A 54,196-nucleotide genomic window follows, 5' to 3' on the forward strand; every position below is an offset into this window, starting at 1 on the left:
CCGAGCGTTTTGCGCCGTGCTGATCCGCCAGGCGACCGGCGTAGCCCCGGGTTAATACCGTCGCTAAAAACTGAATGCCCACCGCAATGCCGACCATGGTGTTGCCATAGCCCAGCTCCTGGTGAACGAACAAGGGGATCACCGGCAGCGGCAGGCCAACGGTCATATAGGTCAGAAACACCGCAAAGGCGATGCGGAAAAGGGAAAGGTTCCCGGAAGGAGCGCTCTTCTCAGGGGTAACAGCCTTCATGCATAACTCCGTGTTCAGGCATAAAAAAAGGGAGCCGCGCGGCTCCCTTCTACTATACCTTCAAACGCTTACGCTTTCAGCTTACGCATCACCAGCGTGGCGTTGGTGCCGCCGAAACCGAAGCTGTTGGACATAACGGTCGTCAGCTCACGTTCGGTGGTTTCAGTCACGATGTTCAGGCCAGCCGCCTGCTCGTCCATCTCTTCGATGTTGATGCTTGGCGCGATAAAGCCGTTTTCCAGCATCAGCAGAGAGTAGATCGCTTCCTGCACGCCCGCCGCGCCCAGAGAGTGACCGGTCATGGCTTTGGTTGCAGAGATAGCCGGGCTGTTGTCGCCGAACACTTCACGGATCGCACCCAGCTCTTTCACGTCGCCTACCGGCGTTGAGGTGCCGTGGGAGTTCAGGTAGTCGATTGGAGTATCAACACCGTGCATCGCCATCTTCATGCAGCGCACCGCGCCTTCACCGGATGGAGCAACCATGTCAGCGCCGTCAGACGTTGCGCCGTAGCCCACGATCTCAGCATAGATGTGCGCGCCACGCGCCAGCGCGTGTTCCAGCTCTTCAACCACAACCATACCGCCGCCGCCAGCGATAACAAAACCGTCGCGGTGTGCATCATAAGTACGGGACGCTTTGTCTGGCGTTTCGTTGTATTTAGTGGACAGTGCGCCCATCGCGTCGAACTCACAGGCCATTTCCCAGCCCAGCTCTTCGCCACCGCCAGCAAATACGATGTCCTGTTTGCCCAGTTGGATCTGCTCAACCGCATTACCGATACAGTGTGCGGAGGTCGCACATGCGGAGCTGATGGAGTAGTTCACACCGTGGATTTTGAACGGCGTTGCCAGGCACGCGGAAACCGCTGAACCCATGGCTTTGGTCACAACATATGGACCGACCGCTTTCAGGCCGCGCGGGCTGCGCATGGCGTCAGCACCGAACACCTGAGCTTTAGAAGAACCGCCGGAACCTGCAATCAGGCCCACGCGTGGGTTGTTCTGGTAAACGTCTTCGCTCAGACCAGAATCCTTGATCGCTTCCTGCATGGAAAGATAGGCGTAGATAGAGGCATCGTTCATGAAACGAACCACTTTACGGTCAATTAAACCGGTGGTGTCCAGTTTAACGTTACCCCATACGTGGCTACGCATTCCAGAATCTTTAAACTCTTCAGAGAAAGTGATCCCGGAGCGTCCTTCACGCAGAGATGCCAGGACTTCCTGCTGGTTATTACCGATGCTGGAAACGATGCCCAGGCCAGTAATCACTGCACGTTTCATTCAATACCTCTGTAAGTCGCACTATAAAAAGTTTCGAGTCGCACAATAGCGTACACTTGTACGCCGAACAAGTCCGATCAGCCATTTTCTGTGGAAATTTGCACCGATGGGCTCACATCGCTAAGATCGTGCCACTGCCTGTCGGACGAGTAACTTACGTGAAACAAAACGCCATACAACCTGCCAACCTCGAATTCAACGCTGAGGGTACACCTGTTTCCCGAGATTTTGATGACGTCTACTTTTCTAATGATAACGGACTGGAAGAGACGCGCTATGTTTTCCTCGACGGAAATCATCTCGGCACCCGCTTCCCTGAGCATCCGCGCAGTCTGTTCGTCGTGGCGGAGAGCGGTTTCGGCACCGGGCTGAATTTTCTGACCCTCTGGCAGGCATTCGATTGTTTTCGCGCTGCATACCCCGAGGCTACCTTACAAAGATTACATTTCATCAGTTTCGAAAAATTTCCGCTTACCGCGCACGATCTGCGGCTTGCCCATCAGCGCTGGCCGGAGCTTGCCCACTGGGCGGAACAGCTTCAGACCCAGTGGCCACCGGCTATCGGCGGCTGTCATCGTCTGATTCTGGATGACGGACGCGTCACCCTCGACCTGTGGCTGGGCGATATTAACGACCTGACCGATAAGCTTGATGACTCAATGAATCAGAAAGTGGACGCCTGGTTCCTGGACGGTTTTGCGCCCGCTAAAAACCCGGACATGTGGAGCCCGCACCTGTTCAGCGCCATGGCACGTCTGGCGCGCCCGGGCGCGACGCTTGCTACCTTCACCTCCGCGGGCTTTGTCCGTCGTGGGTTGCAGGAGGCGGGGTTTACCATGCGGAAAACCAAAGGCTTTGGCCGCAAACGCGACATGCTGGTCGGGGTGATGGAACAGGATCTGGCGATCCCGGCGCAGGCCCCCTGGTTTGCCCGCCGCGCCAGCACCTCGCGTGAGGTCGCTATTGTGGGCGGGGGTATTGCCAGCGCCCTGCTCTCGCTGGCGCTGCTGCACCGTGGCTGGCAGGTGACGCTCTACTGCGCTGACGAGGCGCCGGCGACGGGCGCATCAGGCAACCGTCAGGGCGCGCTTTATCCCTTATTAAGTTCACACGATCCGGCACTGTTCCAGTTCTTCCCGGCGGCGTTTACGTTTGCTCGCCGCCTTTACGATAGCCTGCCGGTTGCGTTCGACCACGACTGGTGCGGCGTGACGCAGCTCGGCTGGGACGAGAAGAGCCAGCAGAAAATCACACAAATGCTGTCGCTGGGGCTGCCGGAGGACATCGCCCATGCAGTGACGGCACAGCAGGTTACAGAGACCACTGGCGTCGACACCGGCTGCGGGGGTATTCAGTATCCACTCGGCGGCTGGCTGTGTCCGGCTGAACTGACTTCTGCGGCGATAGCCCTCGGGCAGTCGCGTGGGTTGACAGTGCATTATGCCCATAAGGTTCAATCGCTAAGCCGCACTGCGCACTGGAAACTGCGTTTCGCTGACGGTAAAGAGGCGCAGCATGCCAGCGTTGTGCTGGCCAACGGACATCACATCACTCAGTTTACCCAGACAGCGTCATTGGCGGTTTATCCAGTCGGCGGCCAGGTGAGCCATATCCCGACCGCGCCCCAACTGAGCAAACTGCGTCAGGTGCTGTGTTACGACGGCTACCTGACGCCGCAAAATCCCTCCAATGGCCATCACTGCATCGGCGCCAGCTACCATCGCGGTGAAACAGATATGCAGTACAGCGAAGCGGATCAGCAGCAAAACCGACAGCGCCTGGTCGACTGTTTTCCGGATGCGTCGTGGGCGAAAGAGGTTGATGTCAGTGAGGGTCAGGCGCGCTGCGGCGTACGCTGCGCGACCCGCGATCACCTGCCGATGGCGGGAAACGTGCCGGACTATGACGCCACGCTTGAAGTCTATCAGGATCTTGCAGACAGCAAAGAAACGGCGGTAAGTGCGCCCGTTCACCCCGAGCTGTTTATGCTGGGTGGCTTAGGCTCGCGGGGATTGTGCTCCGCGCCGCTGCTGGCTGAAGCGTTAGCCGCGCAAATGAGCGACGAGCCGGTTCCGCTGGACAGGGTTACGCTCGCGGGGCTGAATCCAAACCGACTGTGGGTGCGGAAATTGCTGAAGGGGAAAATGGTCAAGTAGGGTGCGGTCTGGTGCCCTCACCCCGGCCCTCTCCCTGTGGGAGAGGGCGGTGATACACTTACTTCGCTTTCGCCTGCTGGAACAAATTATCCCACATGCCCAGCACTAAAGACTGGTCGCGCGGAGAGAGTTCCCCGGCCTGAATAGCGTTTTCCAGGCTGCGAGTGACTTCCGCGTGAACGGCGTCGGCAGAGTGATCGTCCCCGGCTTCCAGCGCGGCTACCGCCAGCGTCAGGTGACCACGCAGATAACCGCTGGCGAACAGCTCATCATCACTGGCGTGTTCCACCATGTCATCAATTAACGCCAGAATGCGTGATTCAAATTCTGCGATCATCTTCTTTCCTCTGTTAAAGATCTTCCGGCCACGGGAAGCGTTCCGCCGTGATCTCCGGCGTGTGGTAATAATTCTGTAAAGCCTCGATCAGGCGTGCCGGACGTGCCGGGATGCCTTTCTCAAGATATTCCATCACCTGCGCATGAACGCGGCGCTGGAAGACGATACGGTCTGGCTCGAAGTCGCCTTCGAGGTTGTCACAGCTCACGTTGAACGGGAAACCCGCCGCCACGCAGAACAGCCATTCCAGCGCCTGGGGTTTCACCTCCACATCTTCAAACTGCCCCTGGGTGGCGGCGTCGCGCCCGTCCGGGCAGTACCAGTAACCAAAGTCCACCAGCTCGCGACGCGCTTTCCCGGCGATACACCAGTGCGAAATTTCGTGCAAACCGCTGGCGTAAAAGCCGTGGGCAAAGATGATGCGGTTATACGGAACCTCGTCATCAGCTGGAAGATAGATCGGTTCGTCGTCGCCTTTAATCAGACGGGTATTAAAATCATCAGCAAAACAGCTATCGAAGATCTCAATCAGCTGTTCGTAGTTATGCGTACTGTTCATTAGTTCATCCCCAACCAGGTGAGGATCTCCTGTCCATGGCTGTCATAAAGAAGTTTGGCGCTCATCACCGCCGAGACGACAACAATCATCGGGCGGATCAGCTTTTGCCCTTTGCTTAATACCAGACGCGAGCCTGCGCGCGCGCCCAAAAACTGCCCTGCCATCATCACAAACCCGGTTGCCCAGATAACCTTGCCGCCAATGATAAACAGCAGCAGACCGCCAACGTTGGAGGTCGCGTTGAGGACTTTGGCGTGGGCGGTGGATTTGGCGAGGTTGAACCCGGCCAGCGTCACGAATGCCAGCGCGTAAAACGAGCCTGCCCCCGGGCCAAAGAAGCCATCGTAAAAACCGACGCAGCCACCGGCGATCAGCGCAAACGGCAGGCCGTGAAGGCGACGCTGTCGATCTTCTTCCCCGAGCTTTGGCATGAGTAAGAAATAGAGGCCGATACAGATAACCAGCAGCGGCAGGATCTGGCGCAGAATGTCGGACTGTACGTGCTGGACCAGCAGCGCGCCCGCCGTTGAGCCAATAAACGTCATCAGGATATTGAGCTTCTGATCGGCGAGATTCACCACTTTACGCCGAATGAAATAGAGCGACGAGGAGAGCGAACCGCCGCATGCCTGGAGTTTGTTGGTGGCAAGCGCCTGGGCAGGGCTCATGCCTGCCGCCAGCAACGCCGGAACGGTGAGCAACCCGCCGCCGCCCGCCAGGGCATCGATAAATCCGGCTAACATTGCAACAAAAAAGAGCACCGCCAGCAGCAGCGGTGACACCATGAACAGGTCGACGAAATTATCCATTAAAGTACATGCTCATCCAGTAGCGCCTGGCAGGAAGGCGGCAACGGAGGCGGTGTCTTCTTCTCAGGCTTAGAGGTTCCAGGCTTGGCTGGTTCAAACCAGCTTTGCAGTTCGTAACCACAACCATCGCCAGGCGGTGGCAGCGGCTGATCTTCACATTCCAGGCTGTTCGCCGGGCAGCGCAGGCGAACATGCATATGGGCACGATGCTGGAACCACGGGCGCACTTTACGCAACCAGTCGCGATCCGTTCCCGCATCCAGGCAAAGCTGCTGCTTGATGGCCGGATTAACAAAGATCCGCGTGACGTCGTTATCCTTTGCCGCCAGCTTAATCATGCTGGAAATTTCCGGCGACCATCGCGAGGCGACGACACGTTTACCGTCGGCCGAGACCAGATCCAGCGCCTGCGGTTTCAGCAGTTGCGCTGAGCTCCAGCGCGTTTTCGGCAATTGCAGGAAGATATCCACATCCAGTCCGGTCTGGTGGCTGGCGTGACCGCCGTTAAAGCGGCCACCGGCAGGCATCCCCATATCGCCAATCAGCATCGTGCCCAGCCCCAGATTATGCACCTGGTTGCCAAGACGCTGAATAAAAAGCACCAGGTCAGGATGGCCGAAATAACGGCGCTGGTCGGTGCGCATCACCTGATAGGTATCCGATTGCAGCGGAAGTTCCTGCGCGCCGACGATACACCCGTTGGAGAAAGCGCCAATGGACTGCGCGCTCCCCGCTACCGGATGGGTGATTTTCTGCCACGGCGTAGCGGCCAGGCTTGCTCCACTGACCAGCAGCGCCAGCAGAGCGATTGCGGTTTTTTTCATAGTTACCAGCGTGGAATGGTGGTCGTCACATCCGCATTCTGCGCGCGCTGGCGCAGGAAGTGATCCATCAGCACGATCGCCAGCATCGCTTCTGCGATCGGTACCGCGCGGATCCCCACGCACGGATCGTGACGCCCTTTGGTGATCATCTCAACTTCATCGCCAGCGCGGTTAATCGTGTGGCCCGGCACGGTAATGCTGGACGTTGGCTTCAGCGCGATATTGGCAATAATTTGCTGCCCGCTGCTGATGCCGCCCAGAATGCCGCCCGCATGGTTGCTCTGGAAACCCGCCTTCGTGATTTCGTCGCGGTTCTGGCTGCCGCGAAGCTTAACCACGTCAAAACCGTCGCCGATTTCAACGCCTTTCACCGCGTTGATGCTCATCAGCGCGTGGGCGATGTCGGCGTCAAGGCGGTCAAATACCGGCTCGCCCCAGCCAGCCGGCACGCCATCGGCCACCACGGTGACTTTCGCACCAATGGAATCGCCCTCTTTTTTCAGGCCACGCATCAGCTCATCCAGCGCGTCCAGCTTGTCGGCATCGGCGCAGAAGAACGGGTTAAGTTCTACCTGCTCCCAGTCTTTGATAGCCAGCGGAATGTCGCCCATCTGGGTCAGACAACCGCGGATAACGATGCCGAATTTCTGCTGGAGATATTTTTTGGCAATCGCCCCTGCCGCCACGCGCATCGCGGTTTCACGTGCGGAAGAACGTCCGCCGCCGCGATAGTCGCGAAAGCCATATTTTTGTTCGTAGGTGTAATCAGCGTGGCCCGGACGGAAGACGTCTTTAATCGCGCCGTAGTCCTGAGAACGCTGATCGGTGTTTTCAATCAGCAGACCAATGCTGGTCCCGGTGGTACGGCCTTCAAATACGCCGGAGAGAATTTTGACCTGGTCCGGCTCGCGACGCTGCGTGGTGTAGCGAGAGGTACCCGGACGCCGACGGTCAAGGTCATGCTGTAAATCGGCTTCGGTCAGTTCGATGCCTGGCGGGACGCCATCAACGATACAACCCAGTGCCAGACCGTGCGACTCGCCAAAGGTGGTCACACGGAATACCTGTCCAATACTGTTTCCTGCCATCACGGCTCCGCTGTTTTTGTTTGTGTTTGAGCGTTGTGAAACGGGCCGAAGCCCGCTGGATTAATCTTTGTAAATGCTGAAGTATTCGCGTGCATCAAGCAGCTGCGCCTTGGTCAGCATGAAGACGCCGTCACCGCCGTTGTCGAACTCAAGCCAGGTGAACGGCACATCCGGGTACTGCTCTATCAGATGTACCATGCTGTTGCCCACTTCACAAATCAGAATGCCGTCGTCGGTCAGATAATCCGGCGCGCACGCCAGGATGCGGCGGGTCAGCTTCAGCCCGTCAGAGCCGGACGCCAGACCCAGCTCCGGCTCGTGACGGTACTCGTTCGGCAGGTCGGACATGTCTTCTGCATCCACGTACGGCGGATTAGTGACGATCAGGTCGTATTGCAGCGTCGGCAGGTCGCGGAACAGGTCAGAGCGGATAGGCGTGACGTGATGAATCAGCCCGTGCTCTTCAATGTTGTGTTCGGTGACGGCCAGCGCGTCGGTGGAGATATCGACGGCGTCCACTTCCGCTTCCGGGAAGGCGTACGCGCAGGCAATGGCGATGCAGCCGCTGCCGGTGCACATATCAAGAATGTGCTGCGGCTGATGGTTAATCAGGCCGTCAAAGTGGTTGTTGATCAGCTCGCCAATCGGCGAGCGCGGCACCAGCACGCGTTCATCAACATAGAACTCATGGCCGCAGAACCAGGCTTTGTTGGTCAGGTAAGCCACCGGAATGCGCTCGTTCACGCGACGGATCACGCGCTCAACGATGCGGTGTTTTTCGCTGGAGGTCAGGCGCGCGGTGCGCATGTCTTCCGGAATATCCAGTGGCAGATAGAGAGACGGCAGCACCAGCTGAACGGCCTCATCCCACGGGTTATCCGTACCGTGGCCGTACCAGATATTGGCGGCGCTGAAGCGGCTAACCGACCAGCGCAACATGTCCTGTATGGTATGCAGCTCGTTTACTGCTTCATCGACAAAAATTTTATCCACTCTTTCCTCCAGGGCATGCTCGCATAATTTTCGGCGGCTAGTTTGCCATGAAGACGGCGATAAATCAGCAATGACGCGTGTCGCTTGAGGTTAAAAAATGCGTTTAGTCGGGTACACTATCGGAAATACGAGATGAGAATGACGAATGAAAAAGAAAACATCGCTCAGCGAGGAGGATCAGGCTCTCTTCCGCCAGCTGATGACCGGGACGCGTCAAATCACGCACGACACCATTGTCCATCGCCCGCAGCGTAAAAAAGTCAGCGAGGTTCCGGTCAAACGTCTGCTCCAGGAGCAGGCCGATAACAGCCACTATTTTTCAGATGAGTTTCAGCCGCTGCTCAATACTCAGGGTGCGGTGAAATACGTGCGCGAAGACGTCAGCCATTTTGAACTGAAAAAATTACGCCGGGGAGATTACTCGCCGGAGCTGTTCCTCGATCTGCATGGGTTGACCCAGATGCAGGCGAAACAGGAGCTGGGGGCGTTGATCGCGGCATGTCGTCGCGAGCATGTTTTTTGCACCTGCGTAATGCACGGCCACGGCAAACATATTCTTAAGCAACAGACACCGCTGTGGCTGGCTCAGCACCCGCACGTGATGGCGTTTCATCAGGCACCCAAAGAGTACGGCGGAGATGCCGCATTGCTGGTATTGATTGAAGTGGAGGAGTGGCAGCCGCCAGAGTTGCCCTGACAGGATGGCGGGAGGCACGCTGCACCCCGCCATATCGCACGTCACGTCAGATGGCTTTTGCCATCTTCAGGTTGCACGGACTCATTTGCCAGTTAAAGACCCCTTTGCCGGTTTCGTCGAGGGTGACGTTGGCAATGGCGGACGTAGTGAACATCGGTGGCGTTTCGCCCGGGCACAGCTCAGATACCAGATAGCCGACCAGCGGCAGGTGGGAAATGACCAGTGCGGAAGCGACACCTTCATTGCACAGCGCCTGAAGGTAAGCACTGACAAGGCCAACATCGCCACACGGCGTGAGTTCAGGGAGCACATCCACACTGGATGGCAGGTTCATACACTCCCCTACCACATCCAGCGTCTGTTCTGCCCGCAGGAACGGACTCACCAGAACGCGTTCAATGTCCACTTTTTGACCTTTAAGCCATGTTGCCATCTGACGGGATTCGTCGCAGCCACAGACGGTTAAAGGACGTACTGAGTCACTGGCGGCATCGAGTGCCGCGTCGCCGTGACGCATGATAAAAACTTGCATATTGCACCGCTTTTGTTAACCAGAATCACCGGCGTTAACTACCCGCGATTAATGCTCTGAGGTAGAAAACCCGATGGCCGGGCATTGTGCCTGATCCATTCGGTGAATGAAACGCTGTTTTTTACCTCAATGGCGTAAGTATAGTCAATCTCTGTTTACAATTTCGCCAGAACAGGTTCCATCACCTCAGGATTTACCCTTCTTTGACTTCAGTTTACGCAATCAGTTTCCCTTACGGGCCAGAATGTCTGACCCCGTTCCGCCATCTGCAATAATTCGTCACAAGGTGTAAACCGTGGACCATATTGCGAGGCCAGACGTTGCAGAATCGCAACCACTTCACCCGCCCCGAGGGTATCCATATACCGGAACGGACCGGCAAGGAATGGCGGAAAACCGATACCAAACACGGCGCCGATGTCGCCGTCGCGTGCGCTCTTGATCACCTGCTCACCAAAGCAGCGCGCCGCTTCATTGAGCATCATCATTACGCAGCGCTCAGCACACTGAACCGCCGACAATTTTGCCTGACCCGTGACAGGAATAAGCGCATAAACCGAAGGGTCGACCTGTTTCTTGCTTTTACGCCCTTTCGCGGCGTAAAGATAGAAACCGCGTTCATTTTTTCTGCCTTTGCGATCGTCCTTCAAAATTGCAGAAACAAAGTTTGCAGGCGGCGCAAAACGATCGCCATAAGCCGCTTCCAGCACAGGGATAATTTTAGTCCCCGTATCAATTCCTACCTCATCCAAAAGTTGGATTGGGCCGACGGGGAAACCAAACTTCACCAGAGCGTCATCGACGTGCTCAATTTTCTCCCCTTCCGTCAGCAACCGCATCGCTTCGTTAATGTACGGCGCCAGAATGCGGTTGACGTAGAAGCCGGCTTTGTCCGCGACCACAATCGGGGTTTTGCCCTGTTTTTTCGCCAGTTTCACCACGGTGGCAATAGTTTGCGGGCTGGTTGTGGCATGCGGGATAACCTCCACCAGCGGCATTTTTTCGACAGGGCTGAAATAGTGCAGCCCTATTACCTTCTCCGGGCGCACGGCTTTCGCCGCGATGTCGCCGATCGGCAAAGACGAGGTGTTTGACGCGAAAATGGTGTGCGGCGCGCAGTGCTGTTCAACGTCCGCCACCATCTGCTGCTTAAGGGCCAGATCTTCGAACACGGCTTCAATCACCAGATCGCGGTGTGCAAACCCACTGTAGTCGGTGGCGCCAGTGATCATCGCGAGGGTTTTATCGCGCTCACTGGCCTTGATATGGCGGCGTTTCACTTTGCGATCAAGGTTCTGCCAGCTGTACTGCAACGCATGGTTGATACCCTTAGGGTTGATATCTTTGATACGTACGGGCAATTTGCCTTTGCTGGCGGTGACAAATGCGATGCCGCCGCCCATCAGCCCACCACCCAGAACGCCAACGGCGCGCAGCAGAGCCGGTTCAGCTTCACTGCCCGGATCTTTTTTAACCTCCGTGCTGGCAAAGAAAATGCCGCGCAGCGCCTGCGACTGCGGCGTCATCGCCAGCTCGCCAAAGGCTTTCGCTTCCGCAGCATAACCGCTGCTGCTGCCCTGCGATAAACCGGTTTCAATCACCTTCAGAATGCGCGTCGCTGCCGGATAATTCCCTTTGGTTTTTTGCTCGGTTTTTTTACCCACCATATTGAACAGCAGCGTGCGCCCCAGCGGCCCGGCGAGGATACGCTCGCGCACCGGCAGAGGGCGTTTCGCCTGACGACCTTTCAGCGCCCGCTCAACGGCGGCCTCAAGCAAGATGGCGTGCGGAACGACCTCATCAACCAGACCCGCCTTTAATGCCTGACGGGCGCGCAGCTGTTTACCGGTTAAAATCATCTCCAGCGCCGTACTGACGCCCACCAGACGCGGCAGGCGCTGCGTGCCACCTGAACCGGGCAGCAATCCAAGCTGTACCTCCGGCAGTCCGAGTACCGTTTTCGCATCGTCGGTACAAATGCGGCTGTGACAGGCCAGCGCCAGCTCAAGCCCACCGCCCAGGCAGGCCCCGTGGATCGCAGCGACAACGGGTATCGACAGCGCATGGATCTCCGCCATTACCTGCTGCCCTTGACGCGCCAGGTCTTCTGCTTCCTGAGCGCTTTTCGCCCGGGCAATCATGTTGATATCGGCCCCGGCAATAAAGTTATCCGGCTTTGCCGAGATAAATACCAGGCCACGTATCGCTTTGTTTTCGCGGATCTGTCTGAGCATCGCACGCACCTGAACGCCGAACTCGGCCTTCAGGGTGTTCATCTTTTCGTCGGGTACATCAATGGTGATAACAGCCACGTTATCAAGGCGAACAGCCAGGTTAAATGCAGATGTCGTTTCCATTATTCAGCCTCCAGAACCATTGCTGCACCCAGGCCGCCCGCCGCACAGGCGGTAACGAGACCAAAACCGCCGCCGCGGCGACGCAGCTCGTGCAAAGTCTGGGTTATCATTCTCGCGCCGGTCGCCGCAAATGGATGGCCGTAGGCGATGGATCCGCCAAGCACGTTAAACTTACTCTGATCCACTTCGCCGGTCGCGTGGGCGCGGCCCAGTACATCGCGCGCGAAGCGCTCGCTTGCCAGCAGCTGAATGTTTGCCAGGGTTTGTGCGGCAAAGGCTTCGTGCATATCGATCAGGGTTAAGTCAGCCAGCGTCAACCCCGCACGCTCCAGCGCCAGGGGCGTGGACCAGGCCGGACCGAGCAGCATGTCCTGCCAGACATCAATGGCGGTAAAGGCGTAGCTACGCAAATAGCCCAGCGGTGTGATGCCAAGCTCTTTCGCCCGGGATTCCGTCATCAGGATCACGGCGGCGGCACCGTCCGTCAGTGGCGTACTGTTGGCCGCCGTAACGGTGCCATGTTTACGATCAAACGCCGGGCGCAGTTTTGCGTAATCCTCCAGCGTCGAGGTGCCACGGATATTGTTATCTTCCACCAGCGGTTCGCGGAAAGGCGGGATATAAGCAGTCATCACCTCGTCGGCAAGTTTGCCTTCCGACCAGGCCTTCGCAGCGAGCTGATGCGAGCGATGCGCCAGTGCATCCTGCTGTTCGCGGGTAATACCGTAGGTTTTTGCCATCTGCTCGGCAGTGTCGCCCATACGCAGGCCGGTGGAGTATTCAGCAACGGCAGGTGGCACGGGCATGAGGTCGCGCAGGCGTAAACGCGAGAAGAGTTTAAGCTTTGCACCGGTAGTGCGAGCTTTGTTGGCATCCACGAGGATGCGGGCCAGCTGTTTGCTGACGCCGATGGGCAGCACGGAGGAGGAATCCGCGCCGCCGGCGATCCCCGCGCGAATGGTCCCCGCCATCAGGCTTTCCGCCACGTTCGCCACCGCCTGGAAACTGGTGGCGCAGGCGCGGCTGACGCTGTAGGCGTCGGTATGAACATTCATGCCGGTGCCCAGCACGATTTCACGTGCGATATTGGGCGCTTCCGGCATTTGCACCACCTGGCCGAAAACCAGTTGCTCAATAACCTCTGGCGGGATCTCGCTGCGAGCCAGCATCTCCCCCACTACCATTTTTCCCAGATCGACTGCCGGTATACCGTGAAACGCGGTTGCCTGACGCGCAAACGGCGTACGTAACCCGCTGATAATGGCAATGCGGTCACCGTGTCGGGTGATAAGCGGTAATGCCTGACTCATAACACTCCCCTGTAAAAAAATTTTGCGCGCACATTAAGTGGTCTGACCTGATAATAGTCTTAACTATTTTTTTACATTGAGCCAATCGGGGAAGCGAAAAATTGCGAGCTAAGGCACAGAGAAGAAAAAGAAAATGCCCCTGCATGGCAGAGGCATTTGTGAGATTTGTTGCCGGGTTGCGGCGTTGCCTTACCCGGCCTACACGATCATAGGCCCGTGCAAAAAGTATTAACGCAGGCCTAACTGGAAGATCAGCGTTTCTGCTTCGCAGGCGAACACAAAGTCGATAACCAGCTGCACGCCGCCTTCCACTTCCGTGAAGGTGGATTTGATTTCACACGGATCGGATTCGACTTCACGCGCGCGCTGGCTCAGCGCGGCCAGCGTCTCTTCCGCTTCAGCACGGTTAGGGAATACGCGGCTGTAAGAGGCGGTGCAATCGGTGTTGTCCATAATGGTGCCAACATCCATACAGCAGCAAACCGGGGTTTCATCAGCACTGCATTTACTCATAGCTCAATTTCCTCTGTATTCGCGCAGGGCGCGAGATAAACACGATGCGTCTATTTTACGCCCCCGGACGAGCCCCCTCCAGCCGTTAATGGCGCAAAATCGGATAAGTGAGCAATATCACACTAAAAAATGATCTAAAACAAAATTCCCCTTTTCAGAGGAATCGCACTGGTCACAATTTTGCCAACCAGATCTCGTTTCAAGAAACATATCTGAAAATATTAATAAACAAACTTGCAACATCCCAGCTGGTCAGACCTATACTCTCGCCACTGGTCTGATTTGTAAGTCATACCTCAGACCCTACACTTCGCGCTCCTGTTACGGTATGTAACAATTATTGAATAAAAATAACTCAATGAGGTTATGGTCATGAGCCAGAAAACCCTGTTCAAACAAACTGCTTTAGCAGTTGCAGTGGCAATCGTCTCAACGTCCGCCTGGTCAGCGGGCTTCCAGTTAAACGAATTTTCTTCCTCTGGCCTTGGCCGTGCGTATTCCGGGGAAGGTGCGATTGCCGATGACGCAGGCAACGCGAGCCGTAACCCGGCGCTGATCATGATGTTTGATCGCCCTACCTTCTCTGCCGGTGCGGTTTACATCGATCCTGATGTCAATATTTCTGGCAAATCTCAGTTCACCGGCGCAGATCTGAAGGCGGATAACATTGCGCCGACCGCGTGGGTGCCTAACCTGCACTTTGTTGCGCCAATCAATGAACAGTTTGGTTGGGGTGCCTCTGTCACCTCTAACTATGGCCTGGCAACGGAGTTCAATAACAACTATCCGGCCGGGGAATACGGCGGTAAAACCGACCTGACGACCCTGAACCTTAACCTGAGCGGCGCATATCGTCTGAACGATAACTGGAGCTTTGGTCTGGGCTTTGATGCTGTCTACGCTGATGCAAAAATCGAGCGTTATTCCGGGGAGCAAACTGCTGCGCTGCCGAAAAACAGCAATAAAATTGCCAGCCTGAAAGGCGATGAATGGGGCTACGGCTGGAACGCCGGTATCCTGTATGAACTGGATAAAAACAACCGCTGGGGTCTGACCTACCGCTCAGAAGTGAAGATTGACTTCGATGGCGATTACAAAAGCGGCATCCTGAGCCCAGTCAACGGTATGGTACCGGGCGCAGGCACCACCATTCCATGGGGTACCTCGAATCAAACCGTACCGGGTTCACTGTCACTGCATCTGCCAGAAATGTGGGAAGTGTCAGGTTATAACCGCGTTGCGCCGCAGTGGGCTATTCACTATAGCCTCGCGTATACCAGCTGGAGCCAGTTCCAGGAGCTGAAAGCCACCGGCAGCAACGGCCAGACGCTGTTCTATAAAGACGAAAGCTTCCACGATGCTTACCGTATCGCACTTGGTACGACCTATTATATGGATGACAACTGGACGTTCCGTACTGGCGTGGCATTTGATGACAGCCCGGTACCGGCAGATAAGCGTTCTATCTCCATTCCGGATCAGGACCGTTTCTGGGTGAGTGCGGGGGCAACCTACGCGTTCAACGAGAATGCCTCTATCGACGCGGGCGTGTCGTACATGCATGGACAGAAAGTGACCTTCCAGGAAGGCCCTTACGAGTTTACCTCTGAAGGTAAAGCCTGGCTGTTTGGTACCAACTTCAACTACGCGTTCTAATCCCAACACGATTAAAAAAGGTGAGCATTGCTCACCTTTTTTATTTATTCCGAATCGATATCTTTTAATTCGTTCTCGATGGCTTTCGCGTTCGGATTATCTTCCGGCTTCAGCTTACCGCCGTTGGCAATAAAGTCATGGTTCTGGAAGTAGGCCTCGCGGACCATGATGTACGGATCGGAAGACTGACGCAGCAGACCGTCAGAGTCCAGCAGTTGCGCACGTGTTTCAATTCCTTCCACGGTCCATTTACCAATCGACAGCGGCCAGGTGAGCCATGACAGCACCGGATACAACGTATCCACCATGTCGCCGCCATCATCACGCACGGTAAAGCTGCCGTAGAATGGCAGGTGCACATACGGCCCATAACCTACGCCATAATGCCCCAGCGTGCTGCCGAAACGGTGCGGCTGTTCACGCTGTAATTTCGGGTTCGCCATGCCCGCGACATCAATTAAGCCGCCCATACCCAGCAGGGAGTTCAGGAAGAAGCGGGTGAAATGCACCATCCCCTGATACGGGTCGCCCTGGAGGAAGTAGTTGACCATAACCGCTGGCTCTTCCAGGTTACTGGTAAAGTTGCTCAGCCCGTTACGCGCCGGCTGCGGAACGTAGTCACGCCATGCCACGGCAACCGGACGAACCAGATACGGATCCAGCACATTATAGTTAAAGCTGTACATTGAACGGTTAAATCCTTCGAGAGGATCGGAGCGTCCCGTTTGCTCGCCAGAGCTGGCGCAGCCCACAAGCATTGTTACGCCCAGCGCAAGCGCCGACAGCCGAAGCTTCATAAATTTCTCCCTGTTCAATATGGCTATCGTTGAATGCCATCTGTGACGGAGCCGGTGATGCTCCGCCTGAAACGTGCAAGTGATTGTAACAGCACGCTTACCGATGTCTACGAGGACAATGACGACCCGCTCGCGTCATCACGCTAATTTCAGCATAGCCTGTCTTTCAGAATTCGTTTCGCTGGCAATTTTATATTGGCTTTGAAAGAGATGTCTCACCTTTATTGCCATTTACAGCAATTTAAGAGCATCCCCACGGGCAAGGCGCTAAAAGCCGCTACGCTTAAATGAGCAATTACCCCGAAGGAGCTGTTATGAAAGACATTAACGAAGAAAAAATTGGCGAGAACAATGAAGAACTTGAGATTGAAAGTGAGGAGAAAGACCGGGGAGAAGAGATAGAAGTCGATGAAGATCGCCTGCCGTCACGCGCCATGGCTATTCATGAGCATATTCGCCAGGACGGGGAAAAAGAGATGGAGCGCGACGCGATGGCCCTGCTGTGGTCAGCCATTGCAGCCGGTCTGTCAATGGGCGCCTCTTTGCTCGCCAAAGGGATATTTCACGTTCAGCTGGAAGGCGTACCGGGCGGGTTTTTGCTGGAAAATTTAGGCTACACGTTCGGCTTTATTATCGTCATTATGGCGAGACAGCAGCTTTTTACGGAGAATACCGTCACTGCCGTACTGCCCGTCATGCAAAATCCGACCCTCGGTAATTTCGGTTTACTGATGCGCCTGTGGAGCGTCGTGCTGCTGGGGAACCTCATCGGTACGGGTATAGCCGCCTGGGCGTTCGAGTATATGCCAATATTTGATGAACCGACCCGCGACGCATTTGTGAAAATTGGCATGGATGTGATGAAAAACACGCCGGTTGAAATGTTCTCTAATGCCATAATTTCCGGCTGGATCATCGCCACTATGGTGTGGATGTTCCCCTCAGCGGGCAGCGCGAAAATCGTGGTGATTATCCTGATGACCTGGCTTATCGCACTCGCCGATACCACGCACATTGTTGTCGGAACCGTTGAAATCCTTTATCTGGTATTTAACGGCACACTCCACTGGAGCGACTTTTTCTGGCCGTTCGCCCTGCCAACCCTCGCAGGCAACATTTGTGGCGGGACCTTTATCTTTGCGCTGTTGAGCCATGCGCAAATCCGTAACGACATGTCCAACAAGCGTAAGGCCGAGCTTAAGGCTCAGGAAAAAAAGGATAAAACTGCCGAAAAATCGGCGTGAACGGTGAATCTTTGACCAGTCAGGCGGCAATGCGCTTAACGAAAAGTGTAAATAACGCTATACTCTTGCCGCTTCGTCCCCTTAGTTAAATGGTTAAAGTGCACATTAAATTCAATTAACTGATTTTATTAAATATAAACACCAACAAACCAATTATTATGTACCCATATGTGTACACAAACCGATTTAAACCTTTACTTGACGCAGCATTGCTCTGAAGCTTAAATACTGTATATCCAAACAGTAAACAATGGAGCACATAATGTTTGTTGAACTGGTTTATGACAAACGCAATGTAGAGGGGCTTGAAGGGGCCAGAGAAATTATTCTGGCCGAACTGACGAAGCGGGTGCACCAGATTTTCCCTGATGCCGAAGTGAAGGTGAAGCCGATGCAGGCAAACGGCCTGAATAGCGATGCCAGCAAAAGTGATCGTGAAAAGCTGAACCGCATGCTGGAGGAAATGTTTGATGAATCCGACATGTGGCTTGTGTCTGAGTTTCCGACAGTTCGCCAGGTGGGTATGTGACAAAATCTGGCAGCCATCATTTATCTGGCTGCCAACATTTAATTACGAACCAGATTCATTCTCCGCAGCTTCCAAAGCTTCTTCCTGTCGTTGATTCCATACACTGTTTTCAGGCATGTCGAGGCGAACGTCGATCCAGCTGTTGGCCGGAACATCCATAGGAGCCCCTTTTGTTTTGACGATCTCCCCTTCATCGCTCAGCATGTATTTCCGCTTAAAAAGCCGAATCGTCAGCCCACCGCTTTCTGTTTGCTCAGCTTCAACAACACCCAGCTCCCCCATGCCGCCAGGGTCCATAGGCGGGAGGAGTTGCCAGCCAGAAGAAGCCAGACCGGCTGAACCGGTAAGCGTATAAACACCTACATCAAGACGAGAAATACTGATTCCTTCAGCTTCTGCATTCGCCGTACCGCAGCCGCACCAGATAAAATCATTTTCATCAATATCTGTGCGCTGATTCTCGTTCTGAGATTTCACGATTCTGGCCACCGGCGAAGCTGCTTTCAGCGTGCCATCGGAGGCTTTAGTGGTATTTTCAGAAGTGTAAACAACTGAGCCTGGCTTCACGGACAGCATTGTTGAGAATGCATCGGTGCTATTATTTCTTCCTGCGATTTGGTAAGAGACGGCACCACCAATGCCTGCAACACCTGCCCTGAAGCGAGGAGTACCGTTAACCATCACTGTATGAGCCCATACACTACCAACAGTTGAAAGTCCTTCAACGGTGAAAGCGTAAGGGTTACCAGCGATACCGGCGATATTCAGGGAATTCGTTAACGTTCCTCCGCCAGTACCAAGAGCACCAAGTGCTGTTAGCGCTTCATTAGCTGTTTTCGCTCCAGTACCGCCCTGAGCGATGCTGAGAGCAGTTGTTAATCCGCTCAGGCTGGTAATGTCGCTGTTTGCCCCTTTCTTCGCCAGCGATTTTTGACCCGGTACGGTAACGGCAGTGCCATTGATAGTGATGGTGACATCAGATGTCCCGTTCATTACATCAGCGAACCCGCTCATGTAGCGCTGGTACATCGTGAAGGTTTCAGCAATATCCTGCGCCAGACCATCCACGCTCAGACTGTCACTCAGAAGAATGGCAAACCGGGTTCCAGCGGGAACAGTTGGGTTAGCTGCTGGCGTTACGGTGAGACTTGTTGCGCTGCCGATGGTGGTAATCTGAAATACCTGCACAGGGCTGGTCATTGCAATAACGGTACAGCCGTTACGAATAAGAGAACCAGCAGCAGTGAAGTTTGTGCCGGTACCTGTAAGGGTGTTTCCGCTGATGGCGATAGTGCCAGTGGTATAAATCATGTTTTCTCCAGGCAATAAAAAAACCCCGCCGGAGCGAGGTTTGTTAAAAAGACAGTTTATTCAGACGTACATATCGGGGAGAACGGGAAGGTTCAGTGGCGTTACCGTGTCATTACCAAAAATTGCATACCGCTCGCGCCCCAGATATTTCCCACCCTGAACTGAAGCACTGCCGTTCTGTATTTTTATTCCGAACATTCTATACACGTACATGCCATTAACTTCGTGAGCCATCAGCCCGAACCTACCCAGCGGAACATACCCGCTGCCGATGCTCACGGCATTTTTTGAAGGCGTCCAGAGCTGGTTGAGGTAGACGAAAGGCCGCTTTGTCGTTGAAAACGTGCAGGCCCCGGCTGCATTGAAGATGTTTAGCCCCGTTCCCGGCTGCGGCGTCACACCACTGGCGAATATGACGATATCAATCGTGCCGGTTGTCGGAGCGTCATCGTTGGTGGATGGAGGGCTGAAGAACCTGACCGTGTTGCCATCGAAATCGACTGTGTTACCGCTATTGCAGCGCCCAAAGACGATATATTTGGACTTGTCGTATCCCGCTATTGTGGGAACTGCCCAGCCGCCAGTGGGGACATTGACGGTCCCCTTCCAGATACACTGCCCTGACTGCGTGGCATTGGTAATCGCCAGGAAGTCAGTACTGTCATCAATAAGCAGGCCTTCTCCTTTACGCTGGCCAGGAGGAAATATCTGCCAGATGCTTCCGGGGAACGTGTACGTACTCTCACGCTCACTGATGCTTACGTCCTTCATCGTGGAGTTCTGCGTCACACGGCCACCGGATATGGTGACCGAGTTCATTTTATGAAGCAGCCCTGAATCAAGGTAAGCTGTCGCGTGCGGGATAAACAGCACCTGCGCCCCGGAAACATAACCGGCAATATCAGCGTATTTGGCTTTCTGGTATCCACTGTCAAAGTAGGCTCCAAAAGACGGGCACCGAAGACCCGCCGTTATCTCCATCCGCTTTCCGCCATCATTCAGATCAATTAGTAGTCCTCTTGGCATGTTATGTCCATTCTCCAAGTACGATACGGCCGCCTCCGGTCAGGTTGATAGTTACACCATTACTGTCTATCACCGTCGCCTTGTTCGGCCCACTGAATCCAAAGTTACCCGTTGTGGCGTAAATCGAGCCACGAACGGTCACGTTGTTAAACACGGCATACCCGGACTTGTTGATATGCCATCCGACATTCCCTGTCCCATCCCAGGTTGATGACTGGATGTAATTACCGATTTTACTGTTACCGATCGTCCCCTCCCCGATAACAGCATCGCGGATTATCAACTGACCATTTTGCGTGGTGAAGACGATGGTAGGGGTTCCTCCTGCCTGCATCATCACTGCAAAACGATCTGCGAGGAATAATACCTGCGACTGCATGCCAGATGGAGTATTCTCAACACCAATCCCCATACCAGCAGCATACTGTTTTCCGTTCGCATCCACGGCAACCTTGATGCTGTACATCGCCTTCAGGTCGCCGTTGACGTTCGCAATGGCCTGCGCGTTGGTGGTGATCGCTGAAGTGTGCCCGTTGATGGTCGCCGTAATGCCGTTTATCTGCGTCGCGGTGGCCTGCTGGTAATCGGAGAACGTCTGATTCAGGCTGTTGATGGATGCCTTGTTGCCGTTCACGTCAGTCTGCAAACTTAGCAGCGAACGTGCTGTTGCCTCCCTGTCGCTTGCCATGACGTTATCAATACGATCGATGTCGGCCTTGCTGTCACCGTACTGCGCACTGAGTCTCACCCGCTGATCAGCCTGCGCCAGCGTACTCGTTATTAGCGCGATAGCGTTATTCTGGATGCCGCCGCTGGCAGTATCGGTTCTTGCTCCCAGCTCCTCCAGGCGGGATGCCATTGATGAAGTCGTGTCTGTGACAACCTGTCGCAACGTGGTGATATCAGCAGTGTTTTGTGAGCTGGCTTGTTCAGCCGCATCTGCCTTACCTGATGCAGCGTCAGCTTTACTCGAAGCCGAATCAGCTTTATCAGAAATGACCTGAGTGCTCGCAGTGAGCTGATCAACAGCAGTAGCCCTTGCCTGAGCTTCATCTGACAGAGCCTGCCTTACCTCGGTAACTCCCGCCTCGTTCTGCGCAGTTTTTGCCTCAAGACGGGTAACATCCGTTACGCGCGCCTCCGTTTCAGTAGCGATCACCTCCCGGAGCTGTTCGAATGTCGCAGAGTTAGCGCCCTGTTGGGCTGTCTGGCGCACGACAACATCGGCAATAGCCAGCGCGTTGCCGATGATTGCTTCTGCTGTCTGCTTATTCGAACCTACGGCGGCAGCCAGCCCATCGGCGTTCTCCTTAATTGCATCAGAAAGCTCGGCCAGTTTCTCGCTACTGTCTACAGCACTTTCAATCAGATCCTTAAATACCTCGGAATCTTTAATCTCCTCCAGGATCGCATCGGTGATATCGGATACATCGATGCTGGCCTGACCGCGCACAAAGTCTGTATACCCTGATTCGTTTCCGCTGCGGTCAACCAGCTGCGCGCGGTACCAGAAAATTTGTCCAGCCTTAAGGCCCATCTGCTGATATTTGCGCTGCGGGTAAGGCACATCGGCCAGCAGCATCGCATCGTCTTCCGTCCCGGTCGGGCTGTACTGAATTTCCGTCTTCAGCGTGTCGTCGGTGTTCGCCGGGAATCCCCAGCTCAGCTCGATACCGAATACCACATTATCGGAAGCGATGAAGCCGACCGGTTTCGGCGGATTGCCCACTTTACCCGTAAGATTTACTTCTGATGATGTCGCCCATACTGATGAAACGTCGCTGGCGTTCACCGCCCTGACACGGACCAGATAGCGACCCGAGTAGATACCCTGCACTTCAAAGCCGAGAGAAGACGTTCGGGGCACACTAATCCAGTTGCCGCTGTCACGCCGCCATTCCGCCTCGTAAGCAACTGCACCCTGAACAGAATCCCAGGCAACGCGCATAGTGGTAATCGCAATGTTCTGGTTAACCGTAGAGTAACTGTCTACGACAATATTTCCTGGGGGAGCCTGAACCCCCGGTGGAATGACACTGACTGGCCGCTCGTCCAGTCTTGCGCCGGTATCAACAGCGGAATAGATATCAGGGTTGTAAGTCGTCCCGGTGACCTCGAAAGTACCGTCGTTGTTGTCCCGCGTTCCCGTAACACGGAAAAGCGCTATAAACAGATCGTCAGAGTCCACACCCCAGTTACATTCAGCCTCCGGCGTTTCGCTGTAGGGTGTGGTGACAGTGACTGTGTTTCCGTTAACGGCCTGGACGGTTCTGGCCTGAGCTGTGCCTGATGGAAGATTCAAAAACAGCCTGTTACCGGCTTTCACATCAGCGGCGCGATCGAGGGTTATGTTGCGGCCGTTAACCGCGCTCACCCTGCCGCCGATAGTTCTTCCGGCCAGCTCGTTAGCAGCCACGCCGATCACCTCACCAACAGGGGGAACGTCCATGCCTGTGCTGAAGGTCACCAGCTCGCCGATACCGTTGGTAAGCAGCGCCCAGCGCCCCCGCCGGTTTGCCTCTGACTGCCTGGTGCAGCCGATCGCAGTCATTTCGAGCTGACGATAATCGAAGCGCATCGCCAGATCGTTATCGTAAACAGGCTCAGGCGTGTCTTTGTAGTGGTTAGCTGGGTCAGACCAGTTCACCAGCGCGGCAGTGTTTCGGGTGGTTTCACTCGGGTCCGCAAAGGTAAATTTACCCTCAACAACGCTGGCGTGGTTATAGATATGCCACACATCGCGGGGCATATCAGCCAGGACATACATCTTATTGTCACCCCAGTACGTCATGCCGCGAAATATACCCGCCAGATCACGAAGTACGGTCCAGGCGTCATTACGGTCCTGGATATAAACGTTGCAACGAAAACGAGGCTCCGTCCCGCTTCCGCCCTTGCCGTCTGGTACCTGCTGATCGCAATACTGAGCGATGCGATATAACTCCCATTTGTCTATCTGAGTCGCATCGATTCTTTGACCCAGCCCGAAGCGCTCGTTCAGAATGATGTCGTAATAAATCCAGGCAGGGTTATCCGTCCATGCCCATTTAAATACGCCTTCCTATGTACCAGAGTAAGTGCGGGTTTCGGGATCATAAGTATCAGGTACACGGATGATTCGCCCTTTCGGATTGCACACAACCTGAGGGATGCCATTGGGGAACTGCTTTGCGTCAAACTCCACATACAGCAGAGCTGTGTTAACGTAGCGAAGTTTGGCGTCAATAATTTCAGTAACGGCCACAACGCGCATGGTGTCGACGATATTCACGCTCGTGGAATCCGGCGTGATTCTGCGAACCCGCAACTGCCATCCAGTCGAGGCTTTTGGAAGGTTAACGCGGTGACTGCGCTCATAAAGCGACGTGGTTTTGTCATCGACCGCACCGTTAACCACCGTTTCATACGGCCCGCCATCGACCGACAGATCGATAGCATACTCGACGCGGGTGCCGACTTTATCACCGTTGTTTTTCTGGAGTAAAAGAGTTGGCCATCCCAGGCGAATTCGCAGCGCAGAGAGCTGCGTGTTGGATACCGCGCGCACGTACGGCACAGCCTGTTTCAGCTCGTATGAAACCTGAAGTTCGTTTTCAATGCCGGGGAAGCCCTGAATGTAGTCCTGGTCCTGAGTGCCGGAACGGAACTCATATTTCACATTATTGAAGTTATAACTTCCGTCGGCGTTCTGAAGAGGCGTGTAGGAAGATGAGTCACCAAGAAAAATGTTTTTACCATCAAGCCCGCCAGCGAACTCACCCTCTCCAAGCGCAATCAGCACCTTTGCCCTTGCAATGGACTGAATGCTGTCCGGTGCTTCAACGGGTGTTCGGGTCTGATTGCTGCCACCTTTACCGCGGCCTTTGATGATTGTCGTCGTCATATCGCGTCCATAAAAAAGCCACCGTCAGGTGGCTTGCAGTACGTGGTTTGGTTTATTGCTGATCTTCTGCATAAACCCCGGCGGATATAATGGCACCGCCAATTTCCCGTTGCCCATAAAGCAGGGGGACGGGATTGCCAGATGCCGTCGTGTTAACGGGACCACCAAACGCATAGGAGGGTTTGTTATCAGGTTCCTGACGCATTCGCAGACCTGAAACCTGAGGAGAGAGCATTTGCACTACACCGCCAACGGCCATAGAGCCAGCTGCGGCATATAGTGCCATTTGTGTGCTTGCTGCCCATCCTATTGGGTTCCACCAGGTAAAGGCCGCAATTGCGGCGGCAGTAACAATTTGAAAGAGCCCCGCCCTTTTACTACCGCGTATGACAGGGATAATGCGGAGCTCATCACCAGGCCCAAGAAGATCAAACTCTTCCTTGCCTATGTTTATTTGGTTTCGGAAGATGACAAAGTCCAGCCCTTTCGCTCTGGTCTCGCGCAGGTAGGAATCAAATCCATCAATGGTGTTAGAAAGCGCCCTGAAAACTTCGCTGGCGGACGTTAGTGCACGGCGATGTGTCCTGCCAAATCGCTGAGCCATTGAGCCGCTGAGTTTGATAACGGTTTTTCTTTCCATTACATCAAATCCTTATAACGCAGAATTTTGATGGTACGGTCACGGTAATAGCCACCGTAGGGAATACGCTGGCTTAGCTGGCCATACATGTGATGCAGTAGCATGTTGCCATCAAGCAAAATCCCGGCATGGTTTGGGACGGTGGACTGAACCTGCATGATAACCATGTCACCTGGCTGAGCGGGACCGTCGTACTCACGGAAACCGCATTCCTGCCAGTTATCCATATAGAGGTTTTCGCCCTGCTCCCACCAGTGGCGATCTACGCTGTAGTTGGGCAGTTCAATGCCGTGCTCGATGCGGAAATAGTCCATGATGAGAGACCAGCAGTCTGCATACCCGAGTACAAACTGGCGCCCTGTAAGGGGGCGGTCTCCGCGAGGCATGACGGTGCGAATGTCGCCCTCCGGCCACGATGCAATAATCCAGGGCAGTTCCGTGGCATCACACATCAGCATGTCGAGCTCGCTCGGCTGAGTTGTTGCCCCGTCGCCGGGATGGCTGTGGACGATCGCCACCACAGTGCCCTGCTCTTCAGCGGCCGCATAATCCTCAGGATTAAGTTCAAATTGCTCAGTCGGCGACTCAGCATTATTTTTGCAGGGGATGTATTTCTCCACCCGCCCCTTCTGAATAACCACGCCACAGCACTCCTCGGGGAAGGATGCGGCGGCATGCGCCAGAATGGCGCTAACTGTTTTGTCGCGCATGATTATCCTCTCAGAAGTGAAGAGCCGGGGAACCCGCCATAATCCAGCTGTTCATTCTCTCCGAAGCGAGGTTTACAGCCCGTTGACAGCAATCCGGAGCAAACATCCTGTGAAGGATCGTCCACCCGATTGCCGTCTTTATCGAACCAGCCGTTTTGCCCGGCGTAGGTGCAGCCGTTCCCGGTTTTGTACCAGCCCCGCATGCACCACGTGCACATTGGCTGAATTTGCCGGGTCGGAATGAGTTGCCCTCGCAAATCGGCTGGACTTGAAAGCTCAAACTCTACGGTTTCATCGTCTGACCCTGATTTACGGTCGATGTAATAAACCTGTTTGCGCTCCTCGTTGGGATTCGCAGTCGGGTTCCCGCCAGGAAAATTTCTTGCGTCCAGGTAGTGAGCGAAGGTGTCATGGATGATCACCTTTGCTTTAGCCATCCCCTGAAACCTGCGGCACAGCGCGCCAATCGTACCGCTGATGTTTGCAACAGTGAGTGACGGCCGTGAACTCTGGCCGTCACTGCTTACAGATATGCCGGTCAGTTCATACGGCCACGCGCCATACTCCTGCCCCTGCCACCACACCGACTTCGGCTCAAGTTTTGACTCGTCGCCGCCTGCGGCGATGATTTCCGCCTCGGTATGCGGGATTGTCTCGTTGTGAAAGCGAAGAATACCCGCACCGAACGCTGAGCCGTCTACCTCAATCAGGCGGACGCGCTTACCCGGCTCCAGTTTCTGGACATCAGATGAAATACTCATGGATGGTATGCCTGTATGAATGTGCTGCTGAGGGTGTATTTTTTGTTGCCGTGGGTAGATATCTGGAAGGATTCCGCGCGCCATAAACCTGAAGGCTCAAGCGGTGGCTTCCAGATAAATGACTTCCACCCTGCATGTCTGTTCAGAAAGTTTTTAATGGCCTGAATGTAAGCCTCATCGCCGGTAAAGCTCACGCTCCACTGAGGTGTTACCGGGTTGATGCCGTCCCCGGCCACCTGTGTATAGCCATCGCCAAACTGCGCCTTTCGGGTACGAAAACTTGTATCAACCTGAGAGGTAACCTTTGGGCACCAGCTGAAGGTTTCGACTGCCATGGTTAAACTCCCTTGATTAATCGCCACAGAGGCGAGCCCGGCATGCTGGCCTGTTCGTTAATGACACCAGTGATGGCATCCTTAAGCTGCCTGCCTGCTGCTCCGGCGGTTCCCTGACTGGCTGCCTGTGGTGATCCACCCTGAATATTGATATCGCCGAAGTTAACTGAAGGCACACCGCCGGAGACCTGCGGAGTACCAACTGCCCGAACGCCCAGCGAACCATCAGCGGCGCGCGTAAGCGGCATAATGGCTTCCGGACCAGCCTCGGCAAAAACCCCTGCGCCTTTGGCAAAAGCAAACAGCTGAGGCGTCTGGAAAACGCCATTGCTGTAAGCGCTCAGGGACGGAGAGTCGTAAACATTACCCTTCGCATTAAAGGTAAAGTTCGCGCCAGCATTCTGAATAGCGGTACCGCTGCTGGCGGTTGCGGCTGACGAGGCACCAAAACTGAACAGTGATCCAATTGAGCTGACGCCATTAGCAACAGCCATGTTCACCAGAACGTTCTGGATAATCTTCAGTACGCTCACGCCCCAGTCCTTCCAGCTGTCAACGTTGCCATTGAGCATGTCGGTGATCGTGGTGACCGCGCCACCCATGGCCTGCTTCATGCCGTCAGCGGCCATGGAAGAATAATCAGTAGCTTCGTCCACCCAGTTCGCATAACCCTCAGACAGTCCCGTCATCCAGTCGTCACGCTGCGCATCAGAAGCGGCGTAATATCCCTCCTGGTCGCGCAGGCGCTCTTCGAGGTAGCGCTTATTAAGTGCCAGCCCCTGCTGATAGAACGTCTCGTCGATTTCACCAGCCTGACGCTGGCGGAGAAGATCGGTATTCTTCTGCTCAAACTCCTTACGCAGATTGAACTGCTCCTGAAGTCTTTCACGGAACCTGGTTCCCTGCCCGTAGCCCAGCAGTTGCGCTTCATTGGCTGCGCGGGCGCTTGCGTTACTGTCAGCAAGGTTGGCTTCGTAATTTCGCAGTTGCTCACGTAATTTAACCTGGTCAATCAGCGCAGCATTCTGCAATACCGTCTTTTTCTGGGCTTCTGTCAGAGAAGCAAGTTCGCCCTGGCTGACCTGGTATTTAACCTTCGCCAGTTCAGTATTCTGGCCTTGCAGGGCAATCTGCTCTTTTTGCTGCTTGATAAGGCGCTTATACACATCCTCGGTTTTCTCGCCTTCGGTTTTACCGCCCTTCGCCTTAGGTTTGTTGGCCTCATTATTCCGCCATTCAGCAAGACCGTTATTAATCAACTCCTGACGGCCTGTCTGGAATTGCGGATCACTGGTTAACCCCAGGTCATCGGCTGCATAACTCAGTCTCAGGCGCTCTTTTGCTTCACCCTTCAGGCGTGACAACTCCAGATCCCGGCGGCTCTTTTCGAGGGCATCGGTTTGTTTTTTGTCGAGGTCGGCCTGAGGGAGTCTGAGCGGGACGTTAGCCAGCCCTTGCCGGGCCATAAGGAGTTGGTTACCCAGACCGAGCAATCGATTAAGTTCATCGTGCTGCCCATTCATCAACAGAAGTGATTGATAAGCCCGGTTCTGATTTGCCGCCTCCTCCCGAATTAACGTCACACGCCGATGCTCAAGACCTTCAAGAACCTGTTGGATAGAGGCAGATTTCTCCTGCATCTGAGCAAGTCTTTCCTGCTCAACAGATAACTGTTCAGTGGCTGTAGCCAGTCCACGGGTCACGGTATCCAAAGATGTCAGGTGGTTAATCATGAAACCACCGCTGGTCGTTGGACCGGGCTTACTGATCACTGACTGATAACCAGCTATCTGCTCTTTCAGATTTTCGATCTTGCTCTTTTGTTCATCTATCAGCCTGTTCTGCTCATTCAATGCTGCGCGCGTCTTCTCAGCATTGTCTGAAGCTTCAGGCAAAGACATTGCCTTCGACTTTTTACTGACTTCATCAATCGTGGTGGCGTATTCCTGCGCCGAACGACGGGCCTGCTCCTGATTCTGATACATCGCATACCAGGCTCCTGCTCCCAGCATCACCAGACCCGGCACGCCGCCAATCAGGCCAAGCGCACCACTCATCAGGCGAGTACCGACAGATGTTACGCTATTGAGATTGCTTTGAGTCGAAACGCGGTTTGCGAGGTTCCGGCTTAATGAAGCCTGGGTCGCGGACAGACGCCTTTCAGCAATAGCTTGAGCATCAGCGTTTTTAGCTGCCACCAGCCCTGCCTGCGCGCGCTCAAGAGCAGTTCTGGCCCTGACTTTTTCCGTAGCGGTGCCACTTGCAAGAGCGGTTGTCAGTCTGGCTTGCGCTGCTGTAACTTTTGCCTCTGCTGCCGCAATTTTCTCTTGCTGGGCGGCCTGAACATCTGCGCTTCGCGATCGCTGAACAGCCTGCTGGGCTCGATAAACTTCTGCCCTTGAAGCTGCAACAGCAGACTGAGCCGCTTTATCCTGCGCAACAGCAAGTGCAACCTCTGACTTAGCCGCTGAAATTAGCGCACCTGTTGCACTCGTGGCGCTGGTTACAACTCCGCTTAGGTAGCGAGCCAGCCCCACGCCAACAAGCGCCCCAGCGACTGTTGTAATTGTTGACATATTGTCAGCAACGTCACTCAGCGCGCCGCTCACTGCTGATGAGGTAAAGGAATCAAGCGTCTGGGCAACATTATCCAATCCGCCAGACAGCGCATCAGTAGCACCGGTTGCCTGGTTTACACCGCCCACCCAGGCCATGAATGAGTTAGTTACTTTTTGAAGGGACCCAGAAACCGTTTGTGGCATGCTGGCAAATTCGCCCTGCAACGCTCCTAACTGGCTCATTAAAGCTGGGACAACCTTATCAATCGTAAGCTGTCCCTGGTCAGCCATGCTCTTGAGGTCTTTACGGGCTACACCCATTCCCGCAGCCAGAGCGCGGATTACCCGATCACCGGCTTCGTTAACGGCATTAAATTCTTCACCACGAAGAACGCCTTGTGCGAGCGCCTGGCTGAACTGAGTGATAACAGAACTCGCCTCCTGAGTGTTAGCCCCAGAAAGTTTTAGGCCGGTAGAGACAGCTTCTGTAATTTTCAGAACTTCGTCAGAGCTATAGCCGTACTCGCGCATTGAGGCTGCTGCGCGGGAAAAAAGGTTTGCGTTATCTGAAAATGCCGTGCCGGTTCTTTGGCTGATTTCCATTAACTGACGCTGTGAAGCGGCAAAATCATCAGCAGAAGATGATGCCTGTTTGAGACGAGCGTTTACGGAGTTCCATTCATCAGCAATCTGCACAATTTTACCCGTTGCAAAGGCTGCCGTAGCTGCGGCGGCAGCCCTTCCAGCAGATGCAAATCCGGCGGTCAAATCAGAGAGCGCCCTTTCGCTCTCTCTGGCAGCAGCGGCGGCCTGCCGACCGCCATTCTGCATGGTGCGGTAATAATCCTGCCCCATTCGTGAGGCGCGGGAAATTTCCGTCTGGAAAGATTGAGAATTGGCGGAAATTTTGATTATTAATTCGCGTAAGGTTGCCATTTATCCAAACTCCAGACGTAAAAAAACCGCCGAAGCGGTTTTATTTTTATTGTTTCCAGACCTTTTGCCTGGCTTCTTCAAGGTATTCTTCATCGGTTTTAGCCGGAGGTGATTCGGCCATCAAATCACTGCCACAATGTTTACATTTAATGGCTGCGTTTTTGATTATTTCCGCACAGAACGGACACTTTTTCATACCCTCATTTTCAATTAAGTCTTTTTCTTCAGCTGCAACATCTTTCTTAATTACCAGCGAGTGTACAAAGGCAATAATAAACAGCAATGCACCATAAACCCACCAAGCAAAGAAAGAGCGGCCTTTGCTTTGAGCTATTAAGGCTGGAACTAAGCCTATTACAATTGAAACAAGTAAAATTTCCATTTTCTATCCCCAGAATTATTAGTGGCTAAAATCCTAATGTTTTCTGGGTAAAAAGTCACTGAGTTGCAGCTGTAAGTGCAGCCTCAAGCCCTGCAAACGGGTCCTTCGGTTCTGATTGCTCGTCACCACCCCAGCGCAGGATCGCATCGTCCAGCGGTACTTTTGCCCCCTGCGAACCGTAGATGGCAGAGACGAGCTGAGCTGCCTGAATGTCGCCACGGATATCGCCAACCGGACTTTGCCTGTCGAACTCAATCCACATCAGAAGCTCGCTTGCCGTCATATTCTGCCGAAGCTCTGAGAGCGTGCGCCCCATCCGGAGCGCAAGCGACATCAGAAACTTTACGCCGGGGGTTGAGACTTTTCCCGCGCTTCGTCCGCATTGTTGATCAGGTCAAGCGCCTGTTTGAGCAGGCGTGAATGGACGGGGCCGTAGATTTCACGCACCTGCTCTTCTTCGTCTACGCTGAATACCGGTTGCTTATCGGTGTCGCACAGGACGTCAATGAAGAGAACCACGTCAGCGCAAAGATTACGGTGTGCCTTTTCCGATACCGACACATTTTCATCATCAGCACCCGCTTTCACCACTTCCTGCCAGCGCAGCCAGGCTTCACCTGACGGCTCACGGAGAACCACTTTGACGCCTTCCCACTCAGGAACGGCGACCGTCTTATGACGAAAACCCGACATCTTAGCCAGGGCGAGATTTTTAATATTCTTCATGCGACCTCTCAGGAGCCAGACTCGATGCTTTCAGGCTTACCTTTCAGGCGCAGGGAGAACGTTGCCGCCACTACGCCGTTGGTACCGGAAGACCAGGTGTGCTGGCGGATTTCAGCCAGGAACTTAAAGCCCTTGCCGGACGGGAAGATAATCTGGAACGCGTAGGTAGTATCGTTGTCATACGCATCACGCAAGGCGTCCTGCGCCGGATTCTTGTAGAAGTTTCCGGACAGAGAGATTTCTGACGGAGAAGGCAGACCGTTAATGTTCTCCTGCTCGGTCGAGCAAAGCGTCGTTACGTCGATATCCTGCTTCTGACCACCGGTGAACTGAATTTCTTTGATGGTGCAACTCAGATCGAGGAAGGTTGCGGAATCCATCGTTTCTTTGGTGGCTGGCAGGGAGGAAATAAGGATCTTCGTCAGCTGCGATTTTTCATAAAGTGCAGACATAGCTGTCTCCTGGAAAAAGAAAACCCGCCATTAAGCGGGTTCGTTGGGTGAATTAATCGTCAGGGGGTAACTTTAAAATCCAGGGTGGCACGGTAGAGCCGATAATCTGGCTCGTACCCGGGGATTTTTACCACCTCTGTAGGGTTTAACTGCTTAAGCGAAGAGAGCGCCAAATCTCTCAGAGAGCGTGATTCAGCGATCGAAGTGGAATACACATCGACCTGAACGGAAACCATGCTCTCTGCCTGGCCACACAGCACGTCAGCGGAAACATCATCGACGATGGAAAAGATAATCCAGGGTGGAGAGACAGACGGTTTCCCGTCACTGCCGAGCGGTGCAACGTAGGGATAAACCTGACCTCCGGCCAGCGGTTCCAGCAGAGGATAGAGATCGTCTTCCGTCATTTGCTTAATGCCTCGTCAATGGCCTGGTTCATGCGCCTGATCGCGACCTCTGTCGCCTGCTCCTGTCGGACGTCAAACGCGGGACGAATGAAAGGATGTGGCGGCATGTTGGCAGTTCCCATTTCAACGAATCGCCAGTAAAAGGCGTTTCTCGGGTTATTAGCCTTCATCGTGTTATCGCTGTTGCCGGTGCGCGGGTTAACGCCACGAATATGGACGCCGGAAGAAATCTCCCCGCGACGGCGGCTTTTTTGGGTCACCACCACCACGTTTTTTTTCAGTTTCCCGGTGCGCACTGGTGCGCGTGCGATTACTTCTTCCTTAAGCACTTCGGCACCGGCGCGCGTAGCATCACGCAGGACCTTGTTGTTTTCCGCGCGGCTCAGCGCCTCCAGGTCTTTTGCAATGTCATTTAGACCGGAAAAATCGAGGCTCGTCTCTATCATTTTTCGATCCCCTGCTTACAAAGAATTTCGAGCTGAATGCCGCGAGAATCAGGTATCGGCGGACCAATGATATTTAAAATCGCCCCCTTGAGCGGGCCAGTCATAACCCTGAGTCTGGACGCAGCAGTTATATCGCTACGAAATCGTGTCCATACCCTGATGGTGGCGACTGCGGTTTCAGCACCAGCGGCTACCAGCTCTCGCCCACTGATACCTTTTACTTCTGCCCAGGTTTCTGCACCGTCATGCCACGTTTCAACAGGCTGACCGGAAGGATCACGCGATGTTGTAATGTTCTGAATTACCACCCTGTCTCTCAGTCTTCCGGCCTGCATAACACCTCCTACACCCCGTAAATTCGGTATGGCTGAAGCAGGGCTTCAACTGCAAGCGGGACCTCTGCAACGGTTTGCCCGATGACCACGGATTCCCGGTTTGCATACCAGTGACCGATAAGCAGTAGCATGGCTGCCTTAACATCATCATTGAGCAGTATCGGGTCCGGATCGTCAGCGTAGCCAGGGCTGCTTTCATTTTCATAGAGCGTTCGCCGTGTCCATGTCTGGACGTACCGGGCCGCCGCACCTTCGTAAATCTCCAGCAGAGCATCATCACCCGTAAAGTCGGTATCAATGCGGCAATGCTGTTTCACCACATTCTGATCAAGCATTTGTTTGCCCCGAAAAAAGCGGCCCGAAGGCCGCAATAGTTATCAGCTACCCGCGCCGGTGCTGAATGAACCGTACACGAACGCCTCAGGGCGTTTCACAGCCAGCGCCAGACGTTCTTCGCAACGGATGGTGATCATGTTTTTCTCGAAGTCGTCGGCGTTCTCCGTGGAGATAACCACGTTCGCATCTTCGCGGTCGAAGATTTGCGCGCCAGCGTTAAATGCACCGGTCAGGAATTTACCCTGGAAGGCTGCCGCTTCCGTTGCAACAACCGGCAGGCCCCACAGAGTCGGACCAGTCAGCGCCGCAGGATTCGCCAGAATGTAACGACCCAGGCTGTCTTTGGTCAGCTCGATCCGCGCCCAGTCAATGAAGTGAAGAACATGACCAGATGCCGGGAAGCGTGCCAGCTGTGCCTGCAACATTGCCAGACGCAGATCGTCAATCCCGCTCTGCTGTTCGACAGTGAACGCCGGATTGAACGCTGACGCCTGAGGAACGATGCCGTGCAGATGAACGCCGGTACCATCACCGAAGAGAATTTCCTGCTCTTCTGCATACTTCAGCCCGTAGCGCATTTCGGCATCAACGGTGGACTGCAACTGTGCGAAGTCATCCAGGATCTGCTTTGAGGCTTTGAACAGGTGGGCAATGGTGCTGACGCCAGTGATTTTCGGCGTGAACTCAATTTCGCTGTATGGTTTCTGCGTATTTTCAGGAACCACTTTCGCGTTATTGGTAAAGCCTGTCTGCTGCACCCAGAAAATAGCTGAGGAGGACGTACGGCCTGGAGCAATCAGATCGCGGATGAACAGGCGCTGTTTCGGTGCCGTATCAATACCCGGCAGGCGCTGTGGCTCCACAACACCATCAGGCACATCCACCGAAGTCAGGGCGGCCTTAACCGGGATGCTGATGCGCTTACCGCCTTCTACGCTGGAAGCAAAGGTTTTCAGGGCTTCAGCGGAGATCACCTGGTGGCCAACGGACTCGACAACCTGTTTTGCGTTTGCCAGCGGCATCTGGGCAACATGTTGCTCCAGTTCGCCCATTGCGGCCTTCAGGGTTTTTTCAGCTTCACGCAGCGCATTGAACTCAGAAGCCATTTTATCAACCGCAGCTTTTGTTTCTTCTGACAGCCTGCCTGACTTCTGCGCCTCTTTGAGTGCGTCTTCTGCTTTCGCGTTGAATTTGCCGGTTGCCTCTTCAATGCTGGCAGTGACTTTTTTCAGAATTTCGTTTACTTCAGACATAAAGGGTCCTTATTTGACTAACGCCGCAAGAGCGCTTTCAAGTGAATTGAGGGTTTCAGGTTTGATATCTTCGGCAGCGCCCGGCGTACCGTCGTTGGTGGTGACAGCGCCAGGCATGCCACCGGATAAGGCTTTAATGAGTTTTCTGCGCTCAGAGCGCGGGGTGTTGGTTTTAGCCAGCAGCGCATCAAGTTTGCGAAGCGCGGCCGCGGGTGATTCATCGCCATCACTGACCGCATCAGCAGAAAGCAGGCTGTCTGCCAGTCCCTTCGCCACAGCGTCACTGCCACCGATATAACTCTCGGCATCCATCAGTTTCTGAACAGCTGCCATATCAAGGCCGGAACGCGCCGCGTAGATGTCTGCCATAGCGTTATCGAAGGGCTCAAGAGACTGTGCCAGTTCCGCAAAGTCATGGCGGTTACCCATCGCGTAGACCCAGCAGTTGTGGATCATCAGGAAGGCACCACGGCCGATCTGAATGTCATCCCCGGCCATCGCAATGACCGAGGCGGCGCTGGCGGCAATACCGAGCACCTTCACCGTCACACGGCCTTCGTATTCACGCAGAAGATTGTAGATGGCCAGACCTTCGAACATGTCACCGCCAGGGGAGTTGATATTGACCGTGACGTCGGCGCCATTCATCGCCCGTAGTGCACCGGCGATACGTTTGGCTGTTACGCCTTCACCCCAGTAGTCCTGCCCGATCACATCAAAAACAGAAATACTGTTGTCGTCAGTGGCCGCAGCTTTGATCCCGCCGTCCCAGCGGTCCAGTGCGGACGGTAATGTTTCACAGGTAACGCGCGCGCAGGGGCGACCCGCCGGTGCTACCGGAAGTTGTTTTTTGCTCATCAGGAAAGTGCTCCTAAGCGGCCTGTTTCAGCGGAGATTGTTCAAAGGAAATATCGGGGAATACGTGGTTATGCAGTTCTCTCAGGGCCAGAGCCTGAACAGCAGGATTGCTGCTTTCGAGATTTTTCAGTTGCGTCAGGTTGAGCTGAACGGTGTAAATGTCACCCCCTTCAATCGGTGGCATATTCTCAAGACGGCGCACATCATTGCGGGACATCCACCCATTCTGGAGCGCGCTGGTATAGTAAGCAGCACGGCCCGCGCTGTCGGCGCGCAGTAGTCCTTCTACGGAGAACTCCGCGAACACCTCATCATCGCTGTCCAGGAGGCACCGTCCAATTTCCTGTTCGATGTTCACCAGCAAAGGTCGCAGGGTGTGCGTCAGGAAAAGAAGGTTCATACCCTCCAGACTCGAAGCCCAGCTGCTCTGCTTTGTCGTATGCCCAACCATATAGGGCGGAACGCGGAACCAGCGGCAGATTTCCTCAATGCTGAATGAACGGCTTTCAAGAAGTTGCGCAGCCTCCGGGTTCATTGTGACGTTCTGGTAAGTTAATTTATTTTCCAGAACCATCAGCTTTCCGGCATTTTTTGAACCGATAAATGACTGAAGGTTCCGGCGCAGTCGGTCGCGCTGCTCCTTCGTCAGTGCATTTTCAGAGGACAAAAATCCGGTGCTCTGAAGGCCATTCTCGAAAATTTTTGCTGCCGCTTCATCCACCGACATAGCAGCGCCAAATACATCAACGCCCGCCATCGTTGGCATCATCCCACAAACACCATCCAGCCCGAATCCGCGAATGTGCATCATGTTTTTAACTGGAATGATGCGTTCGTTTCCGTTTTCAGTGTATTTGTATTCCAGCGCTCCGGTAGTGAGACGTTTAACCACCATGTTCTGCGGCAACAAAGGCACCAGCGAAACCAGGCGGTTTGCGATGAACTTCTTCTCAATGAAGGCATTCCCGCGAAGACAAATACTGGCTACTACCATCAACATAAAGCGGGATGGCGTCATTTCTGAGTTAGGGCGACGGCACAGCACCGAATAGGCCGGGTGATCGGTCGCAGCCTTTCGAGAGCCGTCAGGCTGGCGCGCGTATATTTTCAGTGGGAGTGTTGAAATGGACTCACTCAACAGCCTGACACAAGCCCAGACAGCAGAGAGCTTTATCGCTTTATCAGCGGTAACAACCTTTCCGCTGCTACTGGTGCCATACCATTCACGCCAGAATTCACCTGTCGTGAGACTAATTGGTACTCCCAGCCAGTTTAACAGGGCGCTTTTTACACGCCCGGGTTGTTTATTCTTAGCCATCAGATACCCACTATGATCGGTTCGTCAAAAAATCCATCGACATCGCCCTCATCCCCAACATCCCCTTCAGATGCACCAATAGCCATAGCAGATGCCACTACGCCATCAATACGGCCGGTACTCTTTTTCTTGGCAAAGATCCGGTTTTCTTTCTGATCGGCTTCGGTTACTGCTGATGCAGCATTCCAGCGCAGGCAGGGATTGGTTTTGATGATGATGTCGCCGTCATCCAGCCGCTGTTCGAACAGCTCAATAGAGTGCGGCATCCATAACCCGGACTCCTGGGCTTTGTAGTACCCTTGCCCGTGAGGGATCAAAGGCACTGATACGCTGGCATCTTCCAGTTCAGGTTCAAGATATTTGATTCGATACTGGTCAAAGGCTATCGCCTTGATAAAAAACATCTGAGAAAGGTCAGCTATACGTTCAGCAACGAATCCGTACTTAACCGCTTTCCCTGGCGTGGTATGAATGTATCCATCCCGCTCCCACGCGTCATAAGGAACCCGATCCGTTTTAGCCCGATCAAGCAACGTGTCTTTCGGTGTCCAAAACTCCACCAGCAGTTTTCTTTTTTTCGGGAAAAACAGCGCCAGCGCGGTAAGGTCCCGGCTTCCAGAAAGGTCAAGGCCGCCATAACATTCCTCACCCTGCAATTCATGCAGGTCGAAGTCCTCTTCACATCCCATCCACACATCACTGCTCATCCAGGGATTATCGGCGTCTACCCACTGACAGAAGTTGAGGCGGCGAACGATACTCTCTTTCGACGGCATGCCACGTGCCTGGGTGACCTGTTCCCTCAGATAACGGTCTGTGAAGGTGTGACCAAGCGAGGGGTTAGCTTTCTTCCAGCAGGTCTCATCCTTAAACGGGTCCTCCCCTTCATCAAGCGAGCAGATGAACGAAAAGAAACTGTCATCCTCGATCGAACCTTCTGCTACCTTGCGCCCGTACTCGTGGTAGTCATAACAGACGCTGGTTTTATCGTGGCCGCTGTTAGTGATCATGAAAATCAGCGCCTGCCGACGTCCTTTCGTACCGGCGCGCATCATCTCAACGACCTGGTTGTTCTTATGCTCGTGAATCTCGTCAATCAGTGCACAATGCGGACGCGGACCTGACTGTCCATCATCAGAACTTATGGGTCTGAAGAAAGACCCCGTCTGAAGGAAAGCCAGGTTCCACTCCTTCCCGGCTCCGCCTGATTTATTAATCCGCTGCGCCAGCGCTGGTGACTGATCAACCATCGCCACCGCGTCCCTAAACAGGATCATGGCCTGGTCTTTTTTCGTGGCCGCGGCATATACCTCAGCACGTGGTTCTTTATCAGCTGTCAGGCAGTAGAGCCCCACTCCGCCAGCCAGCGGTGACTTCCCCGAACCTTTACCCGATTCGACATACACCATTCGAAAACGACGGTAGTTTTCAGAGTTTTTCCACCCAAATATCGAACCAACAATGAAACACTGCCAGGGCAGGAGGATAAAGGGATTACCTTCATGCTCGCCGCCGTTGAGCTTCAGCACTTTCGCGAAAAAGTCGATGGCGCGCTGCGCAGCTTCGGTATCCCAAAACAGCCCCCGGGCATGACATGATTCAAGGTCCTTAAGGTGTCGTTTACAGGCATTTCTTATATCTGGTCCGGCGATTTCCTTACCCGAAACTACATCCATGGCGTATCGCGTTGCGGGATCAACCGAAGAACTGGTTGAACGGGTCTTCTTCTTTTTCTCCACCATCCACTTTCACCTTCGTTCTGGCGGCCGGAGTGAGACCGAATTCAACCAGGTAGCTTTTAAATCGACGATCAGCGTCGGCAAGCATGGCAACCGCCGGGTTTGCTTTAATCAAAAAACCGCCCTCTGTCTGCACTGTGTACGTTCGCCCTTCATCGGCAATCGTCAGACGCAGTTGCAGAATGTCGGCGTAAATATCACAAAGACGTTCGAGCGCCAGCGTATCGGCAATGGTCAGAATTCCCATGCCGTCGAGTAGCACGGTTAGCTTTCCCCAGGCTACCTTTCCCCAGTCAGAGAGATGCTCGGGTGGACTCGGGATTTCTCGCGCCGGTGTGGGCTCCTTGTCGTTGAGTTTGCGTTTGCCCGGGTTGCCGGTTACCACTTTCAGGTGGGTCGGTTTCGGGCGTCGTCCTGCCATCGGAACCTCCCGGAAAAAAACTTTTCATTTCGCGGTTGTGCACAAAAAGGATGGGCGGCGGTCATTCAGGGGGACAGCCCTGAACTTTTACCCCGCCCTTCCCCTGTCCACTCACGAATGAGAAATATTATCGTTTGAACCAGTGCGAAGTAGGATCAAGAGGAAGGCCGCTTTCATCACAGCCGATGATAGTGCCGCGCTTCTCCATCCTCTGCTTCGTTGAGTCATGATGCTGCTTGCACAGTCCCTGCCAGTTACTGCGGCTCCAGAAGAGCTTCTGGGCTTTGCTTATGGCATCCGCATCACCAGATCGAAGAGCCTCTTTCAGTTTGTGCGGAATGATGTGGTCAACAACCGTTGCTGCTGCCACCCTTCCCTGATCCCGGCACATAACACAGAGAGGATGTGCGCGAAGGAACACCAGGCGCTCTCTGTCCCATTTGCTGCCATAGATACGCGGTTCTTTATTCACGCCAGCCTCCACGCCCGGCGGCGTTCTGTACGTGGCGCTGAGTCAGGGTGACGCTCAACAGGCTCACCATCAGCATGATCCACCAGCGAGTAACACGGATAGACCACTGAACCGCCCCAGGCATCACCTACAGCGTAATCGGCGGGCTTGCTGTTATCCCATCGGGATAGCACACGGCTGATGCGATGAGGCGGTACGCTGTAGCACACACCATGAATCAGGCGAGGAAACGAAATGAATTCATATCGAGCTTTATCAGCAATGATTAGCCGTTCGGCTATTTGCATCTGGTACTGAGGAGGCCGTCCAGTTCCGAGGTAAAAACTCAGAAGGTCATCTGGGCAGCGCGCTAACCAGTCGGTTACCTTTTCGATGAATCCGGGTACCGGTATCGCGTCGTCTTCCAGCACGACTACCCGGCAAGGTTGCTCAGCAGCCCATTCAAGCGCGCGTCGGTGATTCCAGTTAGCGCCGTGGTTACAGTCATCAATCAGCAGATGAGCATCCAGCTGCGCAGAAAGACGTTGTGCATCTCCCAAGCGTGAGCGATGCCCGACCACCACAAACTTCACTTGTGTTTCCACCAGGCACACTCCTTACCGATACCTTCAGACTTAAACACTGTGTGGATGCGCGGGCCGGTGACAATTCGATCGCCAAATGACTGCGCGACAATACCGAACGCCAGCATGTCACCCACCGCGGCGCCAGCCTGTTCTTTCTTCCAGAAACGATAGCTCTCGATCCGGTAGTAAAGACGGATGATGCCGTGAGCGAACGCCATCACATCAGCGCGGGTCCCCCCCAGCAGCCCAGCGTTTAGCATCACATCGTTGCGGTGGTCTTCAATGAACTCCTGATAGATGCGCTCCGGATGATTCTGCTTTGCCCAGGTATCGGCGTAGGTCTTTGGTTCTGAACCGACATACACCTTTCCGGCTTCCATTTCTTCCCACGGCGCGCGAAGCATTTCGACATCGGTACCATCGGTACACCAGACGAACCGGTATTCAGGGTGCTCTCGCAGGTGCTGCCAGATGTGCAACCAGCGACGAAAGTAGATATTCATCTTCACGTCAGGAACGCGACATAGCTCAACATCTGCCGGGGCCGTCAGTAATTCATCCACCAGCGCTATACGACCACACTGGCGAAGCGAGGCCGCCCATTTGCTCAGCATGTCAGGCGAGGCCGCCATTTTTGTGCCGCGCTGCGGGTCAGGCTGACTGGTAAGCAGCGTTGTGATAACCACATCGCGCTGCTGGCGGTATTCAACGTAACCAGTAAACCCGGCATCACGCCGTTCGTTGTGGATCTTCACGTTACGTTCCACCAGCGCCTGTCGGTCGGGACGCGGTACCGAACGCTCTACGGCTTCATGCTCATCGAGAGAATGGATCAGCTTTTCTGAACCGACCACATCACCGTAAGCCCACGTCGTCAGGCCAGCGTTATGGATACGTAGCGCGAGGTCACTGTGTTCATACATACCACGGCCGTATATCGGATCGAATCCACCTACTTTCTCAATGGCGCTGCGGTGGTAATACAGCATCACGCCGCGCTGCCCGGTGTAAGCGATGTGCTTATCATCCCGGTACAGGACCGCCATATCCTTCAGCTTATTCGTCCCTGCCAGATCGAGGAACTGGTAAGCCAGGTGTGGCTCGGGTGATTCAATGTAAGGCAAGTGCCAGTTATCAGCGATGGGCCAGGCGTCATCGTCCCAAAGGAAAAGATGCTCACACCCGGCGTCCATAAGCGCGGTTAAACTGGCGTTCTTCGAAGCAACAATGCCAAGTGATGTTTCATGGCGACGCAGCTGCACGCCGTCTGGTACTACTGCGGCAGGTTTTGAACCATCATCGACTACCACCACCAGCGCGCCGGCTGGCAGGTGCCTCAGATGCTGTTCGAGAGAACGTTTTAAAACGTCTGCGCGCTGATGTGTCGAAATGGCAATGCCGATCCGGGATGAAACGACGCTGGCGGGAGCGTATGGGACACCATCAATAGTGACCTGCATAAAACCTCCCGTCAGATTCCTCGCGACCGTGTATTCCAGAGGATGCCGCCTGGCTTGAGCGCATTGCGAAGAGCATCGTTCACCGCTTCGTGCATCGCCTGTTGCAAGCCAACTACTGAAGCTGTTTGCGCATCAATCTTTGCCTGGAGGGCTGCGAACAAATCGCTTTCGCGTACAGCCTTGAGAACCAGTTCTTGCATCTCGTCGGTTAGTCGCGTCTTGGTGGCTGTGCCTGTCGCTGAAGCAATTGAACTGATTGGTTCAGCGGTGGCATTATTGCCATCAGCGGGATTAGCTCCATCATGACTAATTGCCCCAGGGAAACCACCAAAAGCCAGACCACCATTGAAGGCCGTCTCTTCATTATTGCTGGCTGATTGAGCGGCTTCATGTACCTTAAAGCGATCAGCCTCAAACACGACCTTGCTCTGGCCGTCTTCTACTCCAACGGCCATACCGGCAGCATGCTCTTTGCCATCATTGTTGATGTTCAATTTCACGTTATAACCCGTAGACAATACGCCATCACCGATCAGCGCCTTATGGATGTAGGCTTGCCCTGATTTATCGACAAACCAGCCCCATTTAAAGTCTTCAATTGGGCAGTAGCTATTGATGCCGTCTCGTGGCTCATCTATAGGGCAGCCGATATAACCACCAGCGGGAACACCAAAGCGAGTATTTGCCAGATGCTTAATGGCAAACTCCTGCCCTTCAGCAGTCAGGAAGGTGAAGAAGTTTTTCTCATGATATTTTGTAGCGGTATGGCGACTTTCAGCAAACCCCAGTTCTCGAAGCTCAGCTGCACCAGATTTAGATGGCAGATCTCCGCCAGTCAACGCACCACGAAAAAACAGTGCATAAAGAACATCCGTCGCAGCGCCGGACAACGTAATGATTTTCTGACCCATGATTTATTTCCTTTTAGAAAGCAGCTCTGTCACTGGTTCCGTGATTTTCGTGATATTGCAACTGCATTTCGACAGCCTTTCTTGCTTTTACTGCTTCACTGAAATCATCGAAGTAACCAATATGCTTTACCTTTCCAGAGTCGTTTATCTTTGCTCTCCACTTTCTGCGTGCTTTATACCAGCCGACCCCGGGGACACCTGTTTTATTTGTGGAGTAAAGGCGTAAATTCTTGTTATTTACTGCCGCAGTTACTGATCGCAAGTTGTGTATGCGGTTATCACTCCTATCGCCTGAAATGTGGTCAATCTCATGCTCAGGCCAATAGCCATAATGTAACGCCCAGGCGACACGGTGAGATTTATATGTCCGACCATCTATCCCGATCCGCAAATACCCATCATCAGAAAGCGAGCCTGCTATCTTTCCGGCAAAATTGGCATTAGTTGCCCGCCAGGAATTATCTGTCTTGAAATGAGATTTGGGTCGCTGCCTCCAGCGGATGACGCCAGACTCTGGTGTGTATTCCAGCGCTTCTTTCAGATATTCGATAGAAATATCATTCATCGGAGCTACCTTTTAGTGATGAACCTTGTCGCACAGGAGATCCGGCCCTCAGAAGGCTCCGACGCCAGCCGGTTCCTCAAGGGTCATCCTGAAAGGTTCTGAGTAGAATGTGCGCGTGCGATGCGCATAAAAAGCCGCACGATGGCGGCTACTGTCTGTATATCAGGATGTTGCTTTGTATTAGCCCTGGTTAAGGTAAACATTCAGCCCGTCAGTGGTGGGACACTGATTCACGCAAAGAGGAGGAATGGCTGAATAACTCTTCGAAGGAAAAAGGATGATCACCAAAGTAAAAATCAAGTTTATTTCCCATATTGATGGATCGGTATCAGATACCCCCACGGAGCATGCAATTCCCGTAGTTCCATTGACAGTATGGCCAAGTAGCTCAAAAGATATAAACGTTTATAAACCAAATGGATTGAAGGCTGGTGCCTACGCACTTATAGATACCGGAGCAGATCTTTGCTATGTGGATTCAGACTTTGCTGACGATTTAAAACTCCCAATCGCGGAAAAAACAACTGTGAGCGGAGCCACCTCAACAATAGAAACTACAGTTCGGCATGCGGTAATATCGTTCACTGAGGACGAAAGAGTTTTTTCAACAGAATTGACTTCAGTGCCATTGGTAAGTAACGGGAGAAAATTCCAGGTCGTTTTCGGAATGCAACTAATTAAAATGGGCGCCCTTACGATGGATTTTTCCAATCAAGTATTTGAGTTAACATTTTTTAACTAACCCCCCAGGGATACCTCCCTCTTTTGCAAGACTGGATAAGGGCATTGCTTTTGCTGTTTTCCTAGAATCGGTACCAGAATTGAGTTGCGATTTAATATCTTTTAATTCGCTCTCAATTCTCTTTACACGTTCAGCTAAAGTCATGATTGCCTCTTAATAATCGCTTAAGGAGGGTGCGAATAAGTACCCTCCGCAACGAAAATGAAACTTTTAGTCAATTAAATTCAATCACTTACATAGGCGTTTTTTTGCGTTTGGTGACTTATTCGCACCTTCCTTAACATCTACAAAGCCTGCCCGAAGACAATACTTACCATTATCAAGCCCACCCGCAGATGAGCTTTGTAATGGTTACTGCGCTGGTTGAATATCGATGAAGTACTCTTTGCCCTGCTCAAACTGTTCGAATGCAGCCGGGTTCGAGACAACCAGCTGCAATTGGCCGCCAGGCGTGTACTTTGACCATGACTTGTTTTCTTCTGTGTCAGCGGTCACGGGGCTCATGTGAATTGTACGGTGTGAATCGCCATCTGCTTTCTGAATAAAGTGGCAGCGGAATTTAGCGCGAACGGTCATGGGGTTTCCTCGGATAGTAAAAAGCCCCGCTATTGCGAGGCGCTGGTTTGTTTCTGGCAGTTAGCCTGCCACGCTTTGTTATGCGCCAGGATGTCTTTCTTGGTCTGGCGATCCAGCACATCCCAGTCGTGCGCTGTGCCGTAGATGGGTTTAACCCAGTCGCAAGCCGTGTCCACTACCTCAACCCTTACGGGTCCAGTTGTCCCGCAGCTCGCGATCAACATCGTCGCCAGGCATATGGTTAACAGTCTGCTGTACATTGCTGGCCTCTTTCGTTGCATCTATCCGGCGTTCAGCTGCTGCGACCGTTGCAGCTGCGTTATCTTCGGAGCGTTGCTGGTCGGCTTTCGCTTCCGCTTTGCTGGTGCCGCGAATATGACCCAGACCAAAAGCGCCGGCAATGGCGGAAATGACCAGTGCGGCCAGCCCTATTATCGTTTCGATACCCACATTCACCTCACACCAGAACGGATTTCGCCAGGTTGAACAGCGCGCGGCGTTTATCCAGTCCGTTTCTGCCGCCATTGATAAGAAGCGTCACGCGCTCCACGTCGCCGGAATGAAGCAGGCAACCGCGAGACGAATAGAACCATGCAGCTGAGCGCGCGGCGTATTCATCCTGTTCAAGCAGCTCCGGATGGGTAACAAGGTCAAGTTTTAGAGCATGACCGCAGCTGCGATAGTTGCTGAGCCCAGTGATTTGCTTCAGGCCGCGACCGCGATATTTCCAGCCATCACCAGCGACCTGATTGCCAAGGTGTTCTTTTCCCCACTCACCACCGTATACCAGATTGGCGATCGCTTTCTGGTTTGCCGGTTGCGTTGCCGTTCTGCCAAGTGCGGCGGCCTGCTGTTGCGTGATGCGGTGGCTACCGAACGTCGGTACCAGGTTTTCAGCCGCGTAATTCAGGTTTTCCACCAGCCGGGTAAATCTGGTGCTTTCGTGCCCCATCTGGGCAATAAACATGGCCTGGTCAAGCGGTGCTGTGATGCCGTATTCCTTCATGGCAGCGTCGATATGTGGAAACCAGCGCGCAGCTAACCCGGCGCTGATACCAGCCGCCTTCTGAAATTGTGATTGGTTCATTAGTGCCTCAGTGCATCAATCAGGCGCGCCATGTTTCCCCGTGCCCAGAGAAGAGCAGCGCAAATCAGAACGTTCACAAGCACCACAAACCAGTGCGATTCGTGATACAGGCCAAACAGGTAACGGAAAGGGACGCTGGCATAAACCAGCACCGTGAAATAAGCCATCAGCGATATCAGTGGACGATGTCTCGCCCCTCCACGCTGGTAAAACATGAGGGCAAGAACGATTACCCCGCAGATGATGGCATTCGCCATTGCACTCGGATCACTTGTTACCATTGTTGGTCCCTCCTCCACGTAAACGAGAGAGAATTCCAAACAGGCTACCCAAATCCTGGCTGTTGACGAACGTCAGCAGCTTAATCGCAATAGCGGCTACGATTACCGCGCCCAGCGCATCAAGTGGCCTGTCGCTATACCCCGTCCATTTGGAGAAGTAAGAGCCAAGAAGTGGAGCGCCAATAACGCCGAAGATGAATGAGGTGATGAAGTAGCCCACCAGCTTAAGGCGGCTGATATTAACCGCCGTAGCGACATAGAACACTGCACCAGCGAATGCGCCAAACACCACACCATAATCAATGCCGGTTGCCAGGCCGAACATGCTGGCCCCCATCAGACCACCAGCCGCTACCGTAGTGCCAGAAACAGGATCGGACATTTAGCCCCCTCTTATTGCCGTGAGTCCTCTCAGAACGAGGGGAAACAAAAAAGGCCACCCGGAGGCAGCCCTTAAAATAAAAAACCCGCAGCAGTGGCGGGTTTATGTTTTGATTTGTTGCTCAGTACGCTTTACTGTCCCGAGCCTACCACAATTTAAGCACTTTCCTGCTCACTCTGCAACGTAAATCTGTCGCTATTTGTGGCGAATGCGTCACAAAGTGGTGCGTAAAGGATCGATTCTGCAAGACTAACCCATGTATCAATACGACGACGGCATGTAATAAGGGTCCAGCCGGGGTGTTTTGAATTAAGCTCTTTAGCCATCTGGAGTTTGCTTTTACGCAGACGATGACGATCAACAATCACACTATACAGCCCATGGTATTCTTCGTTCATCAATATCGCAGCAATAACGCCGTCAATCTTTAGCCCCTCCTCGTCTGAGCAGAACGCCAGGCCAGTTTTGTTTTTACTGTCGAGAATTTCACGAAGGTATGCTTCCAGCTCGGGTTTAGTGATGCCGGATTTCTTCATGCGGCGCAGCGCATCGTTGATGGCGGATTTGGTTATTTTCCCGGATGCCAGCAGCTGGTTGAACATGTTTCCGCCCGAGCCACCACCGATATAAGACCAGCGGCCCCACATGCGGAGCTTTCCCTGTACCCAGATACTTTCGAGAGTGCGAAGGCGAACCAACTCGCCGGATTTGCCTACTTCTGAAGGATTGATCATTTGCGTCTCCACTTACGCCAGTACGCCGATTTCCAGCGCACGATCTAAAAACCGAAACAACAGCACCAACTGGTCGCCGTATTTCGCTTCAAATGCCACAGGATCAGCGTGTAACTCGTCGTGATGCGCTCTGCACAGCGGTATCACAAACAGGTCATGCGCCTTAGTACCCATTCCACCCTGCCCGTGGCCTATCAGGTGGTGGGGGTCGTCTGCCGGGTTATTGCAGCAACTGCACTGCTGCGACTTCACCCAGCGGGTGTATTTCTCGTTTTCCCAGCGTCGGCGCTTTGGCCTCAGCATGAAAGATTCCGGCGTTTCAGGATCGACCTTCACCGCCACTATCTTTTTTGCCTTCTCCTGAAAGATTTGCGTAGCCGGTAATGACGGGACAATGTCGCTTTCCCTCATCACTGAACTGTGCTGTTCTGGCTTGATTCTGAGTGCTTTACTCGCCACTGATTCAGGAACAAGGTCAGCCAGATCATTACGTACCATCCACCAGCAGAACTCAGGAAGCGAAAGAGTGTGGTCAGTGCTGAAACCTAAATCAATATTTACCCTTTCCAGCAGCCATTTTACCAGGTTCTGCATGGCAATTCCTGCCAGTCTTTCAGTGGTTTGCTCACGTAAATGGTTATCACACGACCAGCAAAGACGAATGCTCCCCGGAGCGTGGCGCATTATCGTAAAGTCACTGGCATGCCAGTCAGTGTGAGGCCACTGGCATTCAAATTTTCTCTCCAGCCAGGCATCAAGGCTACTCAATCCACCGGCTCGCTGAATGACCCTCTCGTTAACGAAAATAGCCTGCATGTTGGCATCGTCAGTCAGGGGCTGGTGGGCTTCAGGGATTAATCCAGATGGCAGATGCTGGATGGCTTCGGATGGTGGCTCAATAACTACCCTCCCCTGACGGAATAGCCAGAGCAGTTCGTTACCAGGGCGGAACAGAACCACCCCAGACATCGGCGCAATTTCAGGCGTCAGTATGGCTCTCACCCAATTCCCCCCATTGTTGGTTGATGCCTGGTTATCGATATTTCTACCCTTCCGCCATGCACTTTAGGTCCCCACTCCACCAGCATTCTCTGCACCTGGCTGTCATCCTCCCAAATGCCTGCGTGCGTGAGCGCGTCAAACAACGCCTTGTTGTAGTTGTCGATGTCGCGGCGGCGGTCATCTGGCGGAAAGAGAAGGATCTCCACCGCAGCTGGTGATGATGATGGTTTTGGTAAGCAACGCAGTTGCTCAATGATCGCTGCACATGCCGCGCTCTGGTATGCCCTGCCCTTCTCGCTGATAAGATGGCGGCCTTTTAACGGCCCCTTGTTTGGGGCTCGCCAGTATGTGTTTACGCTCGGTGGGAATGGGAGCACCAGTTTCATAACGTCACTCCCTGTTTTTTCAGCCATTCAACAGCGTTATCTCTGGCCTTATCTCCATCGGAAAGCAGGTCTTTGATGATCGTCACTGGATCTGCATCCCATTCCGTTTTGACGACGGTAATGCCCCTGGCTGCGCCAGGAGCAACAGTGATGTAACCCTTTTTCTTAAGTGACTTCACGTGCGCTACAGCAGCGTTCGGTGATGCGCAGCCAATTAATCCGGCAAGCTCCAGCATCGTAGGTGGGAAGCCAGCCTTTTCGATATGAACCTTGATAGCTTCGAACACTTCATTCTGACGCGGCGTTAATTCGATCATGACTCGACTCCATAACGCCCGTTCAGGCGTCCGATTACGCTGTTGAACATCACCAGGCTTACGCCCATCGGTTTAACCTTCTCGTGGTACTCCTTCAGGATCGGAGGCACTACGACATTCCAGCTTGGCTTTGGCTTCTGCTTTAGGGCTTTTTTGATGGCATCGTTGCATTGACGGGCTACATCACGCACAGCGTTCTCATGCTCGGTAGATAGCTTTTTCATGCGGCGCGCTCCTGTAGTTTTTTCATGGGAACGGCAACTGCCGGTATAAGCTCAACAGCTGGTGATTCAGATTGATTTCCCCAGTGGTCCCAGCCAGGCGCACCGCAACGGCTGAATAGTTCGATGCGTGGAACATCACCGTAAAGCATCTCCAGACGGAAACGCGCCTCTGCTGGCTTCTGGCTGTGCTCACCGAGTGGGCTGTAAATAACCTGCTTGATGCTGGCGCATTTGCGTTCAAGTCCTTTTCCCCTGGTGGCGATCAAGAGGTCTTCGGTATTGGCTCGGGTGTAGTTCCCGCCGTTCATGCGTGTTTGTACGTTCAACAGGTCGAGGAAGTCGTAAAAATCCTCCACACGCCCTGCCTGAAGTGCTTTGTTGATATGCTGCTCTGCCAGTGGGTTGAACTTTACCCAGGTAAAGCCCTTCATCGTGCGGACCTTAAAGCCCCACGCTTCAGCCAGCTCGATAGCCTCTCGAGTGTGCGTACCGGTGAACCACATAGCCAGAACTGCATCATCGGCAGCCAGGTCCCAAACCGGCAAGCGCTTCATGTCGATCAGTTTCATCGTGTCGTAGTGATCTTCTGCTGCACCGTTACTGGCTTTGTTGTCATAGAGCCAGGCAGGGTCAGCGTAAATCAGTGAGTAATTCATCAGACATTCCTCGCTCGGCCAGCCAGACACCATGCATCAGAGGGTGCTTTCACTTTCGGCGCCATGCTCAGGCAACGCTGACGCTCAATCAGTATCTTCATCCGCTGCTCTTCGTTCTTAGAGCGGTTGAAGGCATCCATCAGAACTGTGGCTGCACGCTGGTAGAGCCCTTTTTCAAACAGGCCTTGAGCCTTATCCATCATTGTGGTCACAGCCGGATTCAGAGCTTCTTCCTGTTCTGGTACAGCTGATTTATCAGCCCGATTGATTTTCAGTGCGGAACGCCCCTCGCCAATCTCCCCACCCGGTGCTTTGGCAAAATACTGGTAGCACTTGCCGTTATGCTGGCGGGTTGCGCGATTCAGCTTGACCAGATGGCATACCCCGCGCTGAACAGCATGAATGTCGTACTGTGGCATTGATGCCGCAATCTCTTTGTTCGTTAAGCCAGGATTAGCGGCGATGAAAATTTGAATATCTTTCAGAAGACTCATGAGTTCGCTCCTCTGAAGCCCGACGGGACTTTGCTGTAGTCGGTGTTCTTGAAGCTGGATTTGAAGATTCCATCCTCACGCTCCCACTTCCCGTTAACACGCGCTGGCCTTCCGGCATTCGCCCAATTGGTAGCGGACTTCAGGTAAGCTGGAAACTTCGTTGGCTGGAAAAGTGTCTGCGGGCGCAGGTAGGCCGCCATTGTTAAATCGTCACTCCACTTGGCGTTGCAGTAGTCCACCACCAACGACAGCTCTTCAACGGTGAATCCCTCCCCGATTCGGGCGCGAATGTTTTGCAGCGAGGTTGTTGAAACCTGATAACGCGAACTGGTCACCTGGTTCAGATGGGTTAAAACCTGTTTAGCCTGATCGGTGATCAACACATCACGGTCTGGTTGCGGCGCAACCGGACAAATAGGTTTATTAGTCTGCTTGTTTAACTCTGTATTAAAGTCTGTATAGAGATAGGATTCCGTACTTTCGCGGCTCCCAAGATTCCTGTCTTTCGCGGATTGAGAAACGCAGCTTCGCGGTTTTGATTCCGCATCTTCACGTTTTCCATTACGTACTTTTGCGGAATCGTTATTTTCTGGAAAGATTAATGAGATTAGAGCATCGCCGTCGATGCGATAATGCTTGGTTGGCGTACCATTGACCTTTCGAGAGCAGGTCTCGATCACGCCAGGCAGATACTTGTTTACCAACTTTTTAACCAGCCGCTCTGTCTGGTCTTCAGTTAATTCGCCCGCCTCAGCTCCAAGCTCCTTGTGAGTTTTATAGAACCATCCGTCTTCATCCCCAAATGCTGACCAGAAAACGAGGTTATTAAGAACTGCTGCCAGCGCATGAGCCTGCTGGTCTTCTTTAAAGAACAGCAGGTACGGCCTGGGAAGAACAATGACGTTCTTCTGGCCTGACATTGACTGGACGATGTCAAAGATTCTGCTCATGGTCGTCCTTTAACTCTGTAAATTTACGCTGGAATTGCTCAAGAGGGCTGAAGCACTCATGATCGTACCATTCGCGAAGGTATATAACGCGTCGAGTCTCGGGCTCCCATCTGATGACGTGGACGGTGATGCCTCTGTGGTCTCTGAATCGCCGGTCAACTTCAGCCATTCCTCACGCCCCTTCTCGTTCATCAGTGCAAATGCCTCTACCATTGCGTTCACAGGCTGGTAGTTGTTCTCATCCGCCTGGTTGTTTAATCTCTCCACATAGCCGAACGGGGAATCTTTTCCCACCAGTGGAAGGCATCTGAATTGCTTCGCTGGTCTCAATCGGTTTAAACTGTTCATGCGTTAGTTTCTCCACTGAATACGACACGCCACGACGCCCGGAGCTGCACACTCGCGGGCGTCACTTCTTTTGGGTTTTCTTACGGCTAAACAGCGCGACAATCGCGCGGATTTCTTCTTCACGCGCAGCCAGGTGACGGCGGTGATGTTCGTGAATCTCTTCAGCTTCATGCGGTTCAATAACTCCATCTTCCAGGGCTTTCTGGATAATCTGATCAACCTGTCCGCGTGCTGCTGCAGTTCTCATGGCACGAGTAAACAGGTCCACGCGGTCAAGGTCTTCCAGCTGCGGAACGTCCACCAGCAAAGCGCCGCGACGTTGGGCAAAGTAATCAGCCAGGAGAGACGTGTTTGAAATGTCTTCCATCGCTTCCAGCTCGTTCACTTCAAAGAAGCGACAGCCGTTTTTCTCGTAGAGGTTGTTGTTGAACTGCGTCACTGACATGCCGAGAGCACCGGCCATAGCCTCACGGCCTCCGGGGTACGCTTTACACATCGCTTTCACTACTTCTTTCAGGCTTGGCTCTACCATGTTGTTTTTCCTTTGGTAGTTACGAAATGCTGGTTACTGGGTTACGGTGTTACTGCAATGTCAGGATCAACAGGTTTGTTTTTGTTAGGGAATGGTCGAACTTCCTCGGCTTCAATTTTCCCGTCTTCGTTTACCAGGATATTTACCCGGCGATTACGCTTGAGGGCTTTACTGATGGCGCTTTGGTATACCCCAAGAGCCTCAGCGGTTTTGGCCTGACCGTTTTCCAAAACATATTCAGAGAGCGGAATAATCTTCATTGGTTTTCCTCGTGGTTTGCACATAAGGAGTATCACTGTTAGTGATAAATATGTCAACACTAGCGGTGATTGGTGATTATGCCGTGCGGTGATAAATTATGAGAATGAAAAAGAAACCATTGACCGCCGAACAAATCGCCGATGCCAACAGGCTGAAAGCTATCTTTGAGTCCAAGAAAAAAGCGCTTGGGCTCTCACAGGAGACTTTGGCTGAGCAAATGGGTATGGGACAAAGTGGTGTCGCTCAGTTACTGAATGGCACAAATGCTATCAACGCTACTCATGCCGCGCAGTTCGCAAAAATTCTCGGAGTAAAAGTCGATGATTTCAGTCCTTCCCTTGCAGCTGAGATATCAGCTATGTTTGAGGCGATTGCGAACGGAAGGAATCATTCCTCTGTATATGAGTACCCACTGTTAACTGAAGTGCAGGCGGGCTCATTTTGCCCTGTTAATTCATACACAGAACGCGACGCGAAGGAATGGGTCTCAACCACAGTTAAAGCCAGTGATTCTGCCTTTTGGCTTGAGGTATCTGGCCATTCAATGACTGCGCCTCCAGGAGTAAAGCCAAGCTTTCCTGAGGGAATGCTTATACTCATAGATCCAGAGCAGGATGTTGAGCCTGGTGATTTCTGTGTTGCTGGTATATTCAACGATTCAGAGGTGACTTTTAAAAAATTTGTTCGTGAAGACGGTAAGCCCTGGCTCGAACCTCTAAACCCCAGCCCTCGCTATCAGGCCATTGAATGTAATGAGAATTGCAGGATAATCGGCAAAGTCGTCAAGGCCCAATGGCCTGAAACCATCTTCGAATAAGGAGCCAATCGGCTCCTTTTTTTGCATATTTTTTCATCTTACTAATCATAAAGTTAACACTAAGCGTGATATTTTTATCACTACAGGTGTTGACCATTTAATTACTATTGGTGATACTCATTATGCGCCGGGGTGATGATGTTTAAGACCATCGGTAGTTGCAGTACGGCATATGGCACATGTGCCGCAGCGGTCCGGGGATTCCTTAGGCAGTATCCCGATCCAGCGGGTAGCCGGAATGTGCAAGCCAGTTGTGTACGACAGCCAGAGACGTTTCACCAGCGTGGCGATCAGGTGTGACACCTCGGAAGAGACGAGGATGCATTCAGAAAATAAAAAAGCGCCCATAGGACGCTTTGCTCTTTAACAATCTGGATATCCCTAACCCTGCGGGCGGGGACTTGGTTGGACAGGTGGCCGTGGTTGTGTTGGCTTATGTCCACCAGCTCTTTCAATCATCTTGAAATCCTATACTGGAAGATCTCCCCCAAGCCTCGCGAGAAAAGCCTCTTTGCTAGTGAGAGCACGGGAATTGTCAATGCGACCAAGCACTATTGAAGCGCGTTTATGCGCGGCTGGTTTAAGCGATCCCCATGGCTCCGAATCGGAATCCTGCAAAAGTTTAAAGCGGGACAACAATTCCTCATTCGATAGTGCTGGCTCATCTGTGATCAATGCCAGGTATTTTCTTGCATGCTCTGCCGCAACACCTGACGCCCGGGAGAACTGAAATACAACCTGGCAGATCGACAACGCAGCTATCAATGCGCCGACAATAAAATAGCCAGTCACGGAAACAAATACGCCGCACCCGGACAAAATAATTATGAACGTAATTATTCGGTCAATCCGCCCTGTAAGGGTGGCAAACATCTTTTCCAGATAGTGCGAATAATGAATATCAAAAATTATATCGTCGCGGTTCATGCGGTACCTCAGTCTTCGTCGTTGGGTTTTGGTGGCTCAGGTCTCTTAAAAGGAGACATGTGCCGCTCTTCATAATCTGAATAATTTTTCATTGAAAAGTACTCATGTGGTTGCTGGGGATATCCAGATTAACTGAACTCTGGTTGTTGGGGAATAGCCAGATCCACCGAGCCTGATGTGGTGAAAAGACAGGCAAAGTTTTGATTGCTGTGTGTAGTCTTGGCGGTCGGCAGTTTTGAATGTCCTTAATGTCGACCGCCCCTTTTACACAACTGAAAGCGCGTTCAGCGTTCAACTTGAGAGGCCGTAGTCGTTAAATCAACTCAGGAGAACGCGCTCTCAATTGTGGAGAAGTAACGTTTCGACATTGCAGTGTCGATTGTGGCTGCCAGCCTCAAGCATCCTCAGGGTGCTTGGTGATGGTAATAACGCCATCTCAACCAACAGGAGACGATGAGCCTGTTCTGGTTGGATTGGAAAAATGCTATTTGCCCGCTCAGCGGCGGGCGCTTTTTCTGGAGGTAGCATGTCTGCAAACGATTTGGCTGTTAAATATGGTACTTATCAGCCCGAAAATTTACTGGTCATTCTTCCACTTGAAGAAGCGTCAGACATTATTCGTGAAAGTCTTCGCGCTGAGGTTCGCCATGAGCTGGAATATGAATACGATGACCGTATTTCTTCTGCTGAAGAAGAGGCATCTGATTGGGAATCACGGGCAGACAGCTACGAATGC

66 protein-coding genes and 1 pseudogene (2 of these 67 only partly in view) are annotated in these 54,196 nt (G+C 53.3%); 8 read left to right on the top strand and 59 right to left on the bottom strand.

The annotated features are described in order from the left end of the window. Positions 1–250, bottom strand: partial view of an MFS transporter gene (locus tag O1724_RS16035; RefSeq protein WP_003861397.1) — the start only. It extends 929 nt beyond the left edge of the window; 250 of the gene's 1,179 nt are visible here — the first part of the coding sequence; it begins with the start codon at positions 248–250; the stop codon falls past the left edge of the window. A 68-nt stretch (positions 251–318) separates the two neighbouring features. Next, a complete protein-coding gene (gene fabB / locus O1724_RS16040) occupies positions 319–1,536 on the bottom strand; it encodes a beta-ketoacyl-ACP synthase I (RefSeq protein ID WP_003861395.1) in 1,218 nt (405 codons plus the stop codon). A 158-nt stretch (positions 1,537–1,694) separates the two neighbouring features. On the opposite strand from fabB, the gene mnmC reads away from it, so the two are divergent. Further along, positions 1,695–3,692 (top strand): bifunctional tRNA (5-methylaminomethyl-2-thiouridine)(34)-methyltransferase MnmC2/FAD-dependent 5-carboxymethylaminomethyl-2-thiouridine(34) oxidoreductase MnmC1, encoded by a 1,998-nt coding sequence (gene mnmC, locus O1724_RS16045; RefSeq protein ID WP_045345828.1) that lies wholly within the window; start codon positions 1,695–1,697, stop codon positions 3,690–3,692. Positions 3,693–3,750: 58 nt separating this feature from the next. Here the strand turns inward: mnmC and O1724_RS16050 are convergent, their stop codons facing one another. From O1724_RS16050 to prmB, 6 genes are read right to left on the bottom strand one after another with little or no spacing between them, the layout of a single operon-like run. Beyond that, complete coding sequence (locus O1724_RS16050; protein WP_003861391.1) at positions 3,751–4,029, bottom strand: YfcL family protein; 279 nt, start codon at positions 4,027–4,029, stop codon at positions 3,751–3,753. Between the two features lie 13 nt (positions 4,030–4,042). Beyond that, positions 4,043–4,588: an elongation factor P hydroxylase gene (locus O1724_RS16055; protein ID WP_023314593.1), complete on the bottom strand. Its 546-nt coding sequence runs from the start codon at positions 4,586–4,588 to the stop codon at positions 4,043–4,045. Beyond that, the gene (locus O1724_RS16060) at positions 4,588–5,397 is read right to left on the bottom strand and encodes a sulfite exporter TauE/SafE family protein (protein ID WP_003861386.1); all 810 of its coding nucleotides are present in this window, start codon (positions 5,395–5,397) and stop codon (positions 4,588–4,590) included. Before O1724_RS16060 ends, O1724_RS16055 begins: the two co-directional genes overlap by 1 nt. Then, complete coding sequence (gene mepA / locus O1724_RS16065; protein ID WP_023325006.1) at positions 5,397–6,221, bottom strand: penicillin-insensitive murein endopeptidase; 825 nt, start codon at positions 6,219–6,221, stop codon at positions 5,397–5,399. The genes O1724_RS16060 and mepA overlap by 1 nt, the downstream gene beginning before the upstream one ends. A gap of 2 nt (positions 6,222–6,223) precedes the next feature. Continuing rightward, a complete protein-coding gene (gene aroC, locus O1724_RS16070) occupies positions 6,224–7,309 on the bottom strand; it encodes a chorismate synthase (RefSeq protein ID WP_023314595.1) in 1,086 nt (361 codons plus the stop codon). A gap of 60 nt (positions 7,310–7,369) precedes the next feature. Then, positions 7,370–8,302 (bottom strand): 50S ribosomal protein L3 N(5)-glutamine methyltransferase, encoded by a 933-nt coding sequence (prmB, locus tag O1724_RS16075; protein ID WP_045331045.1) that lies wholly within the window; start codon positions 8,300–8,302, stop codon positions 7,370–7,372. 145 nt (positions 8,303–8,447) lie between these two features. Here prmB and smrB point away from each other — a divergent pair, with 145 nt between their 5' ends. Continuing rightward, positions 8,448–8,999 (top strand): endonuclease SmrB, encoded by a 552-nt coding sequence (gene smrB / locus O1724_RS16080; RefSeq protein WP_022651546.1) that lies wholly within the window; start codon positions 8,448–8,450, stop codon positions 8,997–8,999. Positions 9,000–9,045: 46 nt separating this feature from the next. On the opposite strand, the gene sixA is transcribed toward smrB, so the two are convergent. The 4 genes from sixA to O1724_RS16100 all read right to left on the bottom strand — a co-directional run bounded on the left by sixA (position 9,046) and on the right by O1724_RS16100 (position 13,711). Next, complete coding sequence (gene sixA / locus O1724_RS16085; protein WP_003861375.1) at positions 9,046–9,531, bottom strand: phosphohistidine phosphatase SixA; 486 nt, start codon at positions 9,529–9,531, stop codon at positions 9,046–9,048. Positions 9,532–9,740: 209 nt separating this feature from the next. Further along, positions 9,741–11,888: a fatty acid oxidation complex subunit alpha FadJ gene (fadJ, locus tag O1724_RS16090; RefSeq protein WP_214595464.1), complete on the bottom strand. Its 2,148-nt coding sequence runs from the start codon at positions 11,886–11,888 to the stop codon at positions 9,741–9,743. Next, complete coding sequence (fadI, locus tag O1724_RS16095; RefSeq protein WP_032609764.1) at positions 11,888–13,198, bottom strand: acetyl-CoA C-acyltransferase FadI; 1,311 nt, start codon at positions 13,196–13,198, stop codon at positions 11,888–11,890. Before fadI ends, fadJ begins: the two co-directional genes overlap by 1 nt. 228 nt (positions 13,199–13,426) lie before the next feature. Next, the gene (locus O1724_RS16100) at positions 13,427–13,711 is read right to left on the bottom strand and encodes a YfcZ/YiiS family protein (RefSeq protein ID WP_126296743.1); all 285 of its coding nucleotides are present in this window, start codon (positions 13,709–13,711) and stop codon (positions 13,427–13,429) included. A 372-nt stretch (positions 13,712–14,083) separates the two neighbouring features. On the opposite strand from O1724_RS16100, the gene fadL reads away from it, so the two are divergent. Next, entirely contained in the window at positions 14,084–15,367 is a 1,284-nt protein-coding gene (gene fadL / locus O1724_RS16105; RefSeq protein ID WP_003861367.1) for a long-chain fatty acid transporter FadL, read from the top strand. Positions 15,368–15,411: 44 nt separating this feature from the next. On the opposite strand, the gene mlaA is transcribed toward fadL, so the two are convergent. After that, on the bottom strand, positions 15,412–16,164 hold the full coding sequence (mlaA, locus tag O1724_RS16110; RefSeq protein WP_003861365.1) for a phospholipid-binding lipoprotein MlaA: 753 nt from the start codon (positions 16,162–16,164) through the stop codon (positions 15,412–15,414). A gap of 314 nt (positions 16,165–16,478) precedes the next feature. Between mlaA and O1724_RS16115 the strand changes: the two genes are divergently transcribed. Continuing rightward, positions 16,479–17,408, top strand: a complete 930-nt coding sequence (locus O1724_RS16115) for a formate/nitrite transporter family protein (protein ID WP_003861364.1) — start codon at positions 16,479–16,481, stop codon at positions 17,406–17,408. A 262-nt stretch (positions 17,409–17,670) separates the two neighbouring features. Beyond that, on the top strand, positions 17,671–17,937 hold the full coding sequence (locus tag O1724_RS16120; protein WP_000497435.1) for a DinI family protein: 267 nt from the start codon (positions 17,671–17,673) through the stop codon (positions 17,935–17,937). A gap of 42 nt (positions 17,938–17,979) precedes the next feature. Here the strand turns inward: O1724_RS16120 and O1724_RS16125 are convergent, their stop codons facing one another. The 27 genes and pseudogenes from O1724_RS16125 to O1724_RS16255 form a co-directional block, all read right to left on the bottom strand. Beyond that, positions 17,980–19,248, bottom strand: coding sequence for a phage tail fiber protein (locus O1724_RS16125; RefSeq protein ID WP_252457484.1), 1,269 nt, complete (start codon positions 19,246–19,248; stop codon positions 17,980–17,982). A 60-nt stretch (positions 19,249–19,308) separates the two neighbouring features. Beyond that, on the bottom strand, positions 19,309–20,274 hold the full coding sequence (locus O1724_RS16130; RefSeq protein WP_033487176.1) for a DUF6453 family protein: 966 nt from the start codon (positions 20,272–20,274) through the stop codon (positions 19,309–19,311). Position 20,275: 1 nt separating this feature from the next. Continuing rightward, positions 20,276–23,065, bottom strand: a complete 2,790-nt coding sequence (locus O1724_RS16135; protein ID WP_479983895.1) for a TipJ family phage tail tip protein — start codon at positions 23,063–23,065, stop codon at positions 20,276–20,278. Positions 23,066–23,335: 270 nt separating this feature from the next. Beyond that, a complete protein-coding gene (gene gpJ, locus O1724_RS16140; protein ID WP_479983896.1) occupies positions 23,336–24,157 on the bottom strand; it encodes a TipJ family phage tail tip protein in 822 nt (273 codons plus the stop codon). 52 nt (positions 24,158–24,209) lie between these two features. Continuing rightward, a complete protein-coding gene (locus O1724_RS16145) occupies positions 24,210–24,797 on the bottom strand; it encodes a tail assembly protein (RefSeq protein WP_000440211.1) in 588 nt (195 codons plus the stop codon). Beyond that, the gene (locus O1724_RS16150) at positions 24,797–25,507 is read right to left on the bottom strand and encodes a C40 family peptidase (protein ID WP_023296258.1); all 711 of its coding nucleotides are present in this window, start codon (positions 25,505–25,507) and stop codon (positions 24,797–24,799) included. The genes O1724_RS16145 and O1724_RS16150 overlap by 1 nt, the downstream gene beginning before the upstream one ends. A gap of 2 nt (positions 25,508–25,509) precedes the next feature. After that, a complete protein-coding gene (locus O1724_RS16155) occupies positions 25,510–26,268 on the bottom strand; it encodes a phage minor tail protein L (protein WP_045350814.1) in 759 nt (252 codons plus the stop codon). Next, a complete protein-coding gene (locus O1724_RS16160) occupies positions 26,265–26,603 on the bottom strand; it encodes a phage tail protein (protein ID WP_045350813.1) in 339 nt (112 codons plus the stop codon). Before O1724_RS16160 ends, O1724_RS16155 begins: the two co-directional genes overlap by 4 nt. A 2-nt stretch (positions 26,604–26,605) precedes the next feature. Next, positions 26,606–30,097, bottom strand: coding sequence for a phage tail tape measure protein (locus O1724_RS16165; RefSeq protein WP_252457648.1), 3,492 nt, complete (start codon positions 30,095–30,097; stop codon positions 26,606–26,608). 46 nt (positions 30,098–30,143) lie between these two features. Next, positions 30,144–30,479, bottom strand: coding sequence for a zinc ribbon domain-containing protein (locus O1724_RS16170; protein WP_032665364.1), 336 nt, complete (start codon positions 30,477–30,479; stop codon positions 30,144–30,146). Between the two features lie 55 nt (positions 30,480–30,534). Next, complete coding sequence (locus O1724_RS16175; RefSeq protein ID WP_045332808.1) at positions 30,535–30,813, bottom strand: phage tail assembly protein T; 279 nt, start codon at positions 30,811–30,813, stop codon at positions 30,535–30,537. Between the two features lie 8 nt (positions 30,814–30,821). Beyond that, positions 30,822–31,205 (bottom strand): phage tail assembly chaperone, encoded by a 384-nt coding sequence (locus tag O1724_RS16180; RefSeq protein WP_001549114.1) that lies wholly within the window; start codon positions 31,203–31,205, stop codon positions 30,822–30,824. Between the two features lie 26 nt (positions 31,206–31,231). Next, positions 31,232–31,657, bottom strand: a pseudogene (locus O1724_RS16185) (phage tail tube protein); the annotation flags it as partial. Between the two features lie 59 nt (positions 31,658–31,716). Next, on the bottom strand, positions 31,717–32,064 hold the full coding sequence (gene gp17, locus O1724_RS16190; protein ID WP_251842305.1) for a DUF3168 domain-containing protein: 348 nt from the start codon (positions 32,062–32,064) through the stop codon (positions 31,717–31,719). Continuing rightward, entirely contained in the window at positions 32,061–32,510 is a 450-nt protein-coding gene (locus O1724_RS16195) for an HK97-gp10 family putative phage morphogenesis protein (RefSeq protein WP_032622505.1), read from the bottom strand. Before O1724_RS16195 ends, gp17 begins: the two co-directional genes overlap by 4 nt. Further along, positions 32,507–32,845 (bottom strand): phage head closure protein, encoded by a 339-nt coding sequence (locus O1724_RS16200; protein WP_058691674.1) that lies wholly within the window; start codon positions 32,843–32,845, stop codon positions 32,507–32,509. The genes O1724_RS16195 and O1724_RS16200 overlap by 4 nt, the downstream gene beginning before the upstream one ends. An 8-nt stretch (positions 32,846–32,853) precedes the next feature. Continuing rightward, positions 32,854–33,180 (bottom strand): head-tail connector protein, encoded by a 327-nt coding sequence (locus tag O1724_RS16205; protein WP_252457766.1) that lies wholly within the window; start codon positions 33,178–33,180, stop codon positions 32,854–32,856. A 42-nt stretch (positions 33,181–33,222) separates the two neighbouring features. Then, positions 33,223–34,434: a phage major capsid protein gene (locus tag O1724_RS16210; protein ID WP_032622508.1), complete on the bottom strand. Its 1,212-nt coding sequence runs from the start codon at positions 34,432–34,434 to the stop codon at positions 33,223–33,225. 9 nt (positions 34,435–34,443) lie between these two features. Beyond that, on the bottom strand, positions 34,444–35,292 hold the full coding sequence (locus O1724_RS16215) for a head maturation protease, ClpP-related (protein ID WP_047717738.1): 849 nt from the start codon (positions 35,290–35,292) through the stop codon (positions 34,444–34,446). 13 nt (positions 35,293–35,305) lie between these two features. Further along, positions 35,306–36,610, bottom strand: a complete 1,305-nt coding sequence (locus O1724_RS16220) for a phage portal protein (RefSeq protein WP_252457047.1) — start codon at positions 36,608–36,610, stop codon at positions 35,306–35,308. Next, complete coding sequence (locus O1724_RS16225; RefSeq protein WP_080339344.1) at positions 36,610–38,352, bottom strand: terminase large subunit; 1,743 nt, start codon at positions 38,350–38,352, stop codon at positions 36,610–36,612. The genes O1724_RS16220 and O1724_RS16225 overlap by 1 nt, the downstream gene beginning before the upstream one ends. Beyond that, positions 38,306–38,770 carry a phage terminase small subunit P27 family gene (locus tag O1724_RS16230; protein WP_045911167.1) on the bottom strand — a complete coding sequence of 155 codons (465 nt, stop codon included), beginning with the start codon at positions 38,768–38,770 and terminating at the stop codon, positions 38,306–38,308. Before O1724_RS16230 ends, O1724_RS16225 begins: the two co-directional genes overlap by 47 nt. A gap of 127 nt (positions 38,771–38,897) precedes the next feature. Continuing rightward, positions 38,898–39,242, bottom strand: coding sequence for an HNH endonuclease (locus O1724_RS16235; protein WP_252457049.1), 345 nt, complete (start codon positions 39,240–39,242; stop codon positions 38,898–38,900). Further along, positions 39,239–39,829, bottom strand: a complete 591-nt coding sequence (locus tag O1724_RS16240; RefSeq protein WP_252457059.1) for a hypothetical protein — start codon at positions 39,827–39,829, stop codon at positions 39,239–39,241. The genes O1724_RS16235 and O1724_RS16240 overlap by 4 nt, the downstream gene beginning before the upstream one ends. Next, complete coding sequence (locus O1724_RS16245; protein ID WP_252457060.1) at positions 39,811–41,268, bottom strand: glycosyltransferase family 2 protein; 1,458 nt, start codon at positions 41,266–41,268, stop codon at positions 39,811–39,813. The genes O1724_RS16240 and O1724_RS16245 overlap by 19 nt, the downstream gene beginning before the upstream one ends. Positions 41,269–41,279: 11 nt before the next feature. Beyond that, on the bottom strand, positions 41,280–42,179 hold the full coding sequence (locus tag O1724_RS16250) for a phage tail tip fiber protein (RefSeq protein ID WP_253117651.1): 900 nt from the start codon (positions 42,177–42,179) through the stop codon (positions 41,280–41,282). Between the two features lie 13 nt (positions 42,180–42,192). Then, complete coding sequence (locus O1724_RS16255; RefSeq protein WP_251842319.1) at positions 42,193–42,744, bottom strand: HNH endonuclease signature motif containing protein; 552 nt, start codon at positions 42,742–42,744, stop codon at positions 42,193–42,195. 277 nt (positions 42,745–43,021) lie between these two features. Here O1724_RS16255 and O1724_RS16260 point away from each other — a divergent pair, with 277 nt between their 5' ends. Beyond that, positions 43,022–43,486: an aspartyl protease family protein gene (locus O1724_RS16260; RefSeq protein WP_058685152.1), complete on the top strand. Its 465-nt coding sequence runs from the start codon at positions 43,022–43,024 to the stop codon at positions 43,484–43,486. Here O1724_RS16260 and O1724_RS16265 read toward each other — a convergent pair. From O1724_RS16265 to O1724_RS16350, 18 genes are all read right to left on the bottom strand, one after another. Further along, positions 43,469–43,630, bottom strand: a complete 162-nt coding sequence (locus tag O1724_RS16265; protein WP_023303625.1) for a hypothetical protein — start codon at positions 43,628–43,630, stop codon at positions 43,469–43,471. The genes O1724_RS16260 and O1724_RS16265 overlap by 18 nt on opposite strands. A gap of 207 nt (positions 43,631–43,837) precedes the next feature. After that, positions 43,838–44,062 (bottom strand): hypothetical protein, encoded by a 225-nt coding sequence (locus tag O1724_RS16270; protein ID WP_045345419.1) that lies wholly within the window; start codon positions 44,060–44,062, stop codon positions 43,838–43,840. 29 nt (positions 44,063–44,091) lie between these two features. Beyond that, the gene (locus tag O1724_RS16275) at positions 44,092–44,238 is read right to left on the bottom strand and encodes a hypothetical protein (RefSeq protein WP_230031897.1); all 147 of its coding nucleotides are present in this window, start codon (positions 44,236–44,238) and stop codon (positions 44,092–44,094) included. A gap of 4 nt (positions 44,239–44,242) precedes the next feature. After that, positions 44,243–44,512, bottom strand: a complete 270-nt coding sequence (locus tag O1724_RS16280; protein ID WP_252457051.1) for a hypothetical protein — start codon at positions 44,510–44,512, stop codon at positions 44,243–44,245. 7 nt (positions 44,513–44,519) lie between these two features. Then, positions 44,520–45,149 carry a glycoside hydrolase family 19 protein gene (locus O1724_RS16285; protein ID WP_058645255.1) on the bottom strand — a complete coding sequence of 210 codons (630 nt, stop codon included), beginning with the start codon at positions 45,147–45,149 and terminating at the stop codon, positions 44,520–44,522. Then, a complete protein-coding gene (locus tag O1724_RS16290; RefSeq protein WP_045338888.1) occupies positions 45,149–45,430 on the bottom strand; it encodes a phage holin family protein in 282 nt (93 codons plus the stop codon). The genes O1724_RS16285 and O1724_RS16290 overlap by 1 nt, the downstream gene beginning before the upstream one ends. Then, positions 45,417–45,812 carry a phage holin family protein gene (locus O1724_RS16295; RefSeq protein ID WP_169534227.1) on the bottom strand — a complete coding sequence of 132 codons (396 nt, stop codon included), beginning with the start codon at positions 45,810–45,812 and terminating at the stop codon, positions 45,417–45,419. The genes O1724_RS16290 and O1724_RS16295 overlap by 14 nt, the downstream gene beginning before the upstream one ends. Before the next feature lie 155 nt (positions 45,813–45,967). Further along, positions 45,968–46,546: a DUF1133 family protein gene (locus O1724_RS16300; RefSeq protein ID WP_048208891.1), complete on the bottom strand. Its 579-nt coding sequence runs from the start codon at positions 46,544–46,546 to the stop codon at positions 45,968–45,970. A gap of 12 nt (positions 46,547–46,558) precedes the next feature. Continuing rightward, on the bottom strand, positions 46,559–47,548 hold the full coding sequence (locus O1724_RS16305) for a DUF968 domain-containing protein (RefSeq protein WP_252019506.1): 990 nt from the start codon (positions 47,546–47,548) through the stop codon (positions 46,559–46,561). Continuing rightward, positions 47,545–47,934, bottom strand: a complete 390-nt coding sequence (locus O1724_RS16310) for a RusA family crossover junction endodeoxyribonuclease (RefSeq protein ID WP_252019504.1) — start codon at positions 47,932–47,934, stop codon at positions 47,545–47,547. The genes O1724_RS16305 and O1724_RS16310 overlap by 4 nt, the downstream gene beginning before the upstream one ends. Continuing rightward, the gene (locus tag O1724_RS16315; RefSeq protein WP_040117520.1) at positions 47,931–48,251 is read right to left on the bottom strand and encodes a LexA family protein; all 321 of its coding nucleotides are present in this window, start codon (positions 48,249–48,251) and stop codon (positions 47,931–47,933) included. The genes O1724_RS16310 and O1724_RS16315 overlap by 4 nt, the downstream gene beginning before the upstream one ends. Then, on the bottom strand, positions 48,248–48,475 hold the full coding sequence (locus O1724_RS16320) for a hypothetical protein (protein WP_022650831.1): 228 nt from the start codon (positions 48,473–48,475) through the stop codon (positions 48,248–48,250). The genes O1724_RS16315 and O1724_RS16320 overlap by 4 nt, the downstream gene beginning before the upstream one ends. Next, positions 48,472–49,131 (bottom strand): MT-A70 family methyltransferase, encoded by a 660-nt coding sequence (locus O1724_RS16325; RefSeq protein WP_105322661.1) that lies wholly within the window; start codon positions 49,129–49,131, stop codon positions 48,472–48,474. The genes O1724_RS16320 and O1724_RS16325 overlap by 4 nt, the downstream gene beginning before the upstream one ends. Next, a complete protein-coding gene (locus O1724_RS16330; protein WP_252457053.1) occupies positions 49,131–49,625 on the bottom strand; it encodes a hypothetical protein in 495 nt (164 codons plus the stop codon). The genes O1724_RS16325 and O1724_RS16330 overlap by 1 nt, the downstream gene beginning before the upstream one ends. Continuing rightward, positions 49,622–50,575 (bottom strand): conserved phage C-terminal domain-containing protein, encoded by a 954-nt coding sequence (locus tag O1724_RS16335; RefSeq protein WP_253117657.1) that lies wholly within the window; start codon positions 50,573–50,575, stop codon positions 49,622–49,624. The genes O1724_RS16330 and O1724_RS16335 overlap by 4 nt, the downstream gene beginning before the upstream one ends. Further along, positions 50,559–50,744: a DUF4222 domain-containing protein gene (locus O1724_RS16340; protein WP_211990427.1), complete on the bottom strand. Its 186-nt coding sequence runs from the start codon at positions 50,742–50,744 to the stop codon at positions 50,559–50,561. The genes O1724_RS16335 and O1724_RS16340 overlap by 17 nt, the downstream gene beginning before the upstream one ends. Positions 50,745–50,984: 240 nt before the next feature. Beyond that, the gene (locus O1724_RS16345) at positions 50,985–51,455 is read right to left on the bottom strand and encodes a YmfL family putative regulatory protein (RefSeq protein WP_058659033.1); all 471 of its coding nucleotides are present in this window, start codon (positions 51,453–51,455) and stop codon (positions 50,985–50,987) included. Positions 51,456–51,496: 41 nt separating this feature from the next. Further along, positions 51,497–51,715, bottom strand: coding sequence for a Cro/CI family transcriptional regulator (locus O1724_RS16350; RefSeq protein WP_116311713.1), 219 nt, complete (start codon positions 51,713–51,715; stop codon positions 51,497–51,499). A 98-nt stretch (positions 51,716–51,813) separates the two neighbouring features. Here O1724_RS16350 and O1724_RS16355 point away from each other — a divergent pair, with 98 nt between their 5' ends. After that, positions 51,814–52,533 carry a LexA family protein gene (locus tag O1724_RS16355; RefSeq protein ID WP_032645236.1) on the top strand — a complete coding sequence of 240 codons (720 nt, stop codon included), beginning with the start codon at positions 51,814–51,816 and terminating at the stop codon, positions 52,531–52,533. A 468-nt stretch (positions 52,534–53,001) separates the two neighbouring features. On the opposite strand, the gene O1724_RS16360 is transcribed toward O1724_RS16355, so the two are convergent. Beyond that, entirely contained in the window at positions 53,002–53,460 is a 459-nt protein-coding gene (locus O1724_RS16360; protein ID WP_022648914.1) for a hypothetical protein, read from the bottom strand. Positions 53,461–53,986: 526 nt separating this feature from the next. Here O1724_RS16360 and O1724_RS16365 point away from each other — a divergent pair. Next, positions 53,987–54,196: the 5' portion of a hypothetical protein gene (locus O1724_RS16365; RefSeq protein WP_022648915.1), read on the top strand. 111 nt of this gene lie beyond the right edge of the window; 210 of the gene's 321 nt are visible here — the first part of the coding sequence; it begins with the start codon at positions 53,987–53,989; the stop codon falls past the right edge of the window.

Source organism: Enterobacter cloacae complex sp. HYC074_NIDB (assembly GCF_056673345.1).

Bases quoted from the DNA above. Each gene is read 5' to 3' on its own strand.
- O1724_RS16355 (WP_032645236.1), top strand. From the start codon at position 51,814: ATGAGAATGAAAAAGAAACCATTGACCGCCGAACAAATCGCCGATGCC.
- O1724_RS16340 (WP_211990427.1), bottom strand. From the start codon at position 50,744: ATGGCTGAAGTTGACCGGCGATTCAGAGACCACAGAGGCATCACCGTC.
- O1724_RS16210 (WP_032622508.1), bottom strand. From the start codon at position 34,434: ATGTCTGAAGTAAACGAAATTCTGAAAAAAGTCACTGCCAGCATTGAA.
- O1724_RS16350 (WP_116311713.1), bottom strand. From the start codon at position 51,715: ATGAAGATTATTCCGCTCTCTGAATATGTTTTGGAAAACGGTCAGGCC.
- fadJ (WP_214595464.1), bottom strand. From the start codon at position 11,888: ATGGAAACGACATCTGCATTTAACCTGGCTGTTCGCCTTGATAACGTG.
- O1724_RS16145 (WP_000440211.1), bottom strand. From the start codon at position 24,797: ATGGAAAGAAAAACCGTTATCAAACTCAGCGGCTCAATGGCTCAGCGA.
- O1724_RS16055 (WP_023314593.1), bottom strand. From the start codon at position 4,588: ATGAACAGTACGCATAACTACGAACAGCTGATTGAGATCTTCGATAGC.
- gp17 (WP_251842305.1), bottom strand. From the start codon at position 32,064: ATGACGGAAGACGATCTCTATCCTCTGCTGGAACCGCTGGCCGGAGGT.
- O1724_RS16120 (WP_000497435.1), top strand. From the start codon at position 17,671: ATGTTTGTTGAACTGGTTTATGACAAACGCAATGTAGAGGGGCTTGAA.
- O1724_RS16130 (WP_033487176.1), bottom strand. From the start codon at position 20,274: ATGCCAAGAGGACTACTAATTGATCTGAATGATGGCGGAAAGCGGATG.
- O1724_RS16225 (WP_080339344.1), bottom strand. From the start codon at position 38,352: ATGGTGGAGAAAAAGAAGAAGACCCGTTCAACCAGTTCTTCGGTTGAT.
- O1724_RS16330 (WP_252457053.1), bottom strand. From the start codon at position 49,625: ATGAGTCTTCTGAAAGATATTCAAATTTTCATCGCCGCTAATCCTGGC.
- mlaA (WP_003861365.1), bottom strand. From the start codon at position 16,164: ATGAAGCTTCGGCTGTCGGCGCTTGCGCTGGGCGTAACAATGCTTGTG.
- mepA (WP_023325006.1), bottom strand. From the start codon at position 6,221: ATGAAAAAAACCGCAATCGCTCTGCTGGCGCTGCTGGTCAGTGGAGCA.
- O1724_RS16285 (WP_058645255.1), bottom strand. From the start codon at position 45,149: ATGAACCAATCACAATTTCAGAAGGCGGCTGGTATCAGCGCCGGGTTA.
- O1724_RS16315 (WP_040117520.1), bottom strand. From the start codon at position 48,251: ATGATCGAATTAACGCCGCGTCAGAATGAAGTGTTCGAAGCTATCAAG.
- O1724_RS16325 (WP_105322661.1), bottom strand. From the start codon at position 49,131: ATGAATTACTCACTGATTTACGCTGACCCTGCCTGGCTCTATGACAAC.
- O1724_RS16205 (WP_252457766.1), bottom strand. From the start codon at position 33,180: ATGCTTGATCAGAATGTGGTGAAACAGCATTGCCGCATTGATACCGAC.
- O1724_RS16220 (WP_252457047.1), bottom strand. From the start codon at position 36,610: ATGGCTAAGAATAAACAACCCGGGCGTGTAAAAAGCGCCCTGTTAAAC.
- O1724_RS16290 (WP_045338888.1), bottom strand. From the start codon at position 45,430: ATGGTAACAAGTGATCCGAGTGCAATGGCGAATGCCATCATCTGCGGG.
- O1724_RS16310 (WP_252019504.1), bottom strand. From the start codon at position 47,934: ATGAAACTGGTGCTCCCATTCCCACCGAGCGTAAACACATACTGGCGA.
- sixA (WP_003861375.1), bottom strand. From the start codon at position 9,531: ATGCAAGTTTTTATCATGCGTCACGGCGACGCGGCACTCGATGCCGCC.
- O1724_RS16125 (WP_252457484.1), bottom strand. From the start codon at position 19,248: ATGATTTATACCACTGGCACTATCGCCATCAGCGGAAACACCCTTACA.
- O1724_RS16160 (WP_045350813.1), bottom strand. From the start codon at position 26,603: ATGGCAGTCGAAACCTTCAGCTGGTGCCCAAAGGTTACCTCTCAGGTT.
- O1724_RS16255 (WP_251842319.1), bottom strand. From the start codon at position 42,744: ATGAATGATATTTCTATCGAATATCTGAAAGAAGCGCTGGAATACACA.
- O1724_RS16360 (WP_022648914.1), bottom strand. From the start codon at position 53,460: ATGAACCGCGACGATATAATTTTTGATATTCATTATTCGCACTATCTG.
- gpJ (WP_479983896.1), bottom strand. From the start codon at position 24,157: ATGACGACGACAATCATCAAAGGCCGCGGTAAAGGTGGCAGCAATCAG.
- O1724_RS16060 (WP_003861386.1), bottom strand. From the start codon at position 5,397: ATGGATAATTTCGTCGACCTGTTCATGGTGTCACCGCTGCTGCTGGCG.
- O1724_RS16155 (WP_045350814.1), bottom strand. From the start codon at position 26,268: ATGAGTATTTCATCTGATGTCCAGAAACTGGAGCCGGGTAAGCGCGTC.
- O1724_RS16345 (WP_058659033.1), bottom strand. From the start codon at position 51,455: ATGGTAGAGCCAAGCCTGAAAGAAGTAGTGAAAGCGATGTGTAAAGCG.
- O1724_RS16320 (WP_022650831.1), bottom strand. From the start codon at position 48,475: ATGAAAAAGCTATCTACCGAGCATGAGAACGCTGTGCGTGATGTAGCC.
- smrB (WP_022651546.1), top strand. From the start codon at position 8,448: ATGAAAAAGAAAACATCGCTCAGCGAGGAGGATCAGGCTCTCTTCCGC.
- O1724_RS16150 (WP_023296258.1), bottom strand. From the start codon at position 25,507: ATGCGCGACAAAACAGTTAGCGCCATTCTGGCGCATGCCGCCGCATCC.
- O1724_RS16245 (WP_252457060.1), bottom strand. From the start codon at position 41,268: ATGCAGGTCACTATTGATGGTGTCCCATACGCTCCCGCCAGCGTCGTT.
- O1724_RS16050 (WP_003861391.1), bottom strand. From the start codon at position 4,029: ATGATCGCAGAATTTGAATCACGCATTCTGGCGTTAATTGATGACATG.
- O1724_RS16250 (WP_253117651.1), bottom strand. From the start codon at position 42,179: ATGGGTCAGAAAATCATTACGTTGTCCGGCGCTGCGACGGATGTTCTT.
- O1724_RS16265 (WP_023303625.1), bottom strand. From the start codon at position 43,630: ATGACTTTAGCTGAACGTGTAAAGAGAATTGAGAGCGAATTAAAAGAT.
- fadI (WP_032609764.1), bottom strand. From the start codon at position 13,198: ATGAGTCAGGCATTACCGCTTATCACCCGACACGGTGACCGCATTGCC.
- O1724_RS16300 (WP_048208891.1), bottom strand. From the start codon at position 46,546: ATGATCAATCCTTCAGAAGTAGGCAAATCCGGCGAGTTGGTTCGCCTT.
- O1724_RS16335 (WP_253117657.1), bottom strand. From the start codon at position 50,575: ATGAGCAGAATCTTTGACATCGTCCAGTCAATGTCAGGCCAGAAGAAC.
- O1724_RS16100 (WP_126296743.1), bottom strand. From the start codon at position 13,711: ATGAGTAAATGCAGTGCTGATGAAACCCCGGTTTGCTGCTGTATGGAT.
- fabB (WP_003861395.1), bottom strand. From the start codon at position 1,536: ATGAAACGTGCAGTGATTACTGGCCTGGGCATCGTTTCCAGCATCGGT.
- O1724_RS16165 (WP_252457648.1), bottom strand. From the start codon at position 30,097: ATGGCAACCTTACGCGAATTAATAATCAAAATTTCCGCCAATTCTCAA.
- O1724_RS16215 (WP_047717738.1), bottom strand. From the start codon at position 35,292: ATGAGCAAAAAACAACTTCCGGTAGCACCGGCGGGTCGCCCCTGCGCG.
- O1724_RS16180 (WP_001549114.1), bottom strand. From the start codon at position 31,205: ATGAAGAATATTAAAAATCTCGCCCTGGCTAAGATGTCGGGTTTTCGT.
- O1724_RS16170 (WP_032665364.1), bottom strand. From the start codon at position 30,479: ATGGAAATTTTACTTGTTTCAATTGTAATAGGCTTAGTTCCAGCCTTA.
- O1724_RS16115 (WP_003861364.1), top strand. From the start codon at position 16,479: ATGAAAGACATTAACGAAGAAAAAATTGGCGAGAACAATGAAGAACTT.
- O1724_RS16230 (WP_045911167.1), bottom strand. From the start codon at position 38,770: ATGGCAGGACGACGCCCGAAACCGACCCACCTGAAAGTGGTAACCGGC.
- fadL (WP_003861367.1), top strand. From the start codon at position 14,084: ATGAGCCAGAAAACCCTGTTCAAACAAACTGCTTTAGCAGTTGCAGTG.
- O1724_RS16175 (WP_045332808.1), bottom strand. From the start codon at position 30,813: ATGTCGCTTGCGCTCCGGATGGGGCGCACGCTCTCAGAGCTTCGGCAG.
- O1724_RS16270 (WP_045345419.1), bottom strand. From the start codon at position 44,062: ATGACCGTTCGCGCTAAATTCCGCTGCCACTTTATTCAGAAAGCAGAT.
- O1724_RS16200 (WP_058691674.1), bottom strand. From the start codon at position 32,845: ATGCAGGCCGGAAGACTGAGAGACAGGGTGGTAATTCAGAACATTACA.
- aroC (WP_023314595.1), bottom strand. From the start codon at position 7,309: ATGGCAGGAAACAGTATTGGACAGGTATTCCGTGTGACCACCTTTGGC.
- O1724_RS16295 (WP_169534227.1), bottom strand. From the start codon at position 45,812: ATGTCCGATCCTGTTTCTGGCACTACGGTAGCGGCTGGTGGTCTGATG.
- O1724_RS16260 (WP_058685152.1), top strand. From the start codon at position 43,022: ATGATCACCAAAGTAAAAATCAAGTTTATTTCCCATATTGATGGATCG.
- O1724_RS16195 (WP_032622505.1), bottom strand. From the start codon at position 32,510: ATGATAGAGACGAGCCTCGATTTTTCCGGTCTAAATGACATTGCAAAA.
- O1724_RS16135 (WP_479983895.1), bottom strand. From the start codon at position 23,065: ATGACGTACTGGGGTGACAATAAGATGTATGTCCTGGCTGATATGCCC.